A 57,671-nucleotide genomic window follows, 5' to 3' on the forward strand; every position below is an offset into this window, starting at 1 on the left:
ACAACCGCTTCGGCATCGATCTGCGGCAGATCTGGGCCTTCACCTACATGCGGCGGGCCTTTTTGCCGGTGTTGGTGGTGGTGGCAATTGTCGGCTGGTCACTCACTGGTATTCACGAAATACCGCTGCAAGGGCGGGGGATTTACGAGCGTTTCGGTAAACCGGTGGAAGTATTCGGTCCTGGTTTGCACGCGGGGTTACCTTGGCCGTTGGGCCGAGTGCTGAGCGTCGAGAATGGCGTGGTCCACGAGTTGGCAACCAGTGTCGGCGACGCGACGGCACCGATCACGGCCGAACCGGCAGAAGGCCCGGCACCGGCGATTGCCAATCGCTTATGGGACGCCAGCCATGTAAACGATAAATCCCAGGTCATCGCCAGCAGCCGTGCCGACAAGCAGAGCTTCCAGATCGTCAATATGGATGTGCGTTTCGTCTACCGCATCGGCCTGAGCGATCAAGCCGCGTTGGCGGCGAGTTACAACAGTGCCGACGTGCCGACGCTGATCCGCAGCACCGCCAGCCGGATTCTGGTTCACGATTTTGCCTCGCGAACCCTCGACGGCTTGCTCGGCGAGGACAGGGTAGGGCTCGCCGAAGAAATCGGCCGGGCCGTGCAGGCTGACCTGGAAAAAATCGACAGCGGCGTGGAAATTCTCGCCACGGTGGTCGAAGCCATTCACCCACCGGCCGGTGCGGCCAATGCTTATCATGGCGTGCAAGCGGCGCAGATTGGTGCCCAGGCATTGATCTCACGCGAACGCGGCGCGGCAGCAGAGGCCACCAATCAGGCGCAACTGCAGGCCAGCATCGCTCGCGATCAAGCGACGGCCAGCGCGCGTGAAATCAACGCCACCGCCCAAGCGGCGGACCTGAAATTCAGCACCGAGCAAAAGGCCTATGCCAGCGCTGGCCAGGCCTTCGTGCTGGAACAATATTTCAGCCAACTTTCCCAGGGCCTGGCCAACGCCAGGCTATTGGTCCTCGACCATCGCCTGGGCGGCAGCAGCAACGCGCCGACCATCGACCTCCGTACGTTCACGCTGCCGGCTGACCCTGCGTCGGCGCGTAAAACCGCTCAGCCAGGAGCTGCCAATTGAGCCAGTCGCACACTCACGACCATGATGACCACAGCGGCCACGATCACGGCCAGGGCGGGCATCACCACGGACATCACCATCATCACCACGGTGATCCACAAGAAGCCGGTCCGTTCCCGTGGCGGCGCATGGGGTGGGCGACGTTGCTGGTGGCATTCGCCATCGCGGCAGCGAGTCTGGTACAAGTGCGCTCGGGGGAGGCCACGGTGATCACGCGCTTCGGCAATCCGTCACGGGTGTTGCTGGAGCCGGGGCTCGGCTGGCGTTGGCCGGCACCGTTCGAAGCGGCGATCCCGGTGGATCTGCGCCTGCGCACCACGTCCAGCGGTTTGCAGGATGTGGGCACGCGGGATGGTCTGCGCATCATCGTTCAGGCTTATGTGGCGTGGCAGGTGCAGGGCGATCCAGACAATGTTCAGCGCTTTATGCGCGCGGTGCAGAATCAGCCGGACGAAGCGGCGCGGCAGATTCGCACTTTTGTCGGCTCGGCGCTGGAAACCACGGCCAGCAGTTTTGATCTGGCCAATCTGGTCAACACCGACGCCAGTCAGGTACACATCGCCGATTTTGAAGCGCAACTGCGTCAGCAAATCGATCAGCAGTTGCTGACGACTTATGGGGTGCGGGTGGTGCAAGTGGGTGTCGAGCGTTTGACCTTGCCGTCGGTAACCCTGACGGCCACGGTCGATCGTATGCGTGCCGAGCGTGAAACAATCGCCACCGAACGCACGGCCATCGGCAAGCGCGAAGCGGCGCAAATCCGTTCCGCCGCCGAACGTGATGCGCGAATCGTCCAGGCCGATGCCACCGTGAAAGCCGCCGACATCGAAGCGCAATCCCGGGTCGAAGCGGCGCAAATTTACGGCCGTGCCTACGCCGGCTCACCACAGCTCTACAACCTGCTGCGCTCCCTCGATACCTTGGGCACCATCGTCACGCCCGGCACCAAACTGATTTTGCGCACTGATGCCGCGCCGTTCCGGGTGCTGGTCGACGGTCCGCCGACCCTTGATAACAAATCCGGGTCGCAGCCATGAATTTGGTTCCACGTGGAACAATTGAGTTGAGCAGTCCCTGGATTCAAGCCGGGCGATTGGCCTTTCTCGCGCTGTATGCGGTCACGGTGTTGGCCGCGCTGGCTTGGGCGTTTTCCAATGTGCGGCAGATCGACCCCCAGAATCGTGCGGTGGTGCTGCACTTTGGCGCGCTGGATCGCATCCAGAATGCGGGTTTGCTGTTGGCTTGGCCGCGTCCGTTTGAGCAGGTGGTTTTGTTGCCAGCGGCGGATCGGGTGATCGAACGCCGGGTGGAAAATCTGCTGCGCACGGAGAGCGCATTGCAGGCCGATCGACTGGCGAGTTTTGCCACGCCGCTCAGTGATGCGCTCGCTGGCTCCGGTTATCTGCTGACCGGTGACGCTGGGGTGGTGCAACTGGATGTGCGGGTATTTTACAAAGTCACCGAACCGTATGCCTTCGTCCTTCAAGGTGAACATGTGTTGCCGGCATTGGATCGCCTGGTGACGCGCAGTGCCTTGGCCCTCACTGCCGCGCGCGATCTGGACACCATTCTGGTGGCGCGACCGGAACTCATCGGCGCGGATAAACAGGCGGCCGAAAGACGCGAACGCCTGCGCGGTGACCTGGTGCAAGGCATCAATCAACGCCTGGCGGAGCTGACGGCGACCGGGCAGGGACTTGGGATCGAAGTGGCGCGAGTCGATGTGCAATCGAGTTTGCCGGGGCCTGCGGTCAACGCCTTCAACGCCGTTCTGACTGCCAGCCAGCAAGCCGATAAAGTCGTGGCCAACGCGCGTACTGAAGCCGAGAAACTCACCCAGACCGCCAACGAACAGGCCGACCGCACGTTGCAGGTTGCCCACGCCCAAGCGAGTGAGCGGCTGGCCAAAGCCTCTGCCGACACCGCCACCGTGTTGAGTCTGGCCAAGGCGCAACAGCAGGGCACCGACCCGCAAATGTTGCTGCGCATTTACCGCGAGCGGATGCCGAAGATTCTCGGTCAGGCCGGCTCAGTGACGACGGTCAATCCGAAAGACGATTCCCGCCTGATCATTCAGGGAGCTGCACAATGACCGCTCAAACCGCCGCCGCACCGAGCATGTTGTCCTCGGCCGAACAACGCAGCGCTGCACGCCAACTGACCCTGGCCATGCTCGCTCTTGGCTTGCTGGCGCTGGGGTTGATCTGGCGCTGGTTGTCGCCTGAGCAGACGGGCGTCAGTCAATTGCTGTTGGGTTTTGCCTCGCTGTTGGTGGCCGTGCCGGTGATGCGCTCGGCCTGGTACAGCCTGCGTTACCCGAGCTTGCATGGGATTACCGATCAGTTGATCGCCTTGGCGATGCTCGGTGCCTGGGCTACCGGCGACCTGCTGACCGCCGCGCTGCTGCCGATCATCATGATTTTCGGCCACGTGCTGGAAGAGCGCAGCGTGATCGGTTCACAGGAGGCGATTCACGCGCTCGGCAAGTTGACGCGTAGCCACGCACGCAAGGTTCAGGCTGACGGCTCAATCGTCGAAGTCGACAACGGTACACTCAAGGCTGGCGACATTGTGGAAGTGCGCGCCGGCGATCGAGTGCCGGCCGATGGCCGGGTGTTGTCCGGTCAGGCGAGTCTCGACACGGCTTCGATCACCGGTGAGTCGGTGCCGATGGAGGCGGGCGTGGGCATGCAGGTTTTCGGTGGGGCCATCAACCTGGATGGACTGCTGCGCATTGAAGTGACCCGCACCGGCAACGAATCGACCTTGGGCAAAGTCATCGCGCTGATGCAAAGCGCCGAGCGATCCAAACCGCCGATCACGCGTTTACTGGAACGCTACGCCGGCAGCTACATGGTGCTGGTGTTGCTGCTGGCGGCGGTGACGTGGTTCATCACCAACGACGCCCAGGCGATGCTCGCGGTGTTGGTCGCTGCCTGTCCTTGCGCGCTGGTTTTGTCCGCACCGGCCACGGCGATTGCCGGGGTCGCCGTGGCTGCTCGTCACGGCATTCTGATTCGCAGCTCGGCGTTTCTTGAAGAGTTGGCCGACCTGACCTCGTTGGTCGTTGATAAAACGGGAACGCTGACCTTCGGCACCCTGCGCCTGCAATCCATCGACAGCCCGCTGGCGGACCGCAGTCACGTCCTGAAACTCGCCGCCAGCCTCGGCTCCGCCAGCAGTCACCCGGTCAGTCGCGCGCTCGCCGGGTTGGTCACGCAGGAGCATTTTCTTTTGCTCTCGGACATTCATGAGCGTCAGGGTCTGGGCGTGGTGGCAATGACCGAGCAGGGTGAGGCAGCACTCGGTCGACCGGAGTTGTTCGCGCAGTTAGGCATCACCACGTCAGCCGTTCCTGAACACGATGGCCCGATTGCCGGGCTGGCGCTCAACGGCGAATTCCTTGCCTGGCTATTGCTGGCGGACAGCGTCAAACCCGAAGCACGGTTTGCCTTGAGCGAGTTGCGTGAACTTGGATTGGGGCGACAGTTGTTGCTCACCGGCGATCGGCAAAGCGTCGCGCACACACTCGCTCGCGATGTCGGGATCAGCGATGTCGAAGCCCAGGCCTTGCCCGAGGACAAACTCAATCGCGTACTCAAAGAAATCGGCAGCGGCTTCCGGCCGATGGTGGTTGGCGACGGCATCAATGATTCGCTGGCACTCAAGGCCGGTGTGGTCGGGGTTGCGATGGGGGCGGGCGGGGCCGACATTGCCTTGGCGTCGGCCGACATCGTGCTGATCGGCAGCGACCTGCGTCGGCTCGGCACTTGTGTGCGTTTGAGTCGCCAGTGCCGGCAGACCTTACAGGTCAACGTGATCATCGGCCTGGGCTGGACACTGGCGATAGTGGCCTTCGCCGCATTCGGCTGGCTCGGCGCAGCAGGGGCGATGATTGCGGCGTTGCTGCATAACCTGAGCACGTTGCTGGTGTTGGGGAATGCCGGTCGCTTGCTGCGTTTTCAAGAGCCATTGCTCAAGATGAAAGACGAAGTTTGAAGGATTTTAACTTTTCAGAACTGTGCGCCGAATTTGTAGTCATTTAGGGTAAGGGCAATCATTTCTGTGAATTTATGGCGGTTAGCTTGAGCGCTGGGAATCATAGACAACGGCTATTAAATCGATAGCCTGCTATTTTTCCAGGATGGTCTAACCTCACATCAGACGTCTGAAACAAGGGGGGATATTCCATGCTCGCGCAACTTCCACCGGCCTTACAGAATCTGCAGTTACCGTTACGCCTGCGACTCTGGGACGGCCATGAATTCAATCTGGGGCCGGCGCCCAGCGTCACAATTGTGGTCAAGGACCCACAAATGGTTTCCCAGTTCACCCATCCAAGCCTGGACGCGCTCGGAGCGGCGTTTGTCGAGGGCAAACTCGAGCTTGAAGGCTCCATCAGCGATGTAATCCGCGTCTGTGATGAGTGGAGCCAGGCATTGCTCGGTGACCTGCACAGCCAGCCGGTTCGCCTCGTCCATGACAAGGAAAGCGACGCCAAGGCGATTTCCTATCACTACGACCTGTCCAACGCGTTTTATCAACTGTGGCTCGACAGCGACATGGCGTACTCCTGCGCCTATTTCGAGACCGGCAGCGAAACCCTTGAACAAGCCCAGCAAGCCAAATTCCGGCACCTGTGTCGCAAGCTACGACTGCAACCCGGCGAGTATCTGCTGGATGTCGGTTGCGGTTGGGGTGGACTGGCGCGGTATGCGGCCCGGGAGTTCGGCGCGAAGGTGTTCGGGATTACGCTCAGTAAAGAGCAGCTGGCGCTGGCCCGTGAACGGGTGAGCGCTGAAGGCCTGGACGACCTCGTTGAACTGCAACTGCTCGACTACCGTGATCTGCCTCAGGACGGGCGTTTCGATAAAGTAGTCAGCGTCGGCATGTTCGAACACGTCGGTCACGCCAACCTGGCCGAGTACTGCAAAACCTTGTTCGGCGCGGTGAAAGAGGGCGGCCTGGTGATGAACCACGGGATCACCGCCAAGCACACCGATGGCCGTCCGGTAGGACGCGGTGCCGGTGATTTCATCGAGAAGTATGTGTTCCCCAACGGCGAGCTGCCGCACCTCGCGATGATTTCTGCCGAGATCAGCGAAGCAGGGCTGGAGATCGTCGATGTCGAGAGTCTGCGCCTGCACTACGCGCGTACCCTCGACCACTGGAGCGAACGCCTGGAGGACAATCTGGAAGCCGCCGCCAAGCAGGTTCCGGAGCAAGCGTTACGGATCTGGCGGCTGTACCTGGCGGGATGCGCTTATGCGTTCGCCAAGGGCTGGATCAATCTGCACCAGATCCTCGCGGTCAAAACCCACCCGGATGGCAGCCATGAACTGCCCTGGACCCGCGACGACATCTACAATCCTTAAAGAATCGGTGAAATAAGCCGGGCGATCCGCATGCCGACCTGTTGCAGGCGGTGGGTCTCCCGGCTTTCTTCTTTGGCGATCTCGTGGGCCTGGGCAAAGTCATCGTTGAGCATATGCTCCACCTCGGCGGCAAACGCGCTGTCGACGGTCAGCAGCATCACTTCGAAATTCAGCCGGAACGAACGGTTATCCATATTGGCGCTGCCGATGGCGCTGATTTCGCTGTCGATCAACACCACTTTCTGATGCAGGAAACCGGGCTCGTAGCGGAATACCCGTACGCCGGCGCGTACCGCTTCGAAGGCATAAAGGCTGGAGGCGGCGTAGACGATCCGGTGGTCCGGCCGCGATGGCAGCAGAATCCGCACATCCACGCCACGCAGCACCGCCAGTCGTAACGCAGCGAAGACGGCTTCGTCGGGGATGAAATAGGGGCTGGTGATCCACACTCGTTCCGTCGCCGCGTGGATGGCTTCGACGAAGAACAACGAACAGGTCTCGTAGGAATCCGCCGGACCGCTGGCGAGCAATTGGCAGAGCACACCGTCGTCCGGATACACATCCGGCAGGATTAACGGTGGCAACGACCGCGCCGCCCAGAACCAGTCTTCGGCGAAGGATTCCTGCATGCAGGCCACCACCGGCCCGCGCACTCGCACGTGTGTATCGCGCCAAGGTGCCAGGGGTGGTTTCTCGCCCATGTATTCGTCGCCGACATTGAGCCCGCCAACGAAGCCCAGCACGCCGTCGACCACGACAATCTTGCGGTGGTTGCGGAAGTTGACCTGGAAGCGGTTGAGCCAGCCACTGCGGGTCGCGAAGGCTTTGACCTCAATACCGGCGTCGCGCAACGGCTGCACGTAACTGTGGGGCAGGGAGTGGCTGCCGATGCGGTCGTACAGCAGATAAACGGCGACGCCTTCGGCGGCTTTCTTCAGTAACAAGGTTTGCAGGCGTTGGCCGAGGCGGTCGTCGTGGATGATGAAAAACTGGATCAGCACCGCCTCTTTTGCGTGGCTGATGGCTTCGAAAATCGCGTCGAAGGTGGCCTGGCCATTGATCAGCAGGCGCACTTCGTTGTTTGCCAGGCACGGCATGCGTCCCAGTTTCGGCATCGCTCTTAAAGAGGCGTAGGCGTTTGAGGCGCGGGCGGTCAGCGCCTCTTCGACCCATGGGCGCCAGTTCAGCTCGGAGATGGCCTTGCGCATTTCCTCGTTGGCCTGGCGCCGGGCCTTGATGTAACCATCGAAGGTGCTGCGGCCGAAGACCAGGTACGGGATGAGCGTGAGGTAGGGAATGAACAGCAACGACAGGGCCCAGGCGATCGAGCCCTGGGCGGTCCGAACGGTCAATACGGCATGGATGGCGGCGATCAGGCCTAACGAGTGCAGCAGCGCGATCAGATAACCGAAAACATGCGGTCCAAAATAATCCATGGGGCAGCCTTGCTCCTGAAGATTCAATGCTTAACAGACCATGTTCCGTGCAGAATGTCGCTAATTAATTGGCCCCTGAACCGAAGCCTGTGGCTGACGTCTAACGGCCACTACTGATCAGGAGTTACTCGATGAACGTTCGTCTGCTGGGTTTGGCCGTGGCTTTTGGTTTAGCACTTCCTGTGGCAGCTCAGGCGCAGATGCTTCAGCCGGGTTTGTGGGAATTGACCTCAAGCAACATGAAGGTCGATGACCAGAACATGCCGGATCTGCAGCTGATCCTTGGGCAGATACAGAGCCAGATAACCCCTGAACAACGCGCGCAGCTGGAGAAGCAGGGCATCACCATGGGCGGCAAGGGGATTCGGGCTTGCCTGACGCCGGAGCAGGTGAAGACCGACAACATTCCGCTGACGGATCCGCAATCGGGCTGCAAGCAGGAAATCACCGAGCGCACTGGCAATCAATGGAGATTCCGCTTCAGCTGTCCGAAAGCGCAGGGCGCTGGCGTAGCCACTTTCCTCAGTGATCGTGAGTTCACCACCAAGGTCAACGGCACGTTCAACGCCACCGGCATTCAGCAGAAAGGTAGCCTCGATACCCGCGCTGTGTGGTTGGGGCAGGATTGCGGGACGGTTAAGCCAAGAGCCTAAAAGCATCGCGAGCAGGCTCGCTCCCCCATTAGATCTCGGTGAATACAGATTTGTGTTCAACAACAATCCATTGTGGGAGCGAGCCTGCTCGCGATAGCGTCCGCTCAGACACCCGCAATTCCTGTTGACCTGAACCACTCACACACCGCCTCAACCGCCATCCTGCCGAAATCTTCCCCGGCGTGGCTGCGCACACTGACAAACCCGCCTTCTTTTTCTTTCTCCCCAATCACCACCAGATACGGCACTTTCTGACTGTGCTCGCGAATCTTGTGGCGGACCTTCTCATTGCGCAGATCCGCGCGAGCGCGCACGCCGCTTCGACGCAATGCGTCGGTCACCGACTGCGCGTACTCTGCCTGACGTTCGTCCATGCTGACGATGATGACGTGTGGCGGCGCCCGCCAGTTATCCAGCTCCTGTTGGCAGGACCAACATGTCCCGTAGATCCGTTGGGGCGAAGTGCCGCTGATGTGGTCGAGAGCGAATGCTTGCAGCACCCGGGTGGCGGGGACATGCGGGCCCGATGTCGAAGACTCAAAGCCTCCCAGGCTGTACAGCGTCGGCCCTCGACGTCGAATCGAGTGGTTGGTTGCTGCCAGTGACTGCATGCGCGCTTCGATCAGTGGCAGGTCGGCCGGGGTGAGGGAGCGCTCGACAACAAACTCGTAAAAGAATCCATCACCCAACGCCGAACCCGTCTGCAACTGCGCACTCGGATAGAGCTGCTTGACGGCTATGGCCAGCATCAACGCACAGGAGCGGCGAAGAATTTCCAGACCATCGGGCTCCTGGGGCGTGACGATGCTGACCCGGGCATCGGCCTCGATCATGAACTCACAGTCCACCAATACACCGTCCACCCGACCGGCCACTGCCGCTTTTGCCAACCCGGGCCCGATACTGGCGGCGAGTTCATACACCGACAAGGGCTGGTCGTATTCACGCAATGAACCATCAGTCAAAGTGATCTGGATCATGGTCAGTGTTCTCGAGTATTTCGATCACGAGCGCTAGCGCATAAACCGTAGTGGTAAACCCTGGCAGTTGTCATTAAAACGTTTGTCATGCCAGGCAATTTGCCCCGACACCATCGTGGTGCTGACGCTGTGGCGAAAGCGCTGTCCGGCGAAGGGTGTCCAGCGGCATTGAGACAGGATCGGTCGGTTGCCGGGAAACGTCCACGCCATCGGGTTCGGGTTTGATCAGAACGAGGTCGGCCCAATAACCTTCGCGCAGATAACCGCGGTCGGGAATGGCGAACAAATCAGCGACTCGATGACTGGTCTTCGCCACGAGTGTGGCGATCGGCAGAACGTCATCCGCCACCAGTTCCAGCAGCGCGGGCAGGGCGTGTTGTACCAGCGGCAAACCGGAGGGTGCCTGGTGGTAGGGGCGTTGCTTTTCGGCCCAGGTGTGGGGTGCGTGGTCGCTGCCGATGACGTCCAGTCGGGTGCCGTAACGCTTGGCCAGGTCCACGGCCATTGAAGAGGAGCGAAAGCAGGTCTTGGCATTTCGGATCACGGGATGGGCCCCGGCGGGAATGTGTTCACCGAACAATTCTCGCAGGTTCGCAGCGTTGGCCTCGATGCTTGGGGTGTGTTCACAGTGGGCCAGCAAAATGGTCGGCACCTCGGCGAATAGCCGCTCGAGAATCCTCGGGTCGTCCACCAGCATGTTGCCCGTGGAAGCACCCATGAAGACTTTGACGCCCGCCACTTCGCAGGGGTTGAGTGCGGCGACAGTGTCGAGATTGTCATTGCTCACGCCGAAATGAAAGCCGTAATTGGCCACGGAATTGATCGCCGCACGACGCTTCTTGTCGGCCAGCGCTGCGAGGGTCAGCGTCGCCGGATGGGTGTTGGGCATGTCCATGAAGCTGGTAATGCCGCCGGCCACCGCTGCTCGGGATTCGGTGTAGAGACTGCCCTTGTCCGGCGAACCGGGATCGCGGAAATGCACCTGGTCATCGATCATTCCGGGCAACAGCCATTGGCCGTCGGCATCGATTTCGAGGTCGGCATTTTCACTGTGGATGCTGCCGGCAATCTTCACGATGCGGCCGTTGCTCACCAACAGATTGCCTTCGAATTCACGACCTTCATTCACCAGCCGGGCATTGCGAATCATCACGCTGCTCATGCTCAGAACTCGTTTTGCAGGGCTTTGTAGCCCCGCACCAGGTCGACGTTGGTGCGGGCCACGTCCTCGGAAAACTCCGAGGCGCTGACGCTCACTGGCGGGAACTGCGACAGGTCGGTGGTGGGGCCGATGCGGGTGGTGGAGGGCACGTAGAAATCTTCGGGCAAATCGCGACCGTCGACCACCGAGTTGTGTCGAACCATGCAGCCGTCGCCGACCGCGCAATTGAACAGCACACTGTTGAAACCGATGAACACCCGGTCGCCAACGGTGCAGGGGCCATGAACGATGGAACGGTGGGCGATGGAGCTGAACTCACCGATGGTCACTGCTGCACCGGACTTGGAGTGGATCACCACACCGTCCTGGATGTTCGAGTTGGCGCCGATGGTGATCGGCTCCATCTCGCCCGAGTCGTCCACTTCGTCGGCGCGAATCACCGCATAGGGACCGACGAAGACGTTCTCGCCGATCACCACTTTGCCGCAAATGATGGCGGTTTTATCGACGTAGGCGGACTCGGCAATCAGCGGCAAATCGCCCGAAGGATTCTTTCGGATCATGGCTTGCTCAACGCGTCGTAAAGGGTGTTGAGGTTGTACTCGAACAACCCGACGAAGGTGCTGGCCGGACCGCTGGCCGCGAGTGCGTCGGAGTACAACGTGCCACCGATCTGCGCGCCACTTTCATCAGCGATCTGCTTGAGCAGGCGAGCATCCTTGATGTTTTCCATGAACACCGCTTTGACCTTGGCCTGACGAATCTGGGTGATCAGCGCAGCGACTTCGGCGGCCGAAGGTTCGCGCTCGGTGGACAGACCTTGAGGGGCCATGAAGTCGATGCCGTAGGCCTGACCGAGATAACCGAAGGCGTCATGGGACGTCACGATCTTGCGGTTGCCTGGGGGCAGCGAACCGAGCTTGACCTTGGCTTCGGCGAGCAGGGCATAGATCTGTTTCAGGTAGGCCTGGCTGTTGCGTTGGTAGTCGGCCTTGTTCGCCGGGTCGGCGGTGATCAGCGCCTTGGTGATGTTGCTGATATACAGCTCGGTGTTCGCCAGGTTGTGCCAGGCGTGAGGGTCGGGAACGGTCTCACCGTCTTCATCCAGAGCGCGCGGAATGACACCGTGGCTTGCGCTGATCACCGGAGCTTTGGTCTCGGTACTGGTCACCAGGCGATCCAGCCATGGCTCGAAGCCCAAACCGTTTTTGATGATCAACCTGGCGCTGAGCAACGCCTTGGCGTCGTCTGGGGTTGGTTCGTAAGTGTGGGCATCGGCGTCGGGACCGACCATGTTGGTGATCTGGATATGGTCGCCGCCGACCTGATGAGTCATGTCGGCGAGGATGCTGAAGCTGGTAACGACTTGGAGTTTCTCTGCAGCGGACAGCGACATCGACAGCATCAAACTGAACAACACGAGTAAAGCGCGCATCGGGAAACACCTCATTGGGATGTGAGCAAAGGCGGGCGGCGCAGCAAACCGTGCACCGGGCCGAACACCACGGACAGCAGATACAGACCGCCAGCCACCAGCACGATCGCCGGGCCGCTGGGCAGCGAGTAATAGAACGACAGCAGTAAACCGAACCACACCGAGAGGCAGCCGAGCAGCGCCGCGATAGCCATCAACCTCGGCAAGCGACGACTCCAGAAGCGCGAAGCAGCCGCAGGCAACATCATCAAACCGACCACCATCAGCGCGCCGATAGCCTGGAAGCCGATCACCAGATTCAGCACCACCAACGTCAGGAATACGCCGTGTGCCAAAGGACCCAGGCGGCTGACGGTCTGCAGGAAGAGTGGGTCCAGGGTGTCCAGCAACAACGGTTTGTAGATGAGGGCCATGGTGATCAGGCTGAATCCCGAGACCCACAACATGCCCGTCAACGTCGGACCATCGACCGCCAGTGCCGAACCGAATAACAGGTGCAGAAGGTCCAGACGTTTGCCGGCGATGCCGAGGATCAACACGCCGCTGGCGAGGGAAATCGGGTAAATCGCAGCGAGGCTGGCGTCTTCCCGCAGGCCGGTGCGACGGGTGATCCAGGCGGCAAGTCCGGCCATGCTAAGGCCCGCGCCGAGGCCGCCAATGGTCAATGCGGGGAGACTCAATCCAGCGAACCAGAACCCCAATGCCGCCCCCGGCAAAATGCCGTGAGCGACGGCATCACCGATCAGGCTCATGCGTCGCAGGATCAGAAACACACCCAGTGGCGCCGTGCTGCAGGCCAGGACCAAACCACCGAGAAGCGCCCGGCGCATGAATACGAACTCTTGGAACGGTTGCCAAAGATGCGTGGCAGCGATCATCAGGCCACCTGCGTTTGCGGTTGTTGGCGGATCAGATCGGTGCTTGGGCCGAGGACGCAGCCGCTGCTTTTGATCAGCAACGTTGTCGGGATGTGTTGCCGAACGGCGGCGAGGTCGTGACACACGACAACCAGGGTTCGGCCTTCGGCATGCCAGGCGTGGAGGTGTTTCCAGAGCAGCGCCTGACCGAGTTCGTCGAGGGCGGCGTGGGGTTCGTCGAGCAGTAGCAAGGGTGCTTCGGCGAGGCTCAAACGGGCGAGCAGGGCGCGCTGCAATTCGCCGCCGGACAGGGCCATCAATGGGCGCTGTTCCAGACCGGTGAGGCACCAATCCTCCAGGACGGCTTTGAGGCGCTGGCTGCGTACCTCTGGAGATTGCTTGCCACCCCAAAAACCGGCGGCCACCAACTCTTGAAGGCTGATGGGGAATTGTCGATCCAGGTGTTGTTGCTGTGGGAGAAAGGAGAGGCCGCCCTTGCGTGGAACATCCAGGACGACGTTGCCGGTCAGTGGTTTTTGCAAACCTGCGATGACTTTCAACAGGCTGCTTTTACCCGAGCCGTTGGCACCAATGACAGCAGTCAGACTTCCCTTGGCCAGTTCGAAGTCCACGGCTGGCGTCAGTGGTTGGCTCGGTGCGCCCCAACGCAAGGCTTGGCAACGGATCATGCGGCCTCCCAGTTCCAGCGACTTTCGGCGACGGCATTGTGGGCATGGAGACTTTCGGCGTGGACGACCCGGATGTGGAAGGCATTGATGCCGGGTGCGCGTTTCAGGGCCAGGTTCAAACGCCGTGCGGCGTCCTCGCAGAACATCAGGTTCTGACCGTTGGCCAAGGCGAAGGCTTGTTCGTCGGCGCGTTTTACTGCGGTTTGTACGGCGGTGCCGAGCGCCGCTTCGGCGTCATTGATGATCGCGATCAACGGCAAGTCATCCAGGTAGTCGTCCAGACGAAGGCACAAATGTGCATTGCTTCGTTGGCTGTGAGGCGTCGCGACGATGCCCTTTGTGGAGCCAAGCCAAGTCAGGACCTCAGCGTGTTGCAGTGCCTTGTTGGCGAAATCGTCAACGAATTGCTGCTGAATCAACTGCCGGGAAAGGGCCGCTGAACAGGGACAGGTCGAGGAATAAGGCACATCGATTTTTAGTTCCACGTGGAACATCGCGTTTTTCAATCGCGCTTCGATGATGACCGGATAGGTTTTCCAGCCAGACAATGGACTGATCAGCGCAGGCCTTTTGAGCAGTAAATCGGCGTGAATTTTTAAGTACGCGCTGCTGGACAATCCTTCATGACTGTCGAGAAAGCGTTGCAGGACTCGCCGCAACAACGCAGGTGTCAGGTCTTCCTGTTCGAGGATTTCCAGCGCCAGATACAGCCGTGACATATGAATGCCACGCGCTTCTTCATCATCAAGGTTTACGCCCGCGTCGACGTTTGCACTCAGTCGTTGGCCATCGAATAAAACAGGAAGAGCAATGCCACACATGCCCACCCACTCCAGTGGCAGGGCTTGGCATGAGGCCTGCGCGGCGATATCCGGCAGAGTCAGCGCATTCATGAGCAGGTCCATCGTGGGAGTTGATTTAATATGTTATGTTATTACATTAAAATCAACCATGCCTTTTCATGAGCTTTCTTTCATCATGCACAGACGTCACTTGCTCAACCTGATCCTGGCTAGCGCGGCTTTCGCCTTACCCTTTGGTGTTTCGGCCACGCAAATTCGCAACGCGCGACTTTGGCGATCGGATGACAAGCTGCGATTGGTGTTCGATCTGAGCGGCCCGGTGCACTACAAAACGTTTTCCTTGAGTGCGCCCGAGCGGTTGATCATCGACCTGAGTGGCGCCAGCCTCAGCGGCGATTTCAGTCAGCTGACCCTGAGCGATACCGTGATTCGTTCGATTCGCTCCGGACACTACGGTCAGGGCGATACGCGGATCGTTCTCGATCTCAGCGGTCCGGTGCAGCTCAACAGTTTTCTGCTGCTGCCGCAGGATGGGCAGGGCCATCGGCTGGTACTCGATCTGAAGACAGCAGCGCCGCTACAAATCGCAGCCGCGCCCCCGGCGCCAGTCGACAAGGCTCACCCCAAACGCGACATCATCGTGGTGGTCGACCCCGGACATGGCGGCAAAGACCCTGGCGCGGTCGGTGCCAAAGGCGAGCGTGAGAAAGACGTGGTGCTGTCCATCGCCCAGTTGTTGGCCAAACGACTGAAACGCGGGAAGGGCTTTGACGTGAAACTGGTGCGCAACGACGACTTCTTCGTCCCGCTGCGCAAACGCGTGGAGATCGCCCGTAAGCACAACGCGGACATGTTCATTTCGGTGCATGCCGATGCCGCGCCGCGTCTTACCGCGTCTGGTGCCTCTGTGTACTGCCTGTCCGAGGGCGGCGCGACCTCGGCTACGGCGCGTTTCATGGCCCAGCGGGAGAACGGCGCGGACCTGTTGGGCGCCACCAGCCTGCTCAACCTAAAGGACAAGGATCCGATGCTCGCCGGGGTGATTCTCGACATGTCGATGAACGCCACGCTCGCCGCGAGTTTGCAGCTGGGCAGCACCGTGCTCGGCAGCCTGGCAGGCATCACCACGCTGCATCAGAAACGCGTGGAACAGGCGGGATTCGCCGTGCTGAAGTCACCGGACGTGCCGTCGATCCTGGTGGAAACCGGCTTCATTTCCAACGCTCGCGACAGTCAGCGGCTGGTGTCGGCGCAGCATCAGCAGGCTGTGGCTGACGGTTTGTTCGAAGGTTTACAGCGCTACTTTCAGAAGAATCCGCCGGTAAACAGTTACATCGCCTGGCAGCAGGAACAGAAAAAAGCGCAGGCCTAACAACCGGTGATCCGGCTGCAGGTGAACTTGCCACTGCTGCCGCCGGAACTGGAAAACCGATTGATCGTGGTCCAGCCGACGCGACGGTTATAGCCGACCCAGGCTTCGCCATCGGAAGCGATCCCGGTGAAGAACGTGAGTTGGCCGTAGCGGCTGTTGGTCTGTGCCCAGTAGCGTTTTCCGGCTGCTTCGAAACCCCGCAGATAGATCGTGCTTCCGGCGGTGTTGACGCTGTAGGCGTTGCCGTCGCCATCCACGCAGGCCAGCAGATTGGCGCTGCGGGTGCATTTGGCCAGGCTCGGAATTTGCGCCCAGGCATCGACAGCCACCAGCAACGAAAAACTCATCAGCGCGAATTTCAGGGCGTTACGCACGGGATTTCTCACGGACCGGACGGGCTTCAGCATCCAGCCCTTTGTCGCAGTGGGCAAGAGAGGGGTGGTTTAATTGTGTTGTTATACTATAACATAAAAACACGCCCGCTCTTGTGATCCGCCCATGACTGAACAAGAACTCCTCGCTCAACCCGCGACTGAATATATGAACGATGCCCAGCAAGGTTTCTTCCGCGACCTTTTGCTGGCCCAGCGCAGCGAGCTGCAAGCGCGCATCGCCGACGAGTTCGACGTTCTGCGTGAGCAGGAACCCCACAGCGACCCCGCCGACATCGGCAGCGCCGAAGAACAACGCCAATGGCAGCTGCGCCTTCTGGAGCGGGAAAAGAAGCTGCTCGACAAGATCGACGAAGCCCTCGAACACCTGGCCCGTGGCGAATACGGCTGGTGCCGGGAAACCGGTGAGCCGATTGGCCTCAAGCGTCTGTTGCTGCGACCCACCGCCACCCTGTGTATCGAAGCCAAAGAACGTGAAGAGCTGCGCGAACGCCATCAACGGGCGATTTGACCGGCCATACCCTGTGAGGAAAACCTGATGCCCAATCGTCTCCCCGTGACCGTGCTGTCCGGCTTTCTCGGTGCCGGCAAAAGCACGCTGCTGAATTACGTGCTGCGCAATCGCGACAACCTGCGGGTCGCCGTGATCGTCAACGATATGAGCGAGATCAACATCGATGGCAGCGAAGTCCAGCGCGATGTCAGCCTGAACCGCGCTGAAGAGAAACTCGTGGAAATGAGCAACGGCTGCATTTGCTGCACCTTGCGCGAGGATTTACTGGAGGAGGTCAGCAAGCTCGCCAAGGACGGTCGTTTCGACTACCTGTTGATCGAATCCACCGGCATTTCCGAACCGTTGCCCGTGGCGGAAACCTTCACCTTCCACGACGAAGACGGCCAGAGCCTGGCCGACATCGCGCGGCTCGATACCATGGTCACGGTGGTCGATGGCATGAACTTCCTGCTCGACTATCAGGCCGCCGAAAGTCTCGCTTCCCGTGGCGAAACATTGGGTGAGGAGGACGAACGCTCCATCACTGACCTGTTGATCGAGCAGATCGAATTCGCGGACGTGATCCTGATCAGCAAGATCGACCTGATCAGCAGCCGCGAGCGTCAGGAGCTGGTCGCGATCCTCGAACGGCTCAACTCACAAGCGGAAATCATTCCGATGGTGATGGGTGAAATCCCCCTGAAGAAGATCCTCAACACCGGTCGCTTCGACTTCGAAAAAGCCGCTCAAGCGCCAGGCTGGCTACAGGAACTGCGCGGCGAACATGTGCCGGAAACCGAGGAGTACGGCATTGCTTCCACCGCTTATCGGGCACGCCGGCCATTTCACCCGCAGCGTTTTTTCAGCTTCATCGACCGCCCGTGGGTGAACGGTAAACTGCTGCGTTCCAAGGGTTTTTTCTGGCTGGCCAGCAAGCCCATGGACGCCGGCAGTTGGTCCCAGGCGGGCGGCTTGATGCGCCACGGCTTTGCCGGACGCTGGTGGCGTTTCGTGCCGAAAACACAGTGGCCGCAGGACGAAGAAAGCACGGCCGGGATCATGGAGAACTGGACCGCCAGCACCGGTGATTGCCGCCAGGAACTCGTGTTTATTGGCCAGAACATCGACTTCGCGCAACTCACCGCGGAGCTCGACGGTTGCCTGCTCACCGATGATGAAATGGCGTTGGGCGTCGAGGGCTGGCGGTTGCTGCCGGATCCGTTCGGCCCGTGGCATGAAGAGGAAGCTGCGTGATGCTGGCACTGAACCCTGTGGGAGCGAGCTTGCTCGCGAAGGCGTCCTCGCGAACCCCACGTCAACATCAGGGAGCCACCCCAGAGGCCTTGGCCAAAATCCTCGAAGACGATGTAAACCTCGCCGTTTGGCAACGCCAACTGCCGGCGCACATTGCCGACTTCGGCAGCCTACTGTTGTCCCTGAACGAGCCACTGGCTGAATCGCTGTCATTGGAACTGGCTGACGAGGAGGCTGAACCCAATCTCCACGGACTGGCCTCAGGCTTCAGCGACCTTGAAGGCTACGAAGGCTTCATCGCCGACGTTTCCTGGCAGGTCAGTGCGTTTGCGTGTTTGCTGGGGGCCCAGCGTATCGGCCTGCGCCTGCGGGTTCTGGACAAGGCCATGTGCCCGCGTTTCCACGTCGATCACGTGCCGGTGCGGTTGATCACCACTTACGCCGGCGTGGGCAGCCAGTGGCTGAAAGAAGGGGCGATGGATCGCCGCCAATTGAGTAAACCCGAAACCGAGCCCCAGGACGCTTCGCTGATCCAGCAAATCGCCAGTGGCGAGGTGGCGCTGTTCAAGGGTGAGAAATGGCATGGCAATGAAGGCTTCGGTCTGACCCATCGCTCACCGCAGCCTGCGCCGGGCGAGCGCCGTTTGATCCTGACCCTCGATTGGCTGAGCTAGTGGCTTAAGGCTTGAGCCAGTTTCCCTGGCTCTGTGCTTCGCAAAATGGCTTCAGGTACGCCGCATCCGTGGTCACGCCGTAATAGTGAATATCCTGCCGGTAGGGCATATTGGCGACTTGAGCGTTGCTGCACACACCGAATGCGCCGGAAGGGCATTGGTCGACGTATTGCACCTCGACTTTCTGACCGGGCAGGTTCGGCTGGCAGAAACCGTCGGCGAACAGTTTTTCCGGGATGTTGCGGTTCTGCTGGCAGACTTTTACATCGAGTCGCGCAGCCGTGCTGTGGACCACGCAGGCCTGGGCCAGCGCCTCACCTGAAGTGAGCGCCAAGAGCAACGACAATCCAATCAACCGCATCCATTACCTCCTCAGAAAACACCGACCATGTTGCAGGACATTCCCACTCACGTCATTGCTGGCCCTTTGGGTGCTGGCAAGACCAGTCTGATCAAGCACCTGCTGGCGCAACGGCCGGCGAATGAACGATGGGCGGTGCTGATCAACGAGTTCGGCCAGATCGGCCTCGACGCTGCGCTGCTGACCCGGGACGCCGATGGTATCGCACTGGGTGAAGTGGCCGGGGGGTGCTTGTGTTGCGTGAATGGCGCGCCGTTTCAGGTCGGGCTTGGGCGCTTGCTGCGTAAGGCGCGGCCGGATCGTCTGTTCATCGAACCCTCCGGATTGGGCCACCCGGTGCAGTTGCTCAGGCAGTTGAGCGAGGCGCCGTGGCAAGGGGTGTTGGCCGTCCAACCCTGCGTGCTGGTGCTGGATGCCCTGGCGCTCGCTGCCGGAAAACCACTGCCAGCGGCACAACAGGAGGCGTTGAACAGTGCCGGGTTGTTGCTGCTAAACAAGTCTGAAAACGTCGCTGATAGGGATCGTCAGCGAATCATCGCGCAATTGCCGACGCGTCCCTTGTTCTGGACGCAACAAGCCGTGTTGCCGTTGAGCGAGTTACCAGGGCTTGAGGCTCAAGCGGTGGCGGGTGTGGATAACTTCGTCGTGCCCAAAGGATTGGCGCAGATGCCGGCCATCTGGATCGATCCCGCGCTGCCGATTTGCTTGAGTCAGGAGCAGGAGGGTGGCTGGAGCGTGGGTTGGCGCTGGCATCCGGGCCAGACATTCGATGCTGCGCTCGTTGGCCGGTGGCTCGAAAGCCTTGTCTGGCGACGGGCCAAGCTGGTTATCCACAGCGTCGAGGGTTGGGTGTCGGCGAATGCGCTGGATAACTCGGTGCTGGATTGGCAGGCCAGCGAATGGCGGCGGGATTCGCGGATCGAGTTGATTTTCAGTGAGCCGCAGGATGTTGATTCACTGCAAAAAGCGCTGGCCGACTGCCGTTCGAGTTAAAGAGCAAAAGATCGCAGCTTTCGGCAGCTCCTACGTTTTGAAATGCAATCTGCCGAAGGCTGCAATCTTTTGATTCACGGACGCCACTTCGTGTGTTCCTGCCGCCACTGGCTCAGTTCGATCACCTCGGCGCGGGGCTTGGCCACATCTACATCAACCACCGCGGGTGTGTCGTCGAACGGCATCGGGTAGGGCGCCAGTTCGATTTGCGCACTGTGGGCGCCGAACTGGGTGATGGTGCCGTTGTGACGGCTTTCGCCGGTCACCGTAAACTCGAAGTTATACACACGGGCCAGACGTCGCCGGTCGTTAGCGTCCTTGATGAACCCGATTTTTTTCAATGCCACGTTGCCGTCCAGCAGCTCGATGCCGAGTTTGTTGCAATGCTGCTTGACCCGCTCCAGCGCGCGCTCACGCAAGCCATGGTTGTGCCACAGCCACGCGCCACCGGTGGCGAGCAGCATCAACACGAAGATATTTCCGAGGGTCAGCATCAACAGGGTGCTCCAACAAGATAGGACCAGCTTAACTGCGTCGCCGGTCTGTCGTACAGGCTGCGTTTAGTCGCATACTGCGCGGCTCGAATTTCAATCGTTTTACGGAAAACTCACCGCATGAAACGTACGCCCCATCTGCTCGCCATTCAGTCCCACGTGGTGTTCGGCCACGCTGGCAACAGCGCCGCGGTTTTCCCGATGCAGCGGGTCGGGGTAAATGTCTGGCCGCTCCATACCGTGCAGTTCTCCAACCACACCCAGTACGGCCAGTGGGCCGGTGAAGTATTGGCGCCGCATCAGATCCCCGAGTTGGTGGAAGGGATCGCAGCGATTGGCGAGTTGGGCAACTGCGACGGCGTGTTGTCCGGCTACCTCGGCAGTGCGGCCCAGGGCCGGGCGATCCTGACGGGTGTGGCGCGGATCAAGTCGATGAATCCCAAGGCGCTGTATCTGTGCGACCCGGTGATGGGCCATCCGGAGAAGGGTTGCAGCGTGCCGGCAGAGGTCAGCGATTTCCTGCTGGAAGAGGCGGCCGCCGTGGCGGACTTCATGTGCCCGAACCAGCTGGAGCTGGACAGCTTCTCGGGGCGCAAGCCGCAGTCGTTGTTCGATTGCCTGGCCATGGCACGAGCGCTGCTGGCGCGCGGTCCGAAAGCGGTGCTGGTCAAGCATCTCGATTATCCTGGTAAACCGGCGGATGTTTTCGAGATGTTATTGGTGACCGGCGAAGGCAGCTGGCACCTGCGTCGCCCAATGCTGGCGTTTCCGCGTCAGCCGGTGGGCGTTGGCGATCTGACGTCCGGGTTGTTTCTGGCTCGCGTGCTGTTGGGCGACAGCCTGGTCGCGGCTTTCGAATTCGCCGCGGCGGCAGTGCATGAAGTCCTTCTGGAAACCCAGGCCTGCGCCAGCTATGAGCTGGAACTGGTGCGGGCTCAGGATCGGATCGCCCATCCGCGGGTGCGCTTCGAAGCGACGGCGATCAGCCTCTGATTAAGCGTTGATCCCATCGCGAGCAGGCTCGCTCCCACATAGATCTTCAGCGGACACGGAATATGTGAACGACGGAGATCCCCTGTGGGAGCGAGCCTGCTCGCGAAAGCTATCTGAAGCTGATAACAGGCGTCAGACGTCGCCCTTGATTTCCTGATAACGCTTTTCCAGTTCCTGACGAATCTGCCGACGCTGCTTGGCCTGCATGAACCGGCGCTTGTCTTCGCTATTCTGCGGTTGCAGTGGAGGGACAGCAGCCGGTTTGCGGTCGTCATCCACCGCGACCATGGTGAAGAAGCAACTGTTGGTATGGCGCACCGAGCGCTCGCGGATGTTCTCGGTCACCACCTTGATGCCCACCTCCATGGACGTGTTGCCGGTGTAGTTGACCGAGGCGAGGAACGTCACCAGTTCACCGACATGGATCGGCTCACGAAAAATCACCTGATCCACCGACAGGGTCACCACATAGCGGCCGGCATAACGGCTGGCGCAGGCGTAGGCCACTTCGTCGAGGTACTTGAGCAGGGTGCCGCCGTGGACATTGCCAGAGAAGTTGGCCATGTCGGGGGTCATCAATACCGTCATCGACAGCTGGGCGTTTCCGGGTTCCATAGCGTTCTCACGGTTCAAGGCAGGTTTCGGAGGAGTGCACCTCTGCGGGTGCATGGTCGGTTTTTTCAAACCACAGTTATCGGGACGCCGGGCAGGTGATCGCCGTCACGCCGGATCGATCTGTTTCCATATATTGCACTGCCTTTCTGCCGGAAGTCGCGGTGTTACCCTTCAAAAGCCCACCCCAAGGGCAACTCCTACGCGGAAAGCGGATTTTTACCCTGCTTGATCAGACCTTTCCCGCGTCTGGCGATTGAGCAAAGTCACCCAAGGAGCCCCACACCATGCATGCCATCAGTTTTATTCAGGATCTGGCAGTGATCATGTTGGTCGCGGGTGTGGTGACCGTACTTTTTCACCGGTTCAAACAACCGGTGGTCCTAGGCTACATTGTCGCCGGTTTCATTATCGGCCCGCACACGCCACCGTTCGGCCTGATCCACGACGAAGAAACCATCAAGACCCTCGCCGAACTCGGGGTGATTTTCCTGATGTTCTGCCTGGGCCTGGAGTTCAGCCTGCGCAAGCTGTTCAAGGTCGGCGCCACGGCGTTCATTGCGGCGTTCCTGGAAATCGTGCTGATGATCTGGATCGGCTACGAAATCGGTCGCTGGTTCGACTGGAACACCATGGACGCGCTGTTCCTCGGCGCGATCCTGGCGATTTCCTCGACCACCATCATCGTCAAGGCCCTCAACGACCTGAAGATGAAGAACGAGCGCTTTGCCCAACTGATCTTCGGCGTGCTGATCGTCGAGGACATCCTTGGCATCGGCATCATCGCTTTGCTGTCGAGCATTGCGGTCAGCGGCACGGTCAGTTCCGGCGAAGTCTTTTCCACGGTCGGCAAGCTCTCGCTGTTCATGATCGTCGCGCTGGTCATTGGCATCCTGCTGGTGCCGAGATTACTGGCTTACGTGGCCAAGTTCGAAAGCAACGAGATGCTGCTGATTACCGTGCTGGGCCTGTGTTTCGGCTTCTGCCTGTTGGTGGTCAAACTCGAATACAGCATGGTGCTCGGCGCGTTTCTGATTGGCGCGATCATGGCTGAGTCCCGGCAATTGTTGAAGATCGAGCGGCTGATCGAGCCGGTTCGCGACCTGTTCAGTGCGATCTTCTTTGTCGCTATCGGGCTGATGCTCGATCCGATGATCCTGCTGCAATACGCTTGGCCGATCGCGGTCATCACTGTGGCCGTAGTGCTCGGAAAGATGCTGTCCTGCGGCTTGGGCGCGTTTATCGCTGGCAACGACGGGCGTACCTCACTGCGAGTCGGGATGGGGCTTTCGCAGATTGGCGAATTTTCCTTCATCATCGCGTCGCTGGGCATGACGTTGCAGGTCACCAGCAACTTCCTCTACCCGGTCGCTGTGGCAGTCTCGGTGCTCACAACGTTGATGACGCCGTACCTGATCCGGGCGGCCGACCCGTTATCGATCAAGCTGGCGGCGGTTATGCCACAGCGCCTGAGCCGAGTGTTGGGCATGTACGGCGAATGGCTGCGCAGCATCCAGCCTCAGGGCGAAGGTGCGCTGCTGGCGTCGATGATTCGGCGGATTCTTTTACAGGTGGGGGTCAATCTGGCGCTGGTGATTGCGATCTTCTTCTCGGGCGCTTACTTCGCCGAGCGCATTTCCACTTACCTGCAAGGCTGGATCAGCGACCCGAGTTGGCAGAAAGCGTTGATCTGGGGTGGAGCGTTGCTGTTGTCGCTGCCGTTTCTGATCGCCGCCTATCGCAAGCTCAAGGCGCTATCGATGCTGCTGGCAGAGATGGGCGTGAAGCCGGAGATGGCCGGCCGCCATACGCAGCGAGTACGCCGGGTAATCGCCGAAGTGATCCCGATCCTCTCGCTACTGGTGATTTTCCTGCTATTGGCAGCCTTGTCGGCCAGTATTCTGCCGACCAACAAGTTGCTGGTGCTGATTGTCGTGGTCGCGGCTGCCGTGGCGGCGCTGCTCTGGCGTTGGTTCATCCGCGTGCACACGCGGATGCAGGTCGCCTTGCTGGAAACCCTGGACAACCACAAGGATTCGTCCGGGCATTGACCACGGGGCGCGGCAGACGACTCAGCTTTCCAGCCAGACGTCCCGCGCCCAGTGCCATACCGATTCCCAGGTTTCTTCGGCGATCAGCTCTTCCTCGGCCAGCCACAGCACCACGGTGCCGTCTTCTTCGACCAGGTAGTAGTTGTCGCCGTCCTGGCAGATCGGAATCATGCTGCGATCAACGCCAGCATCCCACGCGTTGGCGGCAACGTCCGGCAGGTAGGTGTGGGATTGTGGGTCGGTGACGGTCACCGGCTCCAGGCTGCCGTAGACCACGTCGCTGACGGTCAGCAAAAACTCTCTGAAAACAAACGGAATGTCGATGAACAGTTGTTCTTCGATTTCGACCAGCAGATCTTCGTCGGGCAACTCCAAGGGGACCGGTACCGGTTCGTTGGCTTCACGCAGTTGTTCGATGATTTCTTCCACGTCCGGGATCCTCTTGCTTGATGGCGCGGTTTATATGGGGCGGTTTATACAGTAGCTCGCTATAGATGCAACCGCGAAATAGAAAACCCCGGCCGAGGCCGGGGTTTTCATTACAGCATGCTTAACACTGGAGGGATCAGCCGTTCTGGCGGATACCGGCGACCAGCCAAGGCTGGTTTTCACCTTGTGGGCGTTCCATGTTCCAGCTTTCGCTGAACACTTCGCCCTGGTCGAAACGCGAGGTTTTCGACACACCGCTGAAGGTCAGGGTGGCGATGGTCTTGTCGGCGCGATCATCCACACCGTCCAGTTGTACATTGAGGTTATCAATGTAGGTGGACTGGAAACCTTCACCCAGGTCGGCACGTTCGCGCTTGAGGAACTCCAGCAGCTGCGGGGTCACGAACTCGGAGATCTTGTCCATTTCGTTGGCGTCCCAGTGTTGTTGCAGGGACTGGAAGTGGTTGCGGGCCGCTTCAATGAAGTTCTGTTCATTGAACCAGGCTGGCGCATTGATCACCGGACGAGCGGCAACAGGTGCTGCCGAGCCGCCGAAGATCGAACCCATGGCTGTTGGCTTCTGCTCGAACACTTCACGCTGCATTGGCGCGCCAGCGGGAGCCAGGTGCTCCTGCTGCTTGCGACGACGAGCGGCGATGAAACGGAAGACCAGGAAGGCGATGACCGCCATGATCAGGATGTCGAAGATCTGCATGCCCTGGAAGCCCCCGCCCATGAACATGGAGGCCAGCAGGCCACCGGCAGCGATGCCGGCCAGAGGGCCGAGCCAGCGCGAAGCACCGCCGGCCTTGGCGGCAGCGCCAGCGGCACCGGCCGCACCCGCAGTAGCGGCAGCACCGCCCGCGGCAGAAGAAGGAGCCATTTGGCTGGTCTGGTGAGTCGGCGCAGCGCCGGAGCTCTTGCCGCCACCAAAGCGCTTGGCGTTGGCGTCGAGGCTCATCGTCAGGCCGATGCACAACGCCATGGCGATGCTAAGAAAACGTTTCATAAAGGGAATTCCCATTTGTGGATGGCACGCGCGCCATGTTGCACAGCTGAAGTGTTACTGGCTAGCGGCAGAGTGTTTCGGGCTTTTGCCTGACAGGTTGTGTTCAGCTTCAGTCAGCGCAATAAGGCCTGTTAACTTTGGTCTGTAGGATGAGCGGATAAGTTCGGTAGGAATGGGCATTGTGGGGCGAGCCTGCTCACGATGGTGCCGCCGCGGTATAGGTATAACAGGAATACCGCGTCATCGTTCATCGCGAGCAGGCTCGCTCCCACATTGAATCACTGGCGGGCGTCAGATTGCTTCGAGCTTTGCGTAACCCAGCATCAGCCACTTGCTGCCTTCGCTGAAGTTCACTTGAACGCGGGCCTGGGCCCCGGCGCCTTCGAAGTTCAGGATTACGCCGTCGCCGAACACCGAATGTCGCACTGCCTGGCCGAGACTGAACCCGGTGTCCGGGATCTCGCTACCGCCGAACAGGCTGCTGGAGCTCTGCTGCTGACCACCTCCAAACGGACGGCTGACGCTGTTGGACAGCCGTACTTCCTGGATCAGGCCTTTCGGCACTTCGCGTACGAAACGAGACACCTTGTTGTAGGTTTCGCTGCCGTACAGGCGTCGGGTTTCTGCATAGGTCATCACCAGGTTCTGCATCGCCCGGGTGATGCCGACGTAGGCGAGGCGGCGCTCTTCCTCAAGACGGCCGGGTTCTTCCAGACTCATCTTGTGCGGGAACAGGCCTTCTTCCATGCCTACCAGGAACACGTAAGGGAATTCCAGGCCCTTGGCGCTATGCAGGGTCATCAGCTGAATGCTGTCTTCGTGCTCGTCGGCCTGAGTGTCGCCAGCCTCCAGCGACGCATGACCGAGGAACGCCGCCAATGGCGACAAGTCTTCGTCTTCTTCAGCGTTTTCAAAGTTGCGTGCGGCGCTGACCAGTTCCTCAAGGTTTTCTACCCGGGCCTGGCCTTTCTCGCCTTTTTCCGCTTCGTGGTAGGCGATCAGCCCCGATTGTTCGATAACGGTCTGGGTCATCAGGTGCAGGGGCATTTCCATGCATTTGGCGGCTAGGTTCTCGATCAACTCGATAAACGCACCCAGAGCGCCAGCGGCACGGCCAGTCAGGCCTTTATTGGCCACCAGCAGGCGCATCGCTTCCCACATCGACACATCGCTGTGGCGCGCGTGGTCGCGAATGGCTTCGACCGTTTTCTCGCCGATGCCACGGGCCGGAACGTTGATCACCCGCTCCAGCGCTGCATCGTTGCCGCGACCTTCCAGCAAACGCAGGTAAGCCATGGCGTTCTTGATTTCAGCTCGTTCGAAGAAGCGCTGCCCGCCATAGATTCGATACGGAATGCGTTCGCGCAGCAAGGCTTCTTCCAGAACGCGCGATTGGGCGTTGGAGCGGTACAAAATCGCGATATCGCTACGGGCCAGGCCGGTTTTCAGCGCGCTTTCGATGGTTTCAACAACGTAGCGGGCTTCATCGTGTTCGTTGAACGCGGCGTACAGGTTGATCGCTTCGCCTTCGCCGCCGTCAGTCCACAGCTCTTTGCCCATGCGCCCGGTGTTGTTGGCGATCAGGGCGTTGGCGGCCTTGAGGATCCCGGCGGTGGAGCGATAGTTCTGCTCCAGACGAATGGTTTCGGCGTCCGGGAAGTCGTCGGAGTACTGATAGATGTTCTCGATTTTCGCGCCACGCCAGCCGTAAATCGACTGATCGTCGTCGCCGACCACCATCAGGCTGTCGCCACCCTTGGCCAGCAGACGCAACCAGGCGTACTGCACGGCGTTGGTGTCCTGGAACTCGTCCACCAGAATGTGTCGGAAGCGCTTCTGATAATGGGCCAGCAGGCCCGGATGATCGCGCCACAGGTCGAGGGCGCGCAGCAGCAGTTCGGAGAAGTCGATGACGCCGGCGCGCAGACACGCGGCCTCATAGGCTTCATAAATGCTGCGCATGGTGGCCAGGAACAGATCGCCGCTGGCTTGAATGTGTTGCGGACGCAGACCTTCGTCTTTTTGCCCGTTGATGAACCACTGGGCCTGGCGCGCCGGCCAGCGTTGTTCGTCCAGGCCCAGCTCGCGGATCACCCGCTTGACCAGTCGCTGCTGGTCGTCGCTGTCGAGAATCTGGAACGTCTGGCTCAGGCCGGCTTCCTGCCAGTGCGCCCGCAGCAAGCGGTGCGCCAGGCCGTGGAAGGTGCCGACCCACATGCCGGCCGGGTTGATACCCATCAACTGCTCGATGCGATGGCGCATCTCGGCAGCGGCCTTGTTGGTGAAGGTCACCGACAGGATCGAGTGGGGCGAGGTGTTTTCGACCTGGATCAACCAGGCGATACGGTGCACCAGCACTCGGGTTTTACCGGAACCAGCACCGGCCAGGACCAACTGACGACCCACGGAGGCAGCTACGGCCTGGCGTTGGGCATCGTTGAGGGAGTTCAGCAGAAGGGAGAGATCATCGCGCATCGGGGCATTCTAGGGGGCGGCGACACACCGGGCAAACCCCGCTTTGCTTTAGCCGATGAAAGTTACAGGCAGGACGACCGGTCGGTCACTGGCTGCAAGCGTTGGCGGGACTCGCTTACAGGGTTTCAGGGGGGTAAAACGGGTCCGGACTTTTGGCGATTTTATGATCTGGAGCAGTTTGGTAAGGGCATTGGCTTGTGTATGCTCGGTCCACGTTTCGGGCTCATGCTCATCCTTATAAGAACAAGAACATTGCCTATGACCCTCAGCTCCGACCTGTCGGGCCCCTCTGTGGAGCCCCGGGTTATCCGCAAACAGTACGCCATGGAGATGGCGGTCGAACGCACGCGCCTGCTTTATCAGGGCTCGTTGCTGCCCACACTGTTCATGCTGATCAATGGCCTGGTCTGCGCCGGCTTGCTCTGGAGTCCGCAGCGCTACTTTCTGGTCAGCGTCTGGCTGGTATGGTTGTTGTCGCTGGTGGCATTGCGAGTGATTCAGGTCGCAGCCTTCGATTCGGCGATTCCCAACCGTCAGGCCCATCCGATCTGGCGCCGCATGTTCTTGCTGGGTTCGGCAATGACCGGCCTGACCTTGGCCGGCGCCGGCATTGCGCTGGTCCCCGCCGACAATTTCATGCAGCAAGCCTGGGTGTTCGGCCTGATCGGCGCCGCCGCGCTCTCGGCCAGCGTGGCCTATGCGGTCAGCCTGCCTGCCTTTTTGTCCTTTACCTTGCCCTGTCTGTTGCCGGCCATCGCCTATCTATTCTGGGGCGGCGATGAGCAGGGGCAGGGCTGGGGCTGGTTCGGGCTGATTTTGCTGGGCGCGTTGAGCGTGGTCGCCTGGCAGGTCAATCGACTGATTGATCGCGGGTTGCTGCGACGCTTTCAGAATCAGGCGCTGATCGAGCACTTGCAGCAAGCCCAAAGCTGCAGCGACCAGCTCAATCACGAACTGGCCAGGGAAATCGACCAGCGACGTCGTGCCGAAGACGAGTTGCGTGAAATTCAGGCCGAACTGGAAAACCGTGTCGCCCAGCGTAGCCTGGAGCTGGACGCCGCCAACCAGGCCTTGAGCAAAAGTGAAGCGCGTCTGGCGCTCGCGTTAAAGGCCAGTGAGCTGGGGCTGTGGGACTGGAACCTGCAAACCGACGAGGTCCATCACACCCAGCTTCAAGAGTTGTTCGGCCTGGAGCCGGAATTCGTGACGGCGATGCTGCGCCATCTCAAACCGCGACTGCACCCTGAAGACTTGCCGTCACTGAAGCGCGCGCTGGTCGAGCATTTGAAGGGCCGCAGCGAGGACTATCAGATTGAATACCGCGTGCGCCATGGTGATGGTCATTGGGTCTGGATCGAGGATCGCGGCCGAGCGGTTGAGCGCGGCGAAAACGGTCGGGTGATCCGCATGGTCGGCACCCGCCGCGACATCAGTGCCAGCAAGGAGCTGGAAGAGCAGCGACAACTCGCGGCGACGGTGTTCGAGGCGGCCAGCGAAGGCATCGTGATTTTCGATCCGAATTACGCACTGATTGCCGTCAATCAAGCTTTCAGCCGGGTCACGGGCTACGACATCGACGACATGCTCGGGCGCAACGTCGTAGAGCTGCCCTGCAGCCGCGATGCCCGTCGTCACTACGGGGCGATCCATCAGGCGCTGGAGCAGCACGGCAGTTGGCAGGGCGAGCTGGTAGAAACCCGCAAGAACGGCGAGTTGTATCCGCAATGGCTGCAGCTGAATGCTGTGCGTGATACTCGGGGAAAAGTCAGCCATATCGTCGGTTTTTTCGCCGATCTCTCGGCCCGGCGCGAATCCGAAGAGCGCATGCGCTACCTGACGCACTACGACGAACTCACCGGCCTGGCCAACCGTTCACTGTTCCGCGAACGGCTGCGCGAAGCCCATCAGCGGGTGCGTCAGGGTGGACGCAGTCTGGCGTTGTTGCACATCAATCTGGACCGCTTCAAGTTGCTCAACGACAGCCTTGGCCATGAAATTGCCGATCAGCTGTTACAGAAAATGGCCCGGCGGCTGGTCAATGCATTGCCGGAAGCGGACACCATTGCGCGGCTGTCCGGCGATGAGTTCGCGGTGTTATTCGACGCTTACGGCAACCTATCGAGCCTGGCGCGCGTGGCGACTCGCTTGTCGACCAAGCTGCGTTTGCCGATGACCGTCGAGGGGCATGAGCTGGTGGTCAGCGCGTCCATGGGCATCAGCATGTTGCCGGACAACGCACGGGAAATTTCCGCGTTGGTGAGTCAGGCGAACATCGCCATGCAACATGCCAAACACTTGGGCGGCAACAATTTCCAGTTCTACACCGACAGCCTGCAAGCCAGCACACTGGAGCGCTTGCAGCTGGAAAATCAGCTGCGTAAAGCCGTCGAAGAAAAGCAGCTGAAGGTGTATTACCAACCGAAGCTGTGCCTTGCCACGGGCCGCCTGAATGCCGCCGAAGCCCTGGTGCGCTGGGATCACCCGACCATGGGCCGCGTACCGCCGGGAGACTTTATCGGCCTGGCCGAAGAAACCGGGCTCATCGGTCCGATCGGCGAATTCGTGTTGCGCCAGGCCTGCTGGCAAGCCTGCGAGTGGCAGCGTCAGGGGCTGGAGCCGATTCGGGTGTCGGTCAATTTGTCGGTGCATCAGTTGCGTCAGGGCAAGCTGGTCAGCCTGGTGCGTCAGGTGCTGGAAGAAACCGGTCTGGCGCCGCACTACCTCGAGCTGGAACTCACTGAAAGCCAGTTGCTGGACAGCGTCGAGCACATCATCGCAACCTTCCAGCAATTGCGTGATCTTGGGGTAAAACTGGCAATTGATGATTTTGGCACCGGCTACTCGTCCCTGAGCTACCTCAAGCGCATCCCGGTGGATTACGTGAAGATCGATCAGGCGTTTATTCGCGGTCTGGGGGAGGGCAGCGTGGATGCGGCGATCACCCGGGCAATTATTGCGATGGCCCACGGGTTGTCGTTGAAAGTGGTGGCTGAAGGGGTGGAGCGGCCCGAGCAGCTTGAATTTTTGAAAGCCGAGCGCTGCGATGAAGTGCAGGGCTATTTGGTCAGTCGGCCGGTGGAGGCTGAAGGTTTGGCCGAGCTTCTACGCCACGACGCAGGCCTGTAGCAGCTACTGCAGTGCTACATGGAGCGCATGTGGCGTGGAATGGGGACATCGAGTTACGCATTGAGCAGGCAAAAAGACGATTCATGTAGTATAACTACAAGCTTGCTACATCCCCGGCACCTGCCAATAACAAAGAGTCCAGGCCCTTGAATCTGCTGCAACACATCGCCCAGTCACGCCACCTGTTACGCAAGTCGGAGCTCAAGGTCGCCGACCACGTGCTGCTTGACCCCGCGGCGGTGATGCACAGTTCCATGGCCGACCTGGCCCACAGCGTGGGTATCAGCGAGCCAACCATCGTGCGGTTTTGCCGCGCCATCGGCTGCTCCGGGTTCCAGGATTTGAAGCTTAAGCTGGCGCAGAGTCTTGCTGCCGGTGCGAGCTTCGGGCAGTTCGCAATCCATGAAGACGATTCGGTCGCCGACTACAGCCTGAAGATCTTCGACACCACCCTGCACACCCTGATGGAGGTTCGCGAGAGGCTCGATCCGGTGGAGTTGCAGCGTGCTGTGTCGCTCATGTCTCAGGCCCAGCGTGTCGAGTTTTATGGCTTTGGCGCCTCGGGCGCGGTAGCGGCGGATGCCCAACACAAGTTTTTCCGCTTGCTGCTGACCGCAGCGGCGTATTCCGACCCGCATATGCAGGCGATGTCGGCGGTGACCCTGAAGCCGACCGATGTGGCGATCTGCATTTCCCAGTCCGGGCGCTCCAAGGACCTGTTGATCACCGCCAACCTGGTGCGCGAAAGCGGCGCCTCGCTGATCACCTTGTGCCCGAGCCAGACACCGTTGGCCGAGCTGTCGACCGTCAACCTGGCGATCGATGTGCACGAAGACACCGAAATCTACACACCGCTGACCTCGCGGATCGCTCATCTGGTAGTGATCGACGTGTTGGCGATGGGCGTGGCCATGGCGCGTGGGCCGAGCCTGGTCAACCACCTCAAGAGCGTCAAGCGCAGCCTTCGCAGCTTGCGGCTGTCGCCCAAGTCGGTGAAAGCACTGGACGACTGACAAGATCAAAAGATCGCAGCCTTCGGCAGCACCTACAGGGTTACGCGTACACCTGTAGGAGCTGCCGAAGGCTGCGATCTTTGCTTTTCAAACTTTCATCTCCCTGTAACCCTCTCGCCGCCAAACCGTCATCCCTCGCGCCCATCCTGTAACTCCCGTAATCGCCTTGGGAGACTCGAAATGGTCCAGCCCTACGAAGAACGCAACAGCGCCGTCAAAACCCGTCGTCAGCAAGAAGATCAGCGCCGCATGGAATTTCGCCGCGCCATCGAAGATCGCTGCGAGCGTCGCCAGCTTCTGGCCGAGATTGGTGATTTTCCTGACGACCTGGAGCTCAACTACTGGCAGGCAGCTCCCGCAACTTCCCGTCGAAACGCTCAACCAGGGCGCTGATCTTCACCCGTTCGCTGCGGATGAACGCAAGGAATGCGTGGGCCACCGGCGACAGACGTTTGGCCTTGGCCTGCACCAGGCACCAGCTGCGAAACAGCGGCAGCTCTTCGACCGGTAACTCGATCAATCCGCCGGTCGCCAACTCCAGGTTCAGGGCGTGGCGCGTCAACAGTGCCACGCCCAGACCCGCCAGCACACATTCACGCTGGGCTTCGGCCGATGAGACTTCTTGGGTCTGGTTGAAGTGCACGCGCTTCTCTTTGAAATATTCTTCGCAGGCCAATCGCGTGCCGGAGCCGGGTTCGCGTAACAGCAGTGTGTAGGGCTCCAGATCCTGCAAACGCAGCGGGCCCATATGGCAAAGAGGATGATCCGGTGGTGCCACCGCAACGATCGGATTGTTGAGAAACGGCAAGAACTCCAGCCCCATGTCCTGCGGCACCATGGACATGATCACCAGATCGTCGCGGTTGTCGGAGAGACGCCGGATCACCTGCCCACGATTGACCACCGTCAGTTGCAGGTTCACCTCCGGATGCTGGCGCTTGAACGCGGCAAACAGGTGCGGCACGAAATACTTGGCGCTGGATTCCACGGCCAGTTTCAGTTGCCCCTGCAGTGATCCCTGCATGTCCGAGAGCTGCATATCGAGGTTTTCCAGGCGCCCGAAAATATCCCGGCTGGCACGTTGCAGTGCTTCGGCGGCCTCGGTCATGTAGAGCTTTTTGCCGACGTAATCGAACAAAGGTTGACCAATCAGCTCCTCAAGTTGACGAATCTGCAGGCTCACGGCAGGTTGTGTGAGCGACATTTCGTCGGCCGCGCGGCTGTAGGACCTCAGATCACAGACCTCATTGAAGATCTGCAATTGACGCAATGTCATACGCATCAATGACTTACGCATTATCGAGTCGCTCTCGCCGCAGGCTGATGGGTCAACTATAAGTCTTTACTTATGCCTAACCCAATAATTAATCATTTTTGTTAATCCCTTGTGGGGGCTAGTGTGGGGCTGCGACTAAATCGAAACATTTAGTCACGCGTCGACCTGGTCTAGCAGGTCGTGGGTACCACCGGCTCAAGGGAACCTCCAAGTGATAACAAAGATCCTGATCGCCAACCGTGGTGAGATTGCCGTACGAATCGTGCGTGCCTGCGCCGAGATGGGCATTCGCTCGGTCGCGGTCTATTCCGACGCCGACCGTCATGCCTTGCACGTGAAGCGTGCGGACGAAGCCCACAGCATCGGTGCCGACCCGCTGGCCGGTTACCTGAACCCGCGCAAGCTGGTGAACCTGGCCGTGGAAACCGGTTGCGATGCCTTGCACCCCGGCTACGGTTTTCTCTCGGAAAACGCCGAGCTGGCGGAGATCTGTGCCGAGCGCGGCATCAAATTCATTGGTCCGTCGGCTGAAGTGATTCGCCGCATGGGCGACAAGACCGAAGCCCGCCGCAGCATGATCAAGGCTGGCGTGCCGGTGACTCCGGGCACCGAAGGCAACGTTGCAGACATCGCCGAAGCCCTCACCGAAGGCGACCGCCTCGGCTACCCGGTGATGCTCAAAGCCACCTCCGGTGGTGGCGGCCGCGGCATTCGTCGCTGCAACAGCCGCGAAGAACTTGAACAAGCCTTCCCTCGCGTGATTTCCGAAGCCACCAAGGCCTTCGGTTCGGCGGAAGTGTTCCTGGAAAAATGCATCGTCAACCCGAAACACATCGAAGCGCAGATCCTCGGCGACAGTTTTGGCAACGTGGTGCACCTGTTTGAGCGTGACTGCTCGATCCAGCGCCGCAATCAGAAACTCATCGAGATCGCCCCGAGCCCGCAACTGACCCCGGAACAGCGCGCCTATATCGGCGACCTGTCGGTGCGTGCAGCCAAGGCCGTGGGTTACGAGAACGCCGGCACCGTGGAGTTCCTGCTCGCCGAGGGCGAGGTGTACTTCATGGAGATGAACACCCGGGTGCAGGTGGAGCACACCATCACCGAAGAAATTACCGGCATCGACATTGTGCGTGAGCAGATCCGCATCGCGTCCGGCCTGCCGCTTTCGGTGAAACAGGAAGACATCCAGCACCGCGGTTTCGCGCTGCAATTCCGGATCAACGCCGAAGACCCGAAAAACAACTTCCTGCCGAGCTTCGGCAAGATCACCCGTTACTACGCGCCTGGCGGCCCCGGTGTGCGCACCGACACGGCGATCTATACCGGTTACACCATCCCACCGTTCTACGACTCCATGTGCCTGAAACTGGTGGTCTGGGCGCTGACCTGGGAAGAGGCGATGGACCGTGGCTTGCGTGCCCTGGACGACATGCGTCTGCAAGGGGTCAAGACCACCGCCGCGTACTACCAGGAAATCCTGCGTAACCCGGAATTCCGTAGCGGCCAGTTCAACACCAGCTTCGTTGAAAGCCACCCTGAACTGACCAACTACTCGATCAAGCGCAAACCCGAAGAGCTGGCCCTGGCCATCGCCGCCGCCATCGCCGCCCACGCAGGCCTGTGAGGAATAGAACAATGAGCAAGCAAATCCACGTTACCGACACGATCCTGCGCGACGCCCACCAATCGCTGCTCGCCACCCGCATGCGCACCGAAGACATGCTGCCCATCTGCGACAAGCTCGACAAAGTCGGCTACTGGTCGCTGGAGTGCTGGGGCGGCGCGACCTTCGACGCCTGCGTGCGCTTCCTGAAAGAAGACCCGTGGGAGCGTTTGCGCCAACTGCGCGCGGCGTTGCCTAACACTCGCCTGCAGATGCTTTTGCGTGGTCAGAACCTGCTGGGCTATCGCCACTACAGCGACGACGTGGTCAAAGCCTTCGTCGCCAAGGCTGCGGTCAACGGCATCGACGTGTTCCGCATCTTCGATGCGATGAACGACGTGCGAAACCTGCGCGTGGCCATCGAAGCGGTAAAAGCGGCGGGCAAACACGCCCAGGGCACCATTGCGTACACCACCAGCCCGGTGCACACCATCGAAGCCTTCGTGGCCCAGGCCAAGCAAATGGAAGCCATGGGTTGCGACTCGGTGGCGATCAAGGACATGGCTGGCCTGCTGACCCCATACGCCACCGGCGAGTTGGTCAAGGCTCTGAAAAGCGAGCAATCGCTACCGGTATTCATCCACTCCCACGACACCGCTGGTTTGGCCGCGATGTGCCAACTCAAGGCCATCGAAAACGGTGCCGATCACATCGACACCGCGATCTCCAGCTTCGCCTGGGGCACCAGCCACCCGGGTACCGAGTCGATGGTCGCCGCCCTTAAGGGCAGCGAGTTCGACACTGGCCTGAACCTGGAACTGCTGCAGGAAATCGGTTTGTACTTCTACGCCGTGCGCAAGAAGTACCACCAGTTCGAAAGTGAGTTCACCGTTGTCGATACTCGTGTGCAAGTCAACCAGGTACCGGGCGGGATGATTTCCAACCTGGCCAACCAGTTGAAAGAGCAGGGCGCCTTGAACCGCATGAGCGAAGTGCTGGCAGAGATCCCGCGCGTTCGTGAAGACCTCGGCTTCCCGCCGCTGGTGACCCCGACCTCGCAGATCGTCGGCACTCAGGCGTTCTTCAACGTGCTGGCCGGCGAGCGCTACAAGACCATCACCAACGAAGTGAAGCTCTACTTGCAGGGCGGTTACGGCAAAGCACCGGGCACCGTGAACGAAAAACTGCGTCGCCAGGCGATCGGCAGCGAAGAAGTGATCGACGTTCGTCCCGCTGACCTGCTCAAGCCGGAAATGGCCAAGCTGCGTGCCGAAATCGGCGCCGTGGCCAAGTCTGAAGAAGACGTGCTGACCTACGCGATGTTCCCGGACATCGGCCGCAAGTTCCTCGAAGAGCGCGCTGCTGGAACCCTGACACCAGAAGTGTTGCTGCCAATTCCGGAAGCAGGCGGCGTGACCTCGGCCGGTGGCGAAGGCGTACCGACCGAATTCGTCATCGACGTCCACGGCGAAACCTACCGCGTCGACATCACGGGCGTTGGCGTCAAGGCCGAAGGCAAGCGTCACTTCTACCTGTCCATCGACGGCATGCCGGAAGAAGTGGTGTTCGAACCGCTCAACGAATTCGTCGGCGGCGGCGGCAGCAAGCGCAAGCAAGCCACTGCGCCGGGCCACGTCAGCACCACCATGCCGGGCAATATCGTCGACGTGCTGGTCAAGGAAGGCGACACCGTCAAAGCCGGCCAGGCCGTGCTGATCACCGAAGCGATGAAGATGGAAACCGAAGTCCAGGCAGCCATCGCCGGCAAGGTCACCGCCATCCACGTGGCCAAGGGCGACCGGGTGAACCCGGGCGAAATCCTGATCGAGATCGAAGGCTGAGTTAACAGCCGCGATAACACCGCTTTAAACCTCGGGGGGGCATGTGCTCCCCTTTTTTTTCGCCCGGGATTTGTGGCGGGTTAGAAGCTCATTCGCCACTGGCCTGTTACGCCATGACTGCGGCTATCGCTGCCCATTTCACCCGTAAGGCCCACGCCCAGCGTATTACGTGTGGAAAGCTTAAGGTCGACACCGGCGTCGACCATCAACTTGTCACGATCCAGCGGCGCACTGTAAACGCTGTAGTCGTTGCCGCCGGTGACTAAGCGTTGCCTGGTTTCGGTGTAGACCTCGCCGTACGTGTGTTTCCAGCCTGCGCTAAAGCGCGGAGTCAATTGCACACCGTTGTTCAGCGTATTGAGCTTCGCCAGACGCAGGCCGAATGTACTGCTGAAGTTTTCCTCGGATTGCCCGTGGACTTTCAGTGTTGCCGCACCACCTTTTTCCGTAAAACTGTCGCGCTGATAACGTTGGTATCCAAGACTGGCGAATGGTTCGATGCTGACGTTGGTGCGGCCCAGGTTGTAACCCACTTCCGCAAAGGCTTGTTGGGTGGAGGCATCGTAGCGGCCTTTGGGGCGGTCCTTGAAACCAGAGAATTCGACTCTGCGAGCGCTGCTTCCGTCGTGGCTGTTGTGTGTCGCACCCAGGCGCAGGGACATCGGACCTTCCTGGCGCAGGGCGTAAGCCCCTAAGTGCCAACTGTCCAAATCCCCTTCGAGTTCGCTGCTTTTCTGGCGAGTACGGGATTGGCCGCCCATCACACCCAGACGCCATTGCTCATCAACTCGCCAGTCGGCTCCCAATACCAATCCCTGGGTGGAGTGTTGCAGGGGGTCATATTCGCGATCCAGTTTTCCGCTGTGTCCCAGCGCCTGGAGCCAGACTCTGCCATTGGCTTGGCTTCCAGCCGCCAGACCAGGTGCTCTGTTCTGATTGTTGGAAACACCGGCGTTATCTAGCTGGAGCATGGCCGAGAGCAGGGTGGCGCTTACCGGGCTGTCACTGTTCATGGTCGCCTTGGCGAGGTTTGCATTGCTGTCGCCGGCCAGTATTTCGAGCGCGTAGGCGGCGGTGGCCCTGTCGGAGCCGAGCAGGGCAGTGACGGCGGCATTTGTCGTGCTGGATGGTTTCTGGCCTGCCGGGTTGGCCTCTGGCTCTTCAATGCTGGCGCCGAGTTGCTTGCCGCTTTCAGTGGTTGCAATGCTCCCTAAAGGCACACCGTTGCGTGTGTAGGTCAGGCCGACAGTCTTCTCGTCGTCGTAATGCAATTCGGGTGTCATGAAAACAAGGTTGTTTTGGATGTCGCCGAAACGTCCCTCGACCTTGGCAGCCTCGATGAGGGTGTACTGGCTGCTTTGCGGGAAATCACCTGCTGCAACGATTTTCAGCGTTGCATCGCCAAGGCTCGCGGTGCCATCGACTTTAATCGTTTCGCCACGGCCGTCGGCGTTGACCTCATAGGCCAGTACGGCCGTGTTGGACATGGTCAGGTCCCCCGCAACGATAGGGGCACCGTGCAGGCGGTTGACGACAAGTTCACCGCGTACGTTCAGCGCACCAACGCGACCTTTGCCGCTGAAGGTGCCCAGTTTGTCTACCTCGACCCCTCCGCCAATCGCGCCGCTATTGACCAAAGTGCCTTGCGTGATAGCGAGGCCTTTGATATCTCCGTTATTGATGAGCGTTGCATTGGGACGTACCAGAGCGCCGATGTCGAAATCGCGGGCACCACTAACAGTCCAATGACCCTGTTTGACTTCCAGTCCTGTGAAATTGCGGGTTTCGCCCAATGCACCACCTCTGGCGGCATCGAGCTGCATGATGTTCATGCCCTCGCCTCCATCCAGCGGTCCTTTGAAAGTCCCTCGAGCCTGCACCGAGACCAAATCATTGCGCTCGTCCAGTACCAAGGCGTTCCAATCTGCGGCTTTCTTGATTGGGGAGGTGTGGGTGTCGGTGGCGCTGATGAAAGCGTCGAGCTTTGCGATCAGTCCTTCTGGCGTTTCAACCGGTGCTGGGGATGCATCGGCAAGGGTTTCGTCGGCAATCGTAAATTCAGCGCAACCCAAGGCAAGCGCTATGGCTAAGGCGAGATGTTTTGGTCGGTATTTATGTTGAGCGGGCATCGAATTTGGCCTCTGTTTACAGGAGGCCAAACTCTAAGAGGGAGACTATAGGTGCCGATGTCAGCTGCTTCCGACGGGCTTGCGAGGGGTGTCAGATGGTTGTGTCGAAAAATGCCGTCCGCATGAGGGTGACTATTTTTAACCGTTCTGGCTGACGCTTTTTCTTACAACAAATCGAGACATGTCGGCTATCGCAAACTCAGAAACTCATCAGGTGCGACACTCCACCAACGTTTTCACCTGCCCCGACCCCGTCTGGTTCTCATCGCTCAACCACCGCTCAAACCCAGCGCCAATCGCCGGCCACTCCGAATCCAGCATCGAATACCACGCGGTATCCCGGTTCTGCCCCTTGACCACCATGTGCTGACGGAACACCCCTTCAAAACTGAACCCCAAACGCTCAGCGGCATACTTGGAGCGGGCGTTGCCGTTGTTGCACTTCCACTCCAGACGTCGGTAACCCAGAGCAAACGACTCCTTGGCCAGCAGATATACCGCCTCGGTACTTTTCGGCGAACGCTGCATCGGTGCGCCAAACGTCACATGGCCGATCTCGATACGGCCCTGAGACGGGACGATCGACATCAAACTGAGGATGCCCTGCACATCACCGCTGGCACGGTCGATCACGCTGAAAAAGTACGGGTCGCTGTTGGCCGCATGATTATTCAGCCAATCGTTGAATACGCTGCGTTCCGGGAACGGCCCGTAAGGCAAATAGTCCCAGAGTTTCGGGTCGGCGCCGGGGCCTTGCAAGGCTTTCCACAAGCCGTCGGCGTGACGTGCCGGGTCGAGTTTTTCCAGGCGGATGAAACGCCCTTCGATGGTTTGAACCGATGGCGCGGGGACGCCTTTCCAGTCGGCGAGTGAAGTCGACATGCTGCTCTCCTTGAACCTTAAATGGCTTTGCGAAACTGGATGAAACCCGGGCGTTCGGCGATGCGCTCGTAAAGCTGGATCGCGGTGGCGTTGGTTTCGTGGGTCAGCCAGTGGACCTTGCAGCAACCGTCCTCTTTGGCCGTGGTGTAGACGAATTCGATCAGTTGTCGGCCGACGCCGGTGCCACGCGTTTGCGGCACTACCAGCAAGTCTTGCAGGTAGCAGGAGCTTTCGATGCTCCAGTTTGAGCGATGGTAGATGAAGTGCACCATGCCCACCGCTTTGCCATCGGACCAGGCCAGCGCGGCGTGGGTCGGTTCGCTCGGGTCGAGCATGCGCTGCCAGGTGTTTTGGGTGACGGTTTCAGGCAGTTCGGTGTTGTAAAAGCGCAGGTAGGCTTGCCACAACGGCAGCCACGCGGCGTGATCGTCAGCGGTGACCTGGCGGATGTCGATCTGACTCATGTTCGTTCCTTAACGCATCAAGTGGGCGAGGGCCTGATCGTGCGCATCAGGGCTGGCGGCAAGCCCCTCGCGCACGCCGGCGATATCTGCAGTGCTGCGGTTCTGGCTGAGCTTGCGTTTACCTTCCAGGCGCTGGATCGGCAGGGCAAAACCGACGATGGCCTTGAGCATCCCGTCAATGTAGTCGGCGGGTGCATCGGCGACTTTCCAGGGTTCGGCACGACCCGATTCGTGACGATCAGTCAGAGCGCTGACCAGGTTGCGCAGACGATCGGCATCGGTGAACACATCAGCCGTGCCGTAGGCGTGCACGGCGACGTAGTTCCAGGTTGGCACGACTTTGCCGTGCTCGGCTTTGCTCGGGTAGAACCCCGGGCTGATGTAAGCGTCGGCACCAGCAAAAATCACCAGGGCTTCGGCGCCGTTCTGCAATTCTTTCCACTGCGGGTTGGCCTTGGCGAAGTGGCCGTAGAGGGTGCCATTGGCACCCTGATCAGGGCGCAATAGCAGAGGCAGATGACTGGCTTGCAGACCTTGCTCGCCGTGTGTAATCACCATGGCGAGGCGGGTGCCGAGTATCTGCTGGTGCAGTTCATCCAGATCTTTGATGGCAAAGCCGCTTGGGTTGTACATAGCAAAAATTCCTTGGCGAATGGCTTCATCCTAGGCAGGCTATTGGTCTGTTGTAAGAGCCATTAACGACCAATTTCATAGGTCCATTGCCATGACGGATGCGCCGCTGTCGCTGTCGTTCAACCCCGCGGGTATCGAACTCGATCGTCGCCAGGGCCTGAGTCGTCAGCTCTATCAGGCACTACGCCTGCGAGTGCTCGACGGACGCTTGGCCAGCGGCACGCGATTGCCGGCCAGTCGAGACCTGGCGGCGGCGTTGGCAATTTCGCGCAATAGCGTGGTTCGCGCTTACGATCAGCTCTATGCCGAAGGGTTCATCGAGGGGCGCGTGGGCGATGGGACTTATGTCGCGCAATTACCTCAAACGGCGTTGCCGGGAAAAAAACTATCCACAAAAGTATCCACAGGGTTGTCAACAGGGTTACCCACAGCCTTATCCACAAATTTGCTAGATTTACCTGTGAATTTATCCAGCAAAGTTATCCACAGCGGCGCGTTGGATCGGGTGGAAAGGAACCATTTGGCGACGCCACCGAGCGGTCCGCCTCGGGCTTTTCGGGTCGGCGTTCCGGCGTTCGATCTGTTTCCCTTTGAAGTGTGGGCCAAGCTGAATGCGGCTTTCTGGCGCAAACCGGATTTACAGCAGCTGTGTTACGGCGATCCGGCGGGTGATGCGCGATTGCGCGGCCTGATTGCCGCGTACTTGCGCAGTTCGCGAGGCATGCAATGCACGGCTGAGCAAATAGTGATCACCAGTGGCGCACAGCAGGGGATTAGCCTTTGTGCACAGTTGCTGGTGGAGCCGGGCGACGGTGTGGCGATTGAGAATCCGGGGTATCGGGCGGCGGGTCATGCGTTCGCCGTGGCCGGTGCGCGATTGCACGGTGTGGCCGTGGACAGTGAGGGCATTGACTGCACCGAATTGGCCGGGCTCGGCGATTGTCGTCTGGCGTATGTCACCCCGTCGCATCAATACCCGACGGGGGTGGTGATGAGTCTGGCGAGACGCCTTGAATTACTCGCCTGGGCGGAGCGTACCCAAGGCTGGATCGTCGAGGACGACTACGATGGCGAGTACCGTTACAGCGGCGCGCCGTTGGCACCGTTGGCGGCACTCGACCGACAGGGACGGGTCTTGTATGTCGGGACGTTCGGTAAAGTTGCCTTCCCGGCGCTGCGTCTGGGTTATCTGGTGTTGCCACCCGCGTTGGTGGACGCTTTCTCGCAACGTCGAGCCGTTGATGTCCGGCACTCTGAGGTGAGTACCCAGGCGGTGATGGCCGAGTTCATGGCCGCCGGGCATTTTCAGCGCCACATCCGGCGGATGCGCCGCGCTGCGTTAAGTCGCCGCAATACGCTCCTGGCCAATTGGCCGTCCGATATTCCCGGCGTCGGCAGCTTGCCGAGTGTGGCCGCAGGGCTGCACCTGACGGTAGCGGTCGACACTCAGGCCCGTGAGCGCGAACTGATTGCAGCCGCTGCCAGCGTCGATGTCGAGATCAATGGCCTGAGCAGTTATTGGCTACCTGATTCGAGCAACAGCGTAGATCAACGCGCCGGTCTGGTGCTGGGGTTTGCGGCGGTGCCCGAGGACGCGATCCGCGCAGCGCTCGGGCGATTGCAGAAAATCTGGCGTGCCTTGAAATAGTCAGCACGCATCACGACTCATGAACCCGAGGCAGAAGACCGTGTCTTGGACAAGAACAGCGTTTTGGCCAGTTGAGGGCTGATCTCGCTGCGATAGATTGCGATCAATTCGTTGTTGGTGGTGGCTGTTCGCAGGTCAAATGCCCCGCCCAGCGTCCGTTGAGATACGGTTTTCAGATGGGCCGCGGTATAACCTTCGGCGGCTGTTTCGGGTTTGGGGTAATGAAAGTGGGCGTACCAAATCACATCGTTAGTGGCAGAGTCACGAATCTCATACTCCTCGAGATAATCCTTTCTGTGACCTTTGAGCCGGCTTCGACCCGGAGTCTTGACGATGTTCACCAGACCTTTGCTGTGCAGCCATTCAACACGGGCAGCAGTGGGCGGTTGTAGCTTGGTCATGCGAATTCGGGTGAGGCGGCCCTTTTCGTAAAGCGTGGTCGCTCCTTCATTGAGCTGCTTTGCCAGGTTGACGGCTGATCCCGGCCCGCTGTCGGTGGCATTCTTGTCGGTCAGGGCCTGTTCGATGGCTTCGGCCGCTTCTTCCATCCGGCTGGCCTGTTGGTGAAATATCTCCTCGATTTCCACAGGGATCCGCCCGGCCCGATTGGCGTGTGCCTCGGTTCGACGGGTAAATGGCTCCAATTGATCGAGTAATGATTGTCCTGTCTGGATACTGGAGCCTAGATCGGGACGCAGGGTTGTCGGCGACCGGGGCTTGGGCGGCACATGTTCGAGCCAGACACCGGGTGTTTTCTCGTGAAACGTCGCAATGACCTTTCCGCTGAGCGGCGATGTCACGTCGATCAGGTCGGTGTCATCTGCGGCCGCGCGCGCGCGGAGCTTGCCGACCACCGTTCCCTTGAAATGAGTCTTGATGATGCGGCTGGGGGCCGGCGCTGGTCGGGAGGGCCCCGGTGTTGGCTCCAGGATTTTTCGTTCATGCAGCAGATTTGCCAGGTGCCTTACGCTGTGCGCCTTGAAGGCTTCGATCCGCTGGTGCATGAGGTCCAGCGGCACCTGCAGTAACTGTCCGGTGAATTCGTCGGGCAGATCGACAATTCGTTGCCCGAGCGTTTCAAACTGCTCCACCAGATCACTGAAGCCGTCGATCCGTTCCGGCAGCGCAAGGGCATTATCTTCGGCAGCAAGGTCCAGTGAAGACTGGATGGTAAGGCCGGCATCCTCGACAATCCTTTGCATAGCCTGACGAGCCTGAGGGGTGGCCAGCGTGCCGCTGTCGTTGAGGCATAACTCCTGAGCAAGGCTGATCTGGAACAGCTTCAGATCGTGCAGATCGAACGTCGGCAGTTGCGCCTTGAACTCCCCGGCCGTTTCCGCCCCCTCTTTGCCCAACCGCAGTAGTTCGTCGATGCGCGCGTGGGCGAACTCGATCTTGTCGATAAACCCCTGGGTCATGTCGCTGGTGAGTTGATGAGTCTGACGGGGTGTCTGAGAGCTCTTGATTGTCGCGTTATCCAGCAGCGCAAGAGATTGGCGCATATGTTCGCCGAAAACCTTGTTTTGCCGATTGAACCATTTCTGGGTCAATGACAGCTGATAATCCAGGCAGCTGACCATCACCGGGCGATAGTTGGGGATGGGATCGATGGCGTTGTAGGACTTGAGCTGCTCGATGTATGCACCGTATTCCGTCAACTGCGAGTTCAGTGTTTCGATCAAGGGCTGGCGATGGGTGTCGGCGGTCTTTTCCGCTGCTTCGAGTTTCGCTTTCAGATCAAGCTTGCGGCCATCGAATGCTGTCAGTTGCCGTTTCAGGTCGTCCTTGCGCTGTTGGTTTTTGCGCTCGATTTCCTTTCGACCCTTGCCCCCGCCGCGCAGTCTCAGGCGCGTGTCTATGAACCATTCCCCCTTCGCGGAGTGAATCAGCAGGGGGCCTGTTGTGGCAGGCGTTTGCCGTGAGTCGATGATCTGCACATCGTCATTGTCGTTGCGCGTGACTTCGAACCAACGCTGACCCACCCTGGCGTACCATTTCTGATTGAGTGGACTCAGGAACCGGTGAGGACCGGGTGCGGTCGACGGCTCTTTCAGTGCTGACGGCTTTGTTATCGCCAGCCCCTCCAGCAATGTGGCCAAAGGACCCTGCGCCAGCGTGCCTTTGGTGTACACGGATGTTTCATGGTTCGCCGGCAGATGGTCCGCGGCGAGATCGGCCAATTGAGTCATGGTGACTTTTGCAGCAGACACGGGCTTCGCGGCCGTTGTCGAGACCTTCTCGACAACGCGCGATACAGGGCTATTGCGAGTGGCCGCGTGATGGGCAAGTACCATGCCCAATGACAGAAACAAATCGGTCAGTGCGGTCCATTTCTGATCGCTGTCGTTGGCTTCGCGGGCTTCATTCGCCTCGTGCAGGTCGTCCATGATTTGCCAGATCCAGGCAGCCGTTGTGCCGGTGCGACCAAGGAAGGGCAGGGCAATGTTGAACAGCATCCACGCACCCTGTTTGAGCGTCGCCCAGCGACGTTCTGCATTGGAGACCGATTGTCGGTCGGCCAGAGTGATCATCGCGTTAGCGTTGGCGGTGAACAGTGCTTGCAGAGACGGCTCGGCGACAGGCGTTGCGCTTAAGGTTAGGGTCCCCATCATGCCCAGTGCCGACGTTGGGTCGGTCAGCCATTGCGACAGCGTCCAGACAGAGGGTAACTGACCGGGGAACACATACTGCGAGTAGTTGAAGTACACGTCGTCCGGCAGCCAGGCCAGGACCGACTGACGAAGCGCCTTGTTGTGTTTGATCGCGTACAGCATGTTCGCTTCACCGGGATACTGGATCAGCGGATGATCGAGCAGCGGTCGAAACAGCAGGCAGGGTCCCTTGTCGGCCAGTCGCGGTCCGATCACGAACATGTTGGCGACTTCGTCGGCCTTGCTGTCGGTGCTGCCCCCCGGAATGAAGGCCAGCGGACGAATGATAATTTCCAGCCCATCGACATAACGATCGGTGGCATTTTCCTGCGTGGCCGCGACCACGTATCGATAACCATGTTCGTCGATGCCGCCCTCGGCGCGAATCTTGAGTTGAAGGGCCATTAGCGGCAGTTGTATGCGCAATTGACTGGCATATAGTTTCTGTCGCCGCGAGTTTTCCTCGGTGTGGCCGAGGAGTTTGCTCTTGATCAGGTTGGGGTAGGTTTCCCCGATGTTCACTTGGGTGACCAGTTCTTCCAGGTAGGCCGGTGTCATCCACGCGGGCACGGCTTCGCCGTTTTTGTATTGCACAGCCTTGTTGCCCAGGGGCATGCCAAGCAGGTTTTGCAGTGCCAGGTCGACCAGCGACAGGGTGAGGGTCTGTGTCTTGCCGGGCACAATGACAGTCCCGAGGACGACGACACTGGTGATGCTGACTTCGATGTCTTTTAGTTTCAGGCTCGTTGCGGCTGACTGATCGCTGATCTTTTTGTCTTTGATCATTTGATCGATCAGCGCTTGCAAGGCAAAGTCAGGAAGGGAGGCAATGCCCTCATCGAAGGATTTTCCGGCGTCCTGTTCACGCAGCAGCGCCAGGTCCATCAAGTGTCGGCTGTAGCGTGTGAGGTCCGCGGGTGGGGCGTTCGCCAGCCAGTCCGGCAACAGATGCTGGATCTTGTTGAGGCGCGACGATGGATGTTCGTGAAAGTCCGCAAAGTTCTTCGCTGCGGCGCCCACTTGCGAGCCAAGGGAGGGCGTCAATGCGGCGGTAGCGTCACCGAGCGAACCGATGGCGTCGATCTCAAGGGCGATCAGCGCATGGGCCTGATGGTCGAAAAAATTGCCGGTGGGTTCGTACAGGCGCCATTGCAGCACGCGATCACCCGGCGAGGAGTCGATGCGCCTGGCCAATGTTTCACCCAGCGATGCCAGTGAGTCATAGCGTCTGAAACCTTCTGCGATCGAGTGGGTAACGACCAGCGTGCGTTCACCCAGGGTGCTTACCAGTACCGCGACGTCCAGCACTCTCAGGTGTTCGCTGGTCTGATTGTCGAGTCCGTCGATGTCAATCAGGCAGGCCTTGGTCTCGTATTTGTCGTGGGGGGCTCGTGCGCTCTTGTCCGGGTATTCATAAACGGTGAGAGCCATTTTTCGTTGGTCCTCGTCCCAGCCGGTCACCGTGTCGACGTTCCAGATTGTGTGCAGTGCATCGCGCAGTTGATGCCAGCGAGGCGTCGCGGGAGTCGCCCGGTTCCAGTACTCGAGTTGTTGCTCCTGATAGGCAACGAACAGCCGCCTGGCCAATCTGTTGAGCAGGCAGCCGATGGCATCGATCTTTACCGGCAACTGAATGGCCGGCTCGACACCCGATTGCCGGGTCAGGAAATGTTCCCCGTCGATGTAGGTCACTGTCGTGCCCGATAAGCCGAGCCATACCAGCACGTCGGTCAGGGATTCGAAACGGCTTCTACCCGCTATGACCTGATCGTCGACAAGGGTCCAGACGGGCGACACCACCATGGTCAGATTCGGGTCGATGTGCAACTGCGGATACGCGGTGCCGAGGGCGGTATGCAACGAGGTCGAGGCGACTTCCCTGATCGAAGGGCCGGTCACCAGTTGGGTCAGTACGTCGTCGGAGATGTCGGAGGGAGTGTCGGGCATGGCCGTTTCCTTTTACCGGTGAAGCGCTGATGGGCAGCGCTGTATCCGGGCAAGGTAGAGGGCCGTCGAGGGCTGAAGGTGGTAGATATTTATCGCAGGCAAAAAAAGACCCGCCATCGCGCGGGCCTTCAGTTTTGGCGGGGGAATCAGGTCCCGGACTTGATCTTGGTCCAGGCCCGGGTCCGCGCACGTTCTGCATCACGCGGTAGCGGTTGCAGGGTGTAGAGCGTGCCCATCGCCGCTTCGGTCGGGTACAGGTTCGGGTTGGTGCGGATCGCCGGGTCGACCATTTCCGTGGCGTCCTTGTTCGGGTTCGGGTAGCCGACGAAATCGCTGACCGGCGCGATCACCTGCGGTTGCAGCAGGTAGTTGATGAAGGTGTAGGCGTCTTGCGGATTCTTCGCGCCTTTCGGAATGGCGAGCATGTCGAACCAGATCGGTGCGCCTTCTTTCGGCAGGCGCATGTCGACGACCACGCCGTTTTTGGCTTCCTTGGCGCGGTTGGCGGCCTGGGAGAAGCTGCCGGAATAACCGACCGCGACGCAGATGTCACCGTTGGCGATGTCGGCCATGTATTTGGAGGAGTGGAAGTAGGTCACGTACGGACGGATCTTCATCAGCAGCGCTTCAGCCTTTTCGTAATCCGCCGGCTTCTTGCTGTTGGGGTCCAGACCGAGGTGTTGCAGGGCCAGCGGCAGGATCTCCGATGGCGAGTCGAGCAGGGCGACGCCGCACTGCTTGAGCTTGCTGATGTTTTCTTCCTTGAAAATCAGGTCCCAGCTGTCCACCTGCGCGTTGTCGCCGAGGGCAGCCTTGACCTTGTCCGGGTTGAAACCGATCAGGATGGTCCCGTACATGTACGGCACGGCAAATTTGTTGCCTGGGTCATTGCCTTCGAGCAGCTTCATCAGCTTCGGATCGAGGTGGTTCCAGTTCGGCAATTTGCTGCGATCCAGCGGTTGAAACACGCCGGCTTCAATTTGCTTGGCGAGGAACACGTTGGACGGCACCACCACGTCGTAGCCGGAGTTGCCGGTGAGCAGCTTGGCTTCCAGCGCTTCGTTGGTGTCGAAGATGTCGTAGACCAGTTTGGTCTGGGTGTTCTGGGCCTTGAAATCTTCCAGTGCCTTGGGGGTGATGTAGTCGAACCAGTTGTAAACGCGCAACGTTCGCTCTTCAGCCTGTACGGCACCACTGAGCACCGTGGCGCACAGGGCTGGAGCGATAAAACGCTTGAGTCTGTTCATTATTCTTGTTTCCTCATTGAGCGCTTTCAAAACCTTCGAGTACGTTCACGGCATTGATGCCGATTTCCTCTACTGCGTAACCGCCTTCCATCACGAACAGCGTCGGTACGCCGAGCTTGGCGATGCGCTCGCCCATTGCCAGGTAGTCCGGGCTGTCGAGCTTGAATTGGGAGATGGGATCGTCCTTGAACGTATCGACGCCCAGGGAGACGACGACGATGTCGGCGCCGTACTTTTCGATCTCTTTGCAGGCTTGTTCCAGAGCGGCGCTCCAAGTGTCCCAAGCGCTGCCGGCCGGCAAAGGGTAGTTGAAGTTGAAGCCTTCGCCCGCGCCTTCGCCCTGTTCGTCTTCATAGCCGAGGAAGAACGGGAACTCGGCTTCCGGATGACCGTGGATCGACGTGAACAGCACGTCGCTGCGCTCGTAGAAAATCGATTGAGTGCCGTTGCCGTGGTGGTAATCGACGTCGAGGATCGCCACTTTTTTATGGCCCTGGTCGAGGAAGGCCTGTGCGGCGATGGCGGCGTTGTTGAGGTAGCAATAACCGCCCATCAAGTCGCTGGCGGCGTGGTGTCCCGGTGGCCGGCACAGGGCGAAGGCACTGCGGGCGCCGCGTTGAATCACCGCTTGAGCGGTCAACGCCACTTGCGCCGCGCTGTACGCCGCTTGCCAGGTGCCGGCGGTAATCGGTGCGCCGCCGTCGAAGCTGTAATAGCCGAGCTGGCCGTGCAGGCTGGTGGGTATGACCCGGCGCAGCGTGCGGGCCGGCCAGGTGTAGGGCAGCAAGTCGCCGTCGGTATTGAATTCGGTCCAGCGTGCCCAGGCCCCTTTGAAGAAGTCCAGGTAGTCGCGGCTGTGGATGCGCGCGATCGGGTCGAGGCCGAAATCCCGTGGTGCTTCGACCGGACCGAGGTCGCGGTACTGCACGCGTTGCAGAACATGGTCGGCACGCGACGGCATTTCGAAGCAGGGCATCAGTTGCCCGTCCATCAATTCACAACGGCCGTGGTGCAGGTGATGGTCGTCCGAGTAGATCGTCAGCATTTTCTTGTTCTCCGCAGGCTGAGTTCGGTTGAACACAGTCTTGCGGCGCGGGGCGTTTGGGAGAACGGCAGGAAAGGCCAAAAGGGGATCGATATGGCCAAAATATTTGACCGAAATTCGCCCCTCCTTATTAGCGCGGATGTGCCCCCGCTTTGGGTGCGGGTTGCCGAAAAGATCGCAGCCTGCGGCAGCGCCTACAGAGAAGGCATACCCTTGTAGGCGCTGCCGCAGGCTGCGATCTTTTGATCTTCAGGGCCGGAACTGGCTAGGCGCCACGCCACTCCAGCGCACAAACGCATGGCGGAAACTCGCAGTCTCGCTGAACCCCAATGCCTCGGCGATTCGGTAGATTGGCATCTGGTCTTCGCAGAGCATTTGCTTGGCCTGTTCGAAACGCATTTCGTCGAGCAACTCCTGATAGCTGCAACCCAGGTCCTTGAGGTGCCGGCGAAGGGTTCGTGCTGAACAGTTCATTTGCTCGGCCAAGCCTTCGAGCCCGGGCGCGGCATTCAGTTGAGCGCTGAGCAGTTGGCGAATCCGCCCCAACCACGCCTGACGACCCGTGAACTCGGTGTTTTGTTTGCGGCAACGTTCGACCATGGCCTGATGGGTGATGACATCCGCCAGCGGCAGGGGCTGGTCGAGCCAGCGTCTGTCGAAGGCGAAGGCATTGTCCCGCGCCCCAAAGTGCAACGGGCAATTGAAGTGTTCGGCGTAGGTCGCTTTATAGTCGGGGGCGGCATGTTCGAAGCGAGCGGCAAGCAACGGCAGCGGATGGCCGAGCAGGTCGTCGCAGATGACTTTCAACGACACCAGACAGAACTCGGCGTTGAACACCGCCAGCCCCGGACTCTCCCGGTAGTCGGCAGCCACGAACCAGATGCGCTCGCCGTCGTCCTCGAGGCTCAGTTCGAAAAGTGTTCCCAACAGCGCCGGATAACGCATCGCCAGACGTAACGCGTCACCGAAGGTGGCACTGGTGAGCAAGGCATAACCCAGCATGCCGTAGCACGAAACGTGCATCCGTCGGCCCAGCTCCAGGCCGATGTCACGCTTGAGCGCGACCGCATTGGCGCAGACCTGCATCTCCTGATTGGTGGTGATGCGCGTGTCTGCCCGGCTCAGATCCGCCGCGCTGATGCCGCTTCCCGCGAGCAGCGCTTCGCTGGACAGGCCTTCGGCCTTGAAGGCGTTGAGCACCAGAGAGACGGCGTTGAGAGTCGTGAGGTGGGAGTGGAGCATGGGTGGCTTCCAGCCTTGGGATGCTGGAATGACAGCAAGTTATGTGCCGAGCGGGAAACCCTGTAGGAGCTGTCGAGTGAAACGAGGCTGCGATCTTTTGATCTTGTTTTTTAGGATCAAAAGATCGCAGCCTCGTTTCACTCGACAGCTCCTACAGACGCGTTGAGGTATCAGCTCAGTTCGCCGCAGAGGTCGAGTTCTACAAGGCGACGTACTTCAGCGGTTTCGAGGCCTGCACCCAGCAACGCATGCAACTTGCCGAACGCCGCTTCACGGGTCATGCCGCCACCGGACAACACACCAACACCACGCAAGCGGCTGCCAGCCTCGTACACATCCAGCTCAACGCCGCCTTCATGGCACTGCGTTACTGCAACCACCACCACACCGTTGTCTCTTGCCTGGGAAAGCGCGGCGAGAAACTCGGGGTTGTCGCTCGGCCCGGTCCCGCTGCCGTAGCACTCCAGCACCAGGCCTTGAATGCCGCTGCTCAGCAGGCTATCCAGCTGCTCGGCACCGATCCCGGGAAACAATGGCAGTACACCGACTTTCGCCAGTTGCCTGCTCTGGTTGTAATTCAGTTCCGCCGGCAGCGAAGTAGCCTTCACGCCGCCACCCTGACGCTCCAGGCGCTTGAACGGATGCCGCCCGAAACTGCGCACTTTCGCGCAACGGGTCGGGTCCAGCAGTTCACCGTGGAAGTACAGATGAACCCCCGGTGCCAGACCCTGGCCCAAGGCAACCAGCGCACCGCTGAGGTTTTCCCAGGCATCGCTGTCGGTCACGCCGGCCGGGAGCATGGAGCCGGTGAAAACGACGCGGGCATGCAGGCCGAGCAATTGAAAGCTCATGGCCGCGGCACTGTAGGCCAGGGTGTCGGTGCCGTGCAGGATCAGCACGCTGTCGCAACCCTGCACATCAACAGCGTCGACCACTGCTTCACGCAGTTGCTGCCAGTAAGCCGGGGTCATGTTGGCGCTGTCGATCAGCGGTGACATCTCGCGAAAGCGCCACTGCGGCACCACGAGTTCAGGCTGGCTGTGCAGGTACTCGCGCATTCGCGCTTCGAAACCGGATGCCGGGGCCAGGCCGTGGGCACTGGCTTGCATACCGATGGTGCCACCGGTGTAGAGCACCATGACGTGCTGGGCGGCAGGGTAGGTCGAGGAATTCATGGAGATGCTCCGAGAACGATGACGTCCTGTGGGAGCGAGCCTGCTCGCGAATGCGGTTGATCATTCAACATTGATGTCGACTGACACACTGCTTTCGCGAGCAGGCTCGCTCCCACATGGGATTGCGCACTTTAACCGATCAACGTTGCGCTGCGGGTACGCCTTGCGGCTCGGCTTCAGCCTTGGTGACAGACGCTGGCGGATTGGCTGGCCAGGCTTTCAAGTCCAGGTCCAGGTCCGCGAATTTGCTCGAATCGAACACGGGCGTCTTGATGCCAGCTGCACGCTGGTCATCGTAGTCACGCAGGATGCGCATACCGACCTTGAACAGCAGGAACAGCGCGATCAGGTTCACGAATGCGAGCAGGGTCATGGTGATGTCGGCGAACGCGAACACCGTGCCGAGGTTTTCAATGGCGCCCCAGAAGATCAACACCAGTACCAGGGCGCGGTAAGCAATCAGCGCCTTGCGGTTTTCACCGATCATGAAGCGCAGGTTGCTTTCGCCCAGGTAGTAGTTGTAGAGGATCGAGGTGAACACGAACAGCGCCAGTGCCACGGAAATGAACATCCGGCCCCAGTCGCCCACCACAGCGGCCAGCGAGTTCTGGGTCAGGGCAATGCCATCGCCTTCGAAGCCAGGGGTGTAGAAACCCGAGAGCAGGATCAGCAATGCGGTGCAGGTGCAGATCACGAAGGTGTCGAGGAACACGCTGAACGCCTGAACCACGCCTTGTGCTACCGGGTGCTCGACGGAAGCGACCGCCGCCACGTTCGGCGCACTGCCCAGGCCCGCTTCGTTGGCGAATACGCCGCGCTTCACGCCCATGACGATAGCGCTGCCGATCAGGCCGCCGAAGGCTTGATCCAGACCGAAGGCGCTTTTGACGATGGTCATCAACATGCCTGGAACGTGGTCGAATTGCAGCACGATCACGTAGAGGGTCACGCCGATGTACACCAGGGTTTTCACTGGCACCAGCAGGTCAGCGACCTTGGCGATGCGCTTGATACCACCGATGAACACCAGACCCAGCAACGCCGCCAGGGCCAGACCGGTCCAGGTGGTGTCGAAGTCGAACGCGTTGTTCAGCGAGTGCGTCACAGCGTGGGATTGCAGGCCGTTGAAGGCAAACCCGAAGGTCACCAGCAACAGAAACGCCATGATCATGCCCAGCCAGCGTTTTTGCAGGCCGTGCTGGATGTAATAGGACGGGCCGCCACGGAAGGTGCCGTCGGAATCAGTGCGTTTGTAGAGCTGGCCGAGGGAGCATTCGAAGAAGCTGCTGGACATGCCGACCAGCGCGGTCACCCACATCCAGAACACCGCACCTGGCCCGCCAAGAGTCACGGCGATGCCGACACCGGCGATGTTGCCCGCACCGACGCGGCCGGCGAGGCTGAGCATCAGGGCCTGGAACGAACTGAGTTGACCGGCGCTGCTTTTGAGGCTGTCGCGGAACACCGCGAACATGTGGAAGAAGTGGCGCAATTGAACGAAACGCGAGCGGATCGTGAAGTAGCTACCGAGCCCGACAATGAGCACGATCAGTACTTTCCCTGAGAGGAAGTCGTTAATGACTTCGAGCATGGATTATTCCTCGCTGTTTTTTGTGTAGGCAAATGCTGGGCGGTCAGAAACATCGCGTTACACCGGTTTGCGCGCGGCAAAACAGGCGAGGCGAAGGTTCGTCCCGGTTTTCATATTGCGGGTTTGTTATTAGTTCGGGTTTCGCATGGGTTTGGGCCTCGTTACCGACGACCGCTCACGCGAAGAGGGGCGGCACTATACCTATCAGTGCAGCGCCCGTCTGCACGGTTGTGGTGCAAGATCAAAAGATCGCAGCCTTCGGCAGCTCCTACCGGGGATTGCATTTCAACTGTAGGAGCTGCCGAAGGCTGCGATCTTTTCGCTTTTAAAAAAAAGGGCCTGGGGAATAAATCCCCAAGCCCTCAAACGGTGAGAGGTGTCTAGTCCCTCGACCTGGTGAGCGTTGTGGCTCTCGGTTAAAAGAGCCTGCGTTCGGTTAAGCCTTCAGAGGCACCAGACGCGGAGCAATCATGTTTTCCGGGCGCAGGATGTCGGCGAGCATTTCGTCGTCGAGCAAGCCTTCTTCGCGCACCAGTTCCAGCACGCCACGGCCGCTTTCGAGGGCGATACGGGCGATGCGGGTGGCGTTTTCATAGCCGATGTACGGGTTCAGCGCGGTGACCAGGCCGATCGAGTGCTCGACCAGTTCGCGGCAGCGCTCTTCGTTGGCGGTGATGCCGACGATGCAGTGCTCGCGCAGCATGTCCATGGCGCGTTGAAGCAGGCGGATCGAGTCGAAGATCTTGAACGCGATCAGTGGCTCCATCACGTTCAGTTGCAGCTGGCCGCCTTCGGCCGCGATGGTCAGGGCCAGGTCGTTGCCGATGATCTGGAACGCCACTTGGTTAACCGCTTCCGGGATAACCGGGTTGACCTTGCCTGGCATGATCGAGCTGCCCGGCTGACGTGCCGGCAGGTTGATTTCGTTGATGCCGGTGCGTGGGCCGCTGGACAGCAGGCGCAAGTCGTTGCAGATCTTCGACAGCTTGACTGCGGTGCGCTTGAGCATGCCGGAGAACAGCACGAAGGCGCCCATGTCGGAGGTGGCTTCGATCAGGTCGGCGGCCGGAACCAGCGGTTGACCGCTGATCAGTGCCAGGCGCTGAACGGCGAGGTGCTGGTAGCGCGGGTCGGCGTTGATGCCGGTGCCGATCGCGGTGCCGCCCAGGTTCACTTCGGTCAGCAGCTCTGGCGCCAGAGTCTTCAGGCGTGCCAGGTCTTCGCTCAGGGTGGTGGCGAAGGCGCGGAATTCCTGGCCCAGGGTCATCGGCACGGCGTCTTGCAGTTGGGTACGACCCATCTTCAGAACGTGGCTGAATTCTTGACCCTTGGCGGCGAACGCCTGGATCAGGCTGTCGAGGCTGGCCAGCAGCGCGTCGTGACCCAGCAGCAGACCCAGGCGGATCGCGGTCGGGTAGGCGTCGTTGGTCGACTGCGCCATGTTCACGTCGTTGTTCGGGTGCAGGTACTGGTATTCGCCTTTCTGGTGACCCATGGCCTCCAGCGCAATGTTGGCGATGACTTCGTTGGCATTCATGTTGGTCGAAGTGCCAGCGCCGCCTTGAATCATGTCCACCACGAACTCTTCGTGGAAATCGCCGCGGATCAAACGTGCGCAGGCTTCGCTGATGGCAGCGTGCTTGGCTTCGCTCAGGTGACCCAGTTCGCGGTTGGCGTCAGCGGCGGCTTGTTTGACCATCGCCAGGCCGACAACCAGCTTCGGGTAATGCGAAATCGGAACGCCGGAGAGACGGAAGTTGTTCACCGCTCGCAGGGTCTGGATGCCGTAATACGCTTGAGCAGGTACTTCGAGTACGCCAAGCAGGTCTTTTTCTGTGCGGAATGATGCAGCGGAGGACATGATAGAAATCATCTCGATATGGACCCGGTCTGTGCCGGAACACTGCAAATGCTAGGCTTGTAGAGAATTTTGGGCCAATGCTGTTAAACACTGGCCTATGCATATTCGGCATAATGTCCGTGTGACGCCGCGTGTGCGGCGAGCGTGCGACCTAAATTGGTGCGTGTCCGGGAGGGCGTGATGAATCTGGAAAGTAAATGGCTGGAGGACTTCAGCGCCCTGGCCGCCACCCGCAGCTTCTCCCAGGCTGCCGAACGACGTTTCGTGACGCAGCCGGCGTTCAGTCGGCGGATCCGCAGCCTCGAAGCCGCGCTGGGGCTGACCTTGGTCAATCGTTCGCGCACGCCAGTCGAGCTGACAGCGGCGGGGCAGTTGTTTTTAGTCACGGCGCGAACGGTGGTTGAACAGCTCGGTGAAGTGCTGCGTCATCTTCATCACCTGGAAGGCGGGCAGGGTGAGGTGATGCAAGTCGCTGCCGCTCACTCGCTGGCGCTGGGTTTCTTTCCGCGTTGGATCGCGCAGCTGCGCAACGAAGGTTTGAACATCGCCACGCGGTTGGTGGCGACCAACGTCGGCGACGCGGTGCATGCCTTGCGTGAAGGCGGTTGCGACTTGATGTTGGCGTTCTATGACCCGGACGCCGCGATGCAGATGGACCCGGAAATCTTCCCGTCACTGCACCTCGGCCACACCGAAATGCTCCCGGTCTGTGCGGCGGACGCCGACGGCAAGCCACTGTTTGATCTGGAAGGCGAGGCCAGTGTGCCGCTGCTGGCTTACAGCGCCGGTGCGTTTCTCGGGCGCTCGGTGAACATGCTGCTGCGTCAACGGGCGCTGCGCTTTACTACCATTTACGAAACCGCGATGGCCGACAGTCTTAAAAGCATGGCGCTGGAAGGATTGGGAATTGCCTGGGTGCCGCAACTCAGTGTGCGCGCCGAACTGGCCCGCGGAGAATTGGTGGTCTGCGGCGGCCCGCAATGGCATGTGCCGCTGGAGATTCGTCTGTACCGCTGCGCGCTGGTGCGCAAGGCGAATGTGCGGTTGTTGTGGCGCAAGCTTGAAGGTGGCGCTGCCCAAGGCTCAACCGCTTCCTGAGGCCACGGAAGATCAAATGTGGGAGCGAGCCTGCTCGCGAAAGCGGTGTGTCAGGCAACATTGATGTCGGCTGATGCGCCGCTTGCGCGAGCAGGCTCGCTCCCACAGGGGATTTTGTGGTGTATTTGACTGACCCTGAAGTCAATAAAACCGGCACTTTGTGCCGTATGACAGATGGTCGTATCAGGGGCTGTTTATCTGCTTCATTGAGGTATACTGCGCGGCCTTCGGCCGGTTCGTCTGGCCATAATTCGTACAATCAAGCCACGCATTCTGCGTGGCTTGTTGTTTTTTGACGCGCCTGCGGGCGCCCAGAGAGAAGAGGCACGACGATGAGTGCACTGGTTGGCGTGATCATGGGCTCCAAGTCCGATTGGTCCACCCTTAGCCACACCGCCGATATGCTGGAAAAGCTCGGCATCCCTTACGAGGTGAAAGTGGTCTCTGCCCACCGCACCCCGGACCTGCTCTTCCAGTACGCCGAAGAGGCTGAGGCACGTGGCATCGAGGTGATCATCGCCGGTGCCGGTGGTGCGGCCCACCTGCCAGGCATGTGTGCGGCCAAGACCCACCTGCCGGTGCTGGGTGTGCCGGTGCAGTCGTCGATGCTCTCGGGCGTCGACTCGCTGCTCTCTATCGTGCAGATGCCCGCGGGTATTCCGGTCGCCACACTGGCCATCGGCAAGGCCGGCGCGATCAACGCAGCCCTGCTCTCGGCGAGCATCCTGGGCGCCAAGCATCCGCAGTTCCACGCAGTGCTGAAAACTTTCCGTGCTGAGCAGACAGACAGCGTCCTGGAAAATCCAGACCCACGCATCGCCTGAGGTTGTTGACGATGAAGATCGGTGTAATCGGTGGCGGCCAGTTGGGTCGCATGTTGGCGCTGGCGGGCACTCCGCTGGGCATGAACTTCGCTTTCCTGGACCCCGCGCCGGACGCTTGCGCGGCTGCGTTGGGCGAACACCTGCGGGCCGATTACGGCGATCAGGATCACCTGCGCCAGCTCGCCGATGAAGTTGATCTGGTGACCTTCGAGTTCGAAAGTGTCCCGGCCGAAACCGTGGCGTTCCTGTCGCAATTCGTTCCGGTCTACCCGAGCGCCGAAGC

The 57,671-nt window shown here is 60.0% G+C and carries 48 protein-coding genes and 1 pseudogene (2 of these 49 cut by a window edge); 22 read left to right on the forward strand and 27 right to left on the reverse strand.

Annotated elements, in window-relative coordinates; translation table 11 throughout:
* The 5 genes from hflK (ACYZUD_RS24080) to cfaB form a co-directional block, all read left to right on the forward strand.
* Positions 1-1,097, forward strand: the 3' portion of a protein-coding gene (gene hflK, locus ACYZUD_RS24080) for a protease modulator HflK (protein ID WP_462025104.1). Its footprint begins 862 nt before the window's first position; only the last 1,097 of its 1,959 coding nucleotides appear in the window; its start codon lies beyond the left edge, outside the window; its stop codon occupies positions 1,095-1,097.
* Positions 1,094-2,134, forward strand: a complete 1,041-nt coding sequence (gene hflC / locus ACYZUD_RS24085; protein ID WP_462020467.1) for a protease modulator HflC — start codon at positions 1,094-1,096, stop codon at positions 2,132-2,134. Before hflK (ACYZUD_RS24080) ends, hflC begins: the two co-directional genes overlap by 4 nt.
* Entirely contained in the window at positions 2,131-3,189 is a 1,059-nt protein-coding gene (gene hflK, locus ACYZUD_RS24090; RefSeq protein ID WP_462020468.1) for a protease modulator HflK, read from the forward strand. Before hflC ends, hflK (ACYZUD_RS24090) begins: the two co-directional genes overlap by 4 nt.
* A complete protein-coding gene (locus ACYZUD_RS24095) occupies positions 3,186-5,096 on the forward strand; it encodes a cation-translocating P-type ATPase (RefSeq protein ID WP_462020469.1) in 1,911 nt (636 codons plus the stop codon). Before hflK (ACYZUD_RS24090) ends, ACYZUD_RS24095 begins: the two co-directional genes overlap by 4 nt.
* Positions 5,097-5,287: 191 nt before the next feature.
* Positions 5,288-6,472 (forward strand): C17 cyclopropane fatty acid synthase CfaB, encoded by a 1,185-nt coding sequence (gene cfaB / locus ACYZUD_RS24100; protein WP_462020470.1) that lies wholly within the window; start codon positions 5,288-5,290, stop codon positions 6,470-6,472.
* Here cfaB and cls read toward each other — a convergent pair.
* On the reverse strand, positions 6,469-7,908 hold the full coding sequence (cls, locus tag ACYZUD_RS24105) for a cardiolipin synthase (protein ID WP_462020471.1): 1,440 nt from the start codon (positions 7,906-7,908) through the stop codon (positions 6,469-6,471). The genes cfaB and cls overlap by 4 nt on opposite strands.
* A gap of 131 nt (positions 7,909-8,039) precedes the next feature.
* Here cls and ACYZUD_RS24110 point away from each other — a divergent pair, with 131 nt between their 5' ends.
* Complete coding sequence (locus ACYZUD_RS24110; RefSeq protein ID WP_462020472.1) at positions 8,040-8,561, forward strand: DUF3617 domain-containing protein; 522 nt, start codon at positions 8,040-8,042, stop codon at positions 8,559-8,561.
* A 104-nt stretch (positions 8,562-8,665) separates the two neighbouring features.
* On the opposite strand, the gene ACYZUD_RS24115 is transcribed toward ACYZUD_RS24110, so the two are convergent.
* From ACYZUD_RS24115 to folE2, 7 genes and pseudogenes are all read right to left on the reverse strand, one after another.
* Complete coding sequence (locus tag ACYZUD_RS24115; RefSeq protein WP_462020473.1) at positions 8,666-9,541, reverse strand: His/Gly/Thr/Pro-type tRNA ligase C-terminal domain-containing protein; 876 nt, start codon at positions 9,539-9,541, stop codon at positions 8,666-8,668.
* Between the two features lie 33 nt (positions 9,542-9,574).
* Positions 9,575-10,703 (reverse strand): annotated as a pseudogene (locus tag ACYZUD_RS24120) (amidohydrolase family protein).
* 2 nt (positions 10,704-10,705) lie between these two features.
* Positions 10,706-11,266, reverse strand: coding sequence for a gamma carbonic anhydrase family protein (locus ACYZUD_RS24125; protein WP_462020474.1), 561 nt, complete (start codon positions 11,264-11,266; stop codon positions 10,706-10,708).
* The gene (locus ACYZUD_RS24130; protein ID WP_462020475.1) at positions 11,263-12,138 is read right to left on the reverse strand and encodes a metal ABC transporter substrate-binding protein; all 876 of its coding nucleotides are present in this window, start codon (positions 12,136-12,138) and stop codon (positions 11,263-11,265) included. Before ACYZUD_RS24130 ends, ACYZUD_RS24125 begins: the two co-directional genes overlap by 4 nt.
* An 11-nt stretch (positions 12,139-12,149) precedes the next feature.
* The gene (locus ACYZUD_RS24135) at positions 12,150-13,016 is read right to left on the reverse strand and encodes a metal ABC transporter permease (RefSeq protein WP_462020476.1); all 867 of its coding nucleotides are present in this window, start codon (positions 13,014-13,016) and stop codon (positions 12,150-12,152) included.
* The gene (locus ACYZUD_RS24140; RefSeq protein WP_462020477.1) at positions 13,016-13,684 is read right to left on the reverse strand and encodes a metal ABC transporter ATP-binding protein; all 669 of its coding nucleotides are present in this window, start codon (positions 13,682-13,684) and stop codon (positions 13,016-13,018) included. The genes ACYZUD_RS24135 and ACYZUD_RS24140 overlap by 1 nt, the downstream gene beginning before the upstream one ends.
* A complete protein-coding gene (folE2, locus tag ACYZUD_RS24145; protein ID WP_462020478.1) occupies positions 13,681-14,577 on the reverse strand; it encodes a GTP cyclohydrolase FolE2 in 897 nt (298 codons plus the stop codon). The genes ACYZUD_RS24140 and folE2 overlap by 4 nt, the downstream gene beginning before the upstream one ends.
* Before the next feature lie 85 nt (positions 14,578-14,662).
* Between folE2 and ACYZUD_RS24150 the strand changes: the two genes are divergently transcribed.
* Entirely contained in the window at positions 14,663-15,859 is a 1,197-nt protein-coding gene (locus ACYZUD_RS24150; RefSeq protein ID WP_462020479.1) for an N-acetylmuramoyl-L-alanine amidase, read from the forward strand.
* Here the strand turns inward: ACYZUD_RS24150 and ACYZUD_RS24155 are convergent.
* Positions 15,856-16,233 (reverse strand): glutamine synthetase, encoded by a 378-nt coding sequence (locus tag ACYZUD_RS24155; protein WP_462020480.1) that lies wholly within the window; start codon positions 16,231-16,233, stop codon positions 15,856-15,858. The genes ACYZUD_RS24150 and ACYZUD_RS24155 overlap by 4 nt on opposite strands.
* 124 nt (positions 16,234-16,357) lie before the next feature.
* Between ACYZUD_RS24155 and dksA the strand changes: the two genes are divergently transcribed.
* Genes dksA through ACYZUD_RS24170 form a run of 3 tightly spaced genes read left to right on the forward strand, consistent with a single transcriptional unit; the run spans position 16,358 to position 18,672 of the window.
* Complete coding sequence (gene dksA / locus ACYZUD_RS24160) at positions 16,358-16,762, forward strand: RNA polymerase-binding protein DksA (protein ID WP_462020481.1); 405 nt, start codon at positions 16,358-16,360, stop codon at positions 16,760-16,762.
* Between the two features lie 27 nt (positions 16,763-16,789).
* On the forward strand, positions 16,790-17,998 hold the full coding sequence (gene zigA / locus ACYZUD_RS24165) for a zinc metallochaperone GTPase ZigA (protein WP_462020482.1): 1,209 nt from the start codon (positions 16,790-16,792) through the stop codon (positions 17,996-17,998).
* On the forward strand, positions 17,998-18,672 hold the full coding sequence (locus tag ACYZUD_RS24170) for a DUF1826 domain-containing protein (RefSeq protein ID WP_462020483.1): 675 nt from the start codon (positions 17,998-18,000) through the stop codon (positions 18,670-18,672). The genes zigA and ACYZUD_RS24170 overlap by 1 nt, the downstream gene beginning before the upstream one ends.
* 4 nt (positions 18,673-18,676) lie before the next feature.
* On the opposite strand, the gene ACYZUD_RS24175 is transcribed toward ACYZUD_RS24170, so the two are convergent.
* On the reverse strand, positions 18,677-19,033 hold the full coding sequence (locus ACYZUD_RS24175; RefSeq protein WP_462020484.1) for an NADH:ubiquinone oxidoreductase: 357 nt from the start codon (positions 19,031-19,033) through the stop codon (positions 18,677-18,679).
* Between the two features lie 27 nt (positions 19,034-19,060).
* On the opposite strand from ACYZUD_RS24175, the gene ACYZUD_RS24180 reads away from it, so the two are divergent.
* Positions 19,061-20,026 (forward strand): CobW family GTP-binding protein, encoded by a 966-nt coding sequence (locus ACYZUD_RS24180; RefSeq protein WP_462020485.1) that lies wholly within the window; start codon positions 19,061-19,063, stop codon positions 20,024-20,026.
* Positions 20,027-20,100: 74 nt separating this feature from the next.
* Here ACYZUD_RS24180 and ACYZUD_RS24185 read toward each other — a convergent pair whose 3' ends face one another.
* Positions 20,101-20,520: a DUF3301 domain-containing protein gene (locus tag ACYZUD_RS24185; protein WP_462020486.1), complete on the reverse strand. Its 420-nt coding sequence runs from the start codon at positions 20,518-20,520 to the stop codon at positions 20,101-20,103.
* A 120-nt stretch (positions 20,521-20,640) separates the two neighbouring features.
* Here ACYZUD_RS24185 and pdxY point away from each other — a divergent pair, with 120 nt between their 5' ends.
* On the forward strand, positions 20,641-21,513 hold the full coding sequence (pdxY, locus tag ACYZUD_RS24190) for a pyridoxal kinase PdxY (RefSeq protein WP_462020487.1): 873 nt from the start codon (positions 20,641-20,643) through the stop codon (positions 21,511-21,513).
* Between the two features lie 132 nt (positions 21,514-21,645).
* On the opposite strand, the gene ACYZUD_RS24195 is transcribed toward pdxY, so the two are convergent.
* Entirely contained in the window at positions 21,646-22,128 is a 483-nt protein-coding gene (locus ACYZUD_RS24195) for an acyl-CoA thioesterase (RefSeq protein ID WP_462020488.1), read from the reverse strand.
* Between the two features lie 284 nt (positions 22,129-22,412).
* Here ACYZUD_RS24195 and ACYZUD_RS24200 point away from each other — a divergent pair, with 284 nt between their 5' ends.
* Complete coding sequence (locus ACYZUD_RS24200; RefSeq protein WP_462020490.1) at positions 22,413-24,176, forward strand: cation:proton antiporter; 1,764 nt, start codon at positions 22,413-22,415, stop codon at positions 24,174-24,176.
* Between the two features lie 21 nt (positions 24,177-24,197).
* Here the strand turns inward: ACYZUD_RS24200 and ACYZUD_RS24205 are convergent, their stop codons facing one another.
* The 3 genes from ACYZUD_RS24205 to uvrD form a co-directional block, all read right to left on the reverse strand.
* The gene (locus tag ACYZUD_RS24205) at positions 24,198-24,605 is read right to left on the reverse strand and encodes an SMI1/KNR4 family protein (RefSeq protein WP_017341592.1); all 408 of its coding nucleotides are present in this window, start codon (positions 24,603-24,605) and stop codon (positions 24,198-24,200) included.
* Between the two features lie 136 nt (positions 24,606-24,741).
* The gene (locus ACYZUD_RS24210) at positions 24,742-25,614 is read right to left on the reverse strand and encodes a Tim44 domain-containing protein (protein WP_462020491.1); all 873 of its coding nucleotides are present in this window, start codon (positions 25,612-25,614) and stop codon (positions 24,742-24,744) included.
* 291 nt (positions 25,615-25,905) lie between these two features.
* On the reverse strand, positions 25,906-28,089 hold the full coding sequence (gene uvrD / locus ACYZUD_RS24215) for a DNA helicase II (protein ID WP_462020492.1): 2,184 nt from the start codon (positions 28,087-28,089) through the stop codon (positions 25,906-25,908).
* Between the two features lie 258 nt (positions 28,090-28,347).
* Between uvrD and ACYZUD_RS24220 the strand changes: the two genes are divergently transcribed.
* The 3 genes from ACYZUD_RS24220 (at position 28,348) to ACYZUD_RS24230 (ending at position 32,621) form a co-directional block, all read left to right on the forward strand.
* Entirely contained in the window at positions 28,348-31,215 is a 2,868-nt protein-coding gene (locus ACYZUD_RS24220; protein WP_462020493.1) for an EAL domain-containing protein, read from the forward strand.
* 146 nt (positions 31,216-31,361) lie between these two features.
* A complete protein-coding gene (gene hexR, locus ACYZUD_RS24225; protein ID WP_064680491.1) occupies positions 31,362-32,228 on the forward strand; it encodes a transcriptional regulator HexR in 867 nt (288 codons plus the stop codon).
* Positions 32,229-32,408: 180 nt separating this feature from the next.
* Positions 32,409-32,621, forward strand: coding sequence for a PA3496 family putative envelope integrity protein (locus ACYZUD_RS24230; RefSeq protein WP_462020494.1), 213 nt, complete (start codon positions 32,409-32,411; stop codon positions 32,619-32,621).
* On the opposite strand, the gene ACYZUD_RS24235 is transcribed toward ACYZUD_RS24230, so the two are convergent.
* Positions 32,563-33,525 carry a LysR family transcriptional regulator gene (locus tag ACYZUD_RS24235; protein ID WP_462020495.1) on the reverse strand — a complete coding sequence of 321 codons (963 nt, stop codon included), beginning with the start codon at positions 33,523-33,525 and terminating at the stop codon, positions 32,563-32,565. The two genes, ACYZUD_RS24230 and ACYZUD_RS24235, sit on opposite strands and share 59 nt — an antisense overlap.
* Before the next feature lie 190 nt (positions 33,526-33,715).
* Here ACYZUD_RS24235 and ACYZUD_RS24240 point away from each other — a divergent pair, with 190 nt between their 5' ends.
* Both ACYZUD_RS24240 and oadA read left to right on the forward strand, forming a co-directional pair.
* A complete protein-coding gene (locus ACYZUD_RS24240; RefSeq protein ID WP_462020496.1) occupies positions 33,716-35,131 on the forward strand; it encodes an acetyl-CoA carboxylase biotin carboxylase subunit in 1,416 nt (471 codons plus the stop codon).
* A gap of 11 nt (positions 35,132-35,142) precedes the next feature.
* Positions 35,143-36,951, forward strand: coding sequence for a sodium-extruding oxaloacetate decarboxylase subunit alpha (gene oadA / locus ACYZUD_RS24245; RefSeq protein WP_462020497.1), 1,809 nt, complete (start codon positions 35,143-35,145; stop codon positions 36,949-36,951).
* An 80-nt stretch (positions 36,952-37,031) separates the two neighbouring features.
* Here oadA and ACYZUD_RS24250 read toward each other — a convergent pair whose 3' ends face one another.
* From ACYZUD_RS24250 to ACYZUD_RS24265, 4 genes are all read right to left on the reverse strand, one after another.
* On the reverse strand, positions 37,032-39,080 hold the full coding sequence (locus ACYZUD_RS24250; protein ID WP_462020498.1) for an autotransporter outer membrane beta-barrel domain-containing protein: 2,049 nt from the start codon (positions 39,078-39,080) through the stop codon (positions 37,032-37,034).
* Positions 39,081-39,290: 210 nt separating this feature from the next.
* Positions 39,291-39,962, reverse strand: coding sequence for a GNAT family N-acetyltransferase (locus ACYZUD_RS24255; protein WP_462020499.1), 672 nt, complete (start codon positions 39,960-39,962; stop codon positions 39,291-39,293).
* 17 nt (positions 39,963-39,979) lie between these two features.
* The gene (locus tag ACYZUD_RS24260; protein WP_462020500.1) at positions 39,980-40,426 is read right to left on the reverse strand and encodes a GNAT family N-acetyltransferase; all 447 of its coding nucleotides are present in this window, start codon (positions 40,424-40,426) and stop codon (positions 39,980-39,982) included.
* Positions 40,427-40,435: 9 nt separating this feature from the next.
* The gene (locus ACYZUD_RS24265; RefSeq protein ID WP_462020501.1) at positions 40,436-41,059 is read right to left on the reverse strand and encodes an FMN-binding negative transcriptional regulator; all 624 of its coding nucleotides are present in this window, start codon (positions 41,057-41,059) and stop codon (positions 40,436-40,438) included.
* A 91-nt stretch (positions 41,060-41,150) separates the two neighbouring features.
* Here ACYZUD_RS24265 and pdxR point away from each other — a divergent pair, with 91 nt between their 5' ends.
* Positions 41,151-42,707: a MocR-like pyridoxine biosynthesis transcription factor PdxR gene (gene pdxR, locus ACYZUD_RS24270; protein WP_462020502.1), complete on the forward strand. Its 1,557-nt coding sequence runs from the start codon at positions 41,151-41,153 to the stop codon at positions 42,705-42,707.
* Positions 42,708-42,724: 17 nt separating this feature from the next.
* Here the strand turns inward: pdxR and ACYZUD_RS24275 are convergent, their stop codons facing one another.
* From ACYZUD_RS24275 to aspA, 7 genes are all read right to left on the reverse strand, one after another.
* Positions 42,725-47,305: a dermonecrotic toxin domain-containing protein gene (locus ACYZUD_RS24275; protein WP_462020503.1), complete on the reverse strand. Its 4,581-nt coding sequence runs from the start codon at positions 47,303-47,305 to the stop codon at positions 42,725-42,727.
* 146 nt (positions 47,306-47,451) lie between these two features.
* Positions 47,452-48,552, reverse strand: coding sequence for a polyamine ABC transporter substrate-binding protein (locus ACYZUD_RS24280; protein WP_462020504.1), 1,101 nt, complete (start codon positions 48,550-48,552; stop codon positions 47,452-47,454).
* 13 nt (positions 48,553-48,565) lie between these two features.
* Entirely contained in the window at positions 48,566-49,597 is a 1,032-nt protein-coding gene (locus ACYZUD_RS24285; protein ID WP_462020505.1) for a histone deacetylase family protein, read from the reverse strand.
* A 249-nt stretch (positions 49,598-49,846) separates the two neighbouring features.
* Complete coding sequence (locus tag ACYZUD_RS24290) at positions 49,847-50,839, reverse strand: AraC family transcriptional regulator (protein WP_462020506.1); 993 nt, start codon at positions 50,837-50,839, stop codon at positions 49,847-49,849.
* A gap of 170 nt (positions 50,840-51,009) precedes the next feature.
* Positions 51,010-52,014 carry an asparaginase gene (locus tag ACYZUD_RS24295; protein WP_462020507.1) on the reverse strand — a complete coding sequence of 335 codons (1,005 nt, stop codon included), beginning with the start codon at positions 52,012-52,014 and terminating at the stop codon, positions 51,010-51,012.
* Positions 52,015-52,153: 139 nt separating this feature from the next.
* The gene (locus ACYZUD_RS24300; protein WP_462020508.1) at positions 52,154-53,605 is read right to left on the reverse strand and encodes an alanine/glycine:cation symporter family protein; all 1,452 of its coding nucleotides are present in this window, start codon (positions 53,603-53,605) and stop codon (positions 52,154-52,156) included.
* A gap of 436 nt (positions 53,606-54,041) precedes the next feature.
* On the reverse strand, positions 54,042-55,466 hold the full coding sequence (gene aspA, locus ACYZUD_RS24305; protein ID WP_201184599.1) for an aspartate ammonia-lyase: 1,425 nt from the start codon (positions 55,464-55,466) through the stop codon (positions 54,042-54,044).
* 180 nt (positions 55,467-55,646) lie between these two features.
* Between aspA and ACYZUD_RS24310 the strand changes: the two genes are divergently transcribed.
* From ACYZUD_RS24310 to ACYZUD_RS24320, 3 genes are all read left to right on the forward strand, one after another.
* Positions 55,647-56,564 carry a LysR substrate-binding domain-containing protein gene (locus tag ACYZUD_RS24310; protein ID WP_462020509.1) on the forward strand — a complete coding sequence of 306 codons (918 nt, stop codon included), beginning with the start codon at positions 55,647-55,649 and terminating at the stop codon, positions 56,562-56,564.
* A gap of 332 nt (positions 56,565-56,896) precedes the next feature.
* Complete coding sequence (gene purE / locus ACYZUD_RS24315) at positions 56,897-57,388, forward strand: 5-(carboxyamino)imidazole ribonucleotide mutase (RefSeq protein ID WP_017341565.1); 492 nt, start codon at positions 56,897-56,899, stop codon at positions 57,386-57,388.
* A gap of 11 nt (positions 57,389-57,399) precedes the next feature.
* Positions 57,400-57,671: the 5' end (the start) of a 5-(carboxyamino)imidazole ribonucleotide synthase gene (locus ACYZUD_RS24320; RefSeq protein ID WP_462020510.1), read on the forward strand. 811 nt of this gene lie beyond the right edge of the window; only the first 272 of its 1,083 coding nucleotides appear in the window; its start codon is at positions 57,400-57,402; its stop codon lies beyond the right edge, outside the window.

The organism is Pseudomonas sp. XS1P51, from assembly GCF_054897845.1.

Excerpts from the sequence above, each read along its gene's own strand:
- oadA (WP_462020497.1), top strand. The coding sequence starts at position 35,143 with ATGAGCAAGCAAATCCACGTTACCGACACGATCCTGCGCGACGCCCAC.
- ACYZUD_RS24255 (WP_462020499.1), bottom strand. The coding sequence starts at position 39,962 with ATGTCGACTTCACTCGCCGACTGGAAAGGCGTCCCCGCGCCATCGGTT.
- dksA (WP_462020481.1), top strand. The coding sequence starts at position 16,358 with ATGACTGAACAAGAACTCCTCGCTCAACCCGCGACTGAATATATGAAC.
- pdxR (WP_462020502.1), top strand. The coding sequence starts at position 41,151 with ATGACGGATGCGCCGCTGTCGCTGTCGTTCAACCCCGCGGGTATCGAA.
- ACYZUD_RS24220 (WP_462020493.1), top strand. The coding sequence starts at position 28,348 with ATGACCCTCAGCTCCGACCTGTCGGGCCCCTCTGTGGAGCCCCGGGTT.
- cfaB (WP_462020470.1), top strand. The coding sequence starts at position 5,288 with ATGCTCGCGCAACTTCCACCGGCCTTACAGAATCTGCAGTTACCGTTA.
- ACYZUD_RS24260 (WP_462020500.1), bottom strand. The coding sequence starts at position 40,426 with ATGAGTCAGATCGACATCCGCCAGGTCACCGCTGACGATCACGCCGCG.
- uvrD (WP_462020492.1), bottom strand. The coding sequence starts at position 28,089 with ATGCGCGATGATCTCTCCCTTCTGCTGAACTCCCTCAACGATGCCCAA.
- ACYZUD_RS24185 (WP_462020486.1), bottom strand. The coding sequence starts at position 20,520 with ATGCTGACCCTCGGAAATATCTTCGTGTTGATGCTGCTCGCCACCGGT.
- zigA (WP_462020482.1), top strand. The coding sequence starts at position 16,790 with ATGCCCAATCGTCTCCCCGTGACCGTGCTGTCCGGCTTTCTCGGTGCC.
- ACYZUD_RS24150 (WP_462020479.1), top strand. The coding sequence starts at position 14,663 with ATGCACAGACGTCACTTGCTCAACCTGATCCTGGCTAGCGCGGCTTTC.
- ACYZUD_RS24250 (WP_462020498.1), bottom strand. The coding sequence starts at position 39,080 with ATGCCCGCTCAACATAAATACCGACCAAAACATCTCGCCTTAGCCATA.
- ACYZUD_RS24200 (WP_462020490.1), top strand. The coding sequence starts at position 22,413 with ATGCATGCCATCAGTTTTATTCAGGATCTGGCAGTGATCATGTTGGTC.
- purE (WP_017341565.1), top strand. The coding sequence starts at position 56,897 with ATGAGTGCACTGGTTGGCGTGATCATGGGCTCCAAGTCCGATTGGTCC.
- ACYZUD_RS24140 (WP_462020477.1), bottom strand. The coding sequence starts at position 13,684 with ATGATCCGTTGCCAAGCCTTGCGTTGGGGCGCACCGAGCCAACCACTG.
- ACYZUD_RS24170 (WP_462020483.1), top strand. The coding sequence starts at position 17,998 with ATGCTGGCACTGAACCCTGTGGGAGCGAGCTTGCTCGCGAAGGCGTCC.
- ACYZUD_RS24295 (WP_462020507.1), bottom strand. The coding sequence starts at position 52,014 with ATGAATTCCTCGACCTACCCTGCCGCCCAGCACGTCATGGTGCTCTAC.
- ACYZUD_RS24135 (WP_462020476.1), bottom strand. The coding sequence starts at position 13,016 with ATGATCGCTGCCACGCATCTTTGGCAACCGTTCCAAGAGTTCGTATTC.
- ACYZUD_RS24175 (WP_462020484.1), bottom strand. The coding sequence starts at position 19,033 with ATGCGGTTGATTGGATTGTCGTTGCTCTTGGCGCTCACTTCAGGTGAG.
- aspA (WP_201184599.1), bottom strand. The coding sequence starts at position 55,466 with ATGTCCTCCGCTGCATCATTCCGCACAGAAAAAGACCTGCTTGGCGTA.
- ACYZUD_RS24230 (WP_462020494.1), top strand. The coding sequence starts at position 32,409 with ATGGTCCAGCCCTACGAAGAACGCAACAGCGCCGTCAAAACCCGTCGT.
- ACYZUD_RS24265 (WP_462020501.1), bottom strand. The coding sequence starts at position 41,059 with ATGTACAACCCAAGCGGCTTTGCCATCAAAGATCTGGATGAACTGCAC.
- ACYZUD_RS24125 (WP_462020474.1), bottom strand. The coding sequence starts at position 11,266 with ATGATCCGAAAGAATCCTTCGGGCGATTTGCCGCTGATTGCCGAGTCC.
- hflK (WP_462020468.1), top strand. The coding sequence starts at position 2,131 with ATGAATTTGGTTCCACGTGGAACAATTGAGTTGAGCAGTCCCTGGATT.
- ACYZUD_RS24310 (WP_462020509.1), top strand. The coding sequence starts at position 55,647 with ATGAATCTGGAAAGTAAATGGCTGGAGGACTTCAGCGCCCTGGCCGCC.
- ACYZUD_RS24280 (WP_462020504.1), bottom strand. The coding sequence starts at position 48,552 with ATGAACAGACTCAAGCGTTTTATCGCTCCAGCCCTGTGCGCCACGGTG.
- ACYZUD_RS24110 (WP_462020472.1), top strand. The coding sequence starts at position 8,040 with ATGAACGTTCGTCTGCTGGGTTTGGCCGTGGCTTTTGGTTTAGCACTT.
- ACYZUD_RS24285 (WP_462020505.1), bottom strand. The coding sequence starts at position 49,597 with ATGCTGACGATCTACTCGGACGACCATCACCTGCACCACGGCCGTTGT.
- folE2 (WP_462020478.1), bottom strand. The coding sequence starts at position 14,577 with ATGAATGCGCTGACTCTGCCGGATATCGCCGCGCAGGCCTCATGCCAA.
- ACYZUD_RS24115 (WP_462020473.1), bottom strand. The coding sequence starts at position 9,541 with ATGATCCAGATCACTTTGACTGATGGTTCATTGCGTGAATACGACCAG.
- ACYZUD_RS24210 (WP_462020491.1), bottom strand. The coding sequence starts at position 25,614 with ATGAAACGTTTTCTTAGCATCGCCATGGCGTTGTGCATCGGCCTGACG.
- ACYZUD_RS24195 (WP_462020488.1), bottom strand. The coding sequence starts at position 22,128 with ATGGAACCCGGAAACGCCCAGCTGTCGATGACGGTATTGATGACCCCC.
- ACYZUD_RS24300 (WP_462020508.1), bottom strand. The coding sequence starts at position 53,605 with ATGCTCGAAGTCATTAACGACTTCCTCTCAGGGAAAGTACTGATCGTG.
- cls (WP_462020471.1), bottom strand. The coding sequence starts at position 7,908 with ATGGATTATTTTGGACCGCATGTTTTCGGTTATCTGATCGCGCTGCTG.
- ACYZUD_RS24095 (WP_462020469.1), top strand. The coding sequence starts at position 3,186 with ATGACCGCTCAAACCGCCGCCGCACCGAGCATGTTGTCCTCGGCCGAA.
- ACYZUD_RS24290 (WP_462020506.1), bottom strand. The coding sequence starts at position 50,839 with ATGCTCCACTCCCACCTCACGACTCTCAACGCCGTCTCTCTGGTGCTC.
- pdxY (WP_462020487.1), top strand. The coding sequence starts at position 20,641 with ATGAAACGTACGCCCCATCTGCTCGCCATTCAGTCCCACGTGGTGTTC.
- ACYZUD_RS24235 (WP_462020495.1), bottom strand. The coding sequence starts at position 33,525 with ATGCGTAAGTCATTGATGCGTATGACATTGCGTCAATTGCAGATCTTC.
- ACYZUD_RS24180 (WP_462020485.1), top strand. The coding sequence starts at position 19,061 with ATGTTGCAGGACATTCCCACTCACGTCATTGCTGGCCCTTTGGGTGCT.
- ACYZUD_RS24275 (WP_462020503.1), bottom strand. The coding sequence starts at position 47,305 with ATGCCCGACACTCCCTCCGACATCTCCGACGACGTACTGACCCAACTG.
- ACYZUD_RS24130 (WP_462020475.1), bottom strand. The coding sequence starts at position 12,138 with ATGCGCGCTTTACTCGTGTTGTTCAGTTTGATGCTGTCGATGTCGCTG.